Origin of the sequence: Bacillus sp. AR8-1 (genome assembly GCF_008042345.1) — a bacterium.
GTDB lineage: Bacteria > Bacillota > Bacilli > Bacillales > Bacillaceae_G > Bacillus_A > Bacillus_A cereus.
Window position 1 is genome coordinate 57,672 of sequence record NZ_QNUB01000011.1, and the last position, 41,609, is coordinate 99,280.

Sequence of the window (41,609 nt, forward strand, 5' to 3'; positions counted from 1 at the left end):
TCGTTTATAAACGAGACAAACGGTAGTAAATCGTGTATGGGACTTCCACCAATACCTGGATATTCTTTTTTATAAAAATTCTCATAATAAAAATCAATCATTGGTTTAATGAGTTTCGCCTGTCCAGTTCCTTGTTTATCTATTATATTGGCCATTTCAGGCGTAATAAGCGCACCCTGTGTTACATTTAACGGGTATATAGTAGCGTTTTTCGCATATTTCATAACAATATTTGCTGCAATTGGATCACCATAAAAATTCGCTTCAGATACTGGTGTAACATTACCTGGAAATAGGAAAGCGCCGCCCATTATATAATACGAACAAATACGATCCATTATATTTGGATACAATAAAAATAACGTAGCAAGCGTCGTTAGTCTTCCTGTCGCCACAATTATAATATCTTCTGGACAAGGTTCGATTAATTTGATTAATTCACAAAAATTTTCTCGTTTACAAATTCTCATTTCAGGTGGAATAATAGGACCTAAACCATGATCCCCATGGATTTCAGGGAAAAACAAAGGTTCTTCAGCTGTCATCGGCCTACTCGCACCTTCAATAATTTTCACTTGTGTAGCATAGTACCTTTCTAAAAAATAAACATTTTCCGTAACGATATCTCGTGATACATTCCCGTACTCTGCAACAATACCTAGAATATCTAATTTACATGTTTTATTTGCATAAATTAACGCTACGGCGTCATCAATACCAAAGTCTCCAAAAAAGATGATTTTCTTATTAACTATTCTCACCCCTCTTCAGCATAATCTACTATTATTATTATGTGAAAAAGACAAGGCGGTGAAACAGTGCAAACTAAAAAAGCCGCCTATTTATTGGCGACTTCAATCTTTTTATAAGACAAATATGCTAGTACATTTTTACTTGAATCGTATTTCGGGTTATTTCCTTTTCTTGGCTCTCTCATATGTGTCTTTTCAAATCCAGGAATGTCTGGCATTTTCCCCATAAATTCAAGCATTTCTTCCTCAGTACCTTCAATGCGTACACGAATCATAATAACTATTCCTCAATTCACAGTTTCTCTGTACTAAGTATATCGTACTTCAGAAAGACTGCAACACATTTATCTTTTTAATGTTGTACTTTTTTTACATATAAACATAGCCATTTCAGTATAGAACGAATCTACTTTATTATTTTTAAGTTGAATATTAAAATATTCCTTCATTTCGTTTGGTGCTTTCATCATACATTCTGTTAATTTTTCACGCTTTTGTACAGGGACATCCATCATATTACACCACCAGTCAAAATCAAACTTCTTATCAAAAGTAAGACATGACTGCATTTGCAAACCGTTTTTTTCTAATAAAGTAAGCCATTCTGTCTTTTTTAGAGCTCGTTCATGACTTGGGTCCCGCTTCTTTTCTATAAAATTATAAAATGTATCATATTCATTATTTTCTGGCGAAACATTATCTATTAAGATGAATAATCCATTATCCTCCAACGTACGATTTACTTCATAAATAAATTGAGCCGGATTCGTAAAATGATGGGCTGCAATCCGGCATGTAATTGTATCAAAAAAATGGTCTGCAAATGGTAAATTCTCTGCATTTCCTGCTACAAAAGATACATTTTCATGACCATTCTGCTTTATAAAAACTTTTGCTTTTTCTAACATCTGTTCTGTTAAATCAAGTGCAACTACTTCTTCAAACATAGGTGCTAACATATTTGCCACATGCCCGCCACCAGTAGCAACATCAAGAAGACGATTATTATGACGAGACTCAACTTGTTGAACTACATATTGTAAATCCAGTCCTTTAGCATGTATTTTACTATTTACATATTTATCTGCATTGCTGCCAAACTGTTTTTTCACAAGCTCTTCTTTACTCATATTATCATCTTCTTTCTATTATTATTTACATATACGACTCATATAATTACTACAATTCTCTTAATGTATTTTCAAATCCTCTTTTCATCTCACTTCTTATCATATTTACCTTTCATTAAAATAATATAATTTTTCACTTTATTATTAAACAAAAAAAAGACTATGGGAACTTCCCCCCTAACCTGAATAAATATTTACTACATTTTTATTTCTTCGTATATATCTATATAATATAAATCCTCTTTCAACTTCATAATAACATCTACTTCGTTATAAGTAGCCTCACGAGCATGTAAACCAAATTGATCCATACCAATCCATATCCACCCAGGTGTAAGATATAAAACATCTATATTAAAATAATCTAACTTAGTAAGCTCCGCTGTAATAAATTTATCTTTATTAGCGATTTGTTTATCTATTAAACCGTATTCTTTCCCATTTTCAAATAGCGATATAAATTTCCCTACAATCGGATGTTCACGAACAATAAAATGATATTCTTTTTCCTCTATATTTACCACAATCAAACGAGAAACAGATAAATCAGGCCCTGAATTCGACATATTTGTTTATTCACCTCCTTATATAGGCTTCTTAAATATGATAACAAATGAATATTCAAATTAAATTAATATAATGTAAAAAATAAAAAAGCTGATTTCCCTTTAGAAATCAGCCTTTATAATTTGATCAACTTTATTCTTTTACAAATTATTATAATGTTTCTTTTTCCTCATCATTTCCAGAAACTAAATTTCCTATAGCATCCGCTGTTACTTCCACTACAAATTCACAAATACCAGCTACAACTTCTCCAATTATTTCATCCATCTTTTTACCCCCTTATTTTATGTAACCTATTTGCATTATAGAAGAAACTGATAAATACAAACTATCGAAAAAGGTGACATAAACCTTACAGAATTGTAAGCTCTTTCATCCCTTTACTTATCCCCTTTGAAACTCCAAGTATTTTTAGCAGACATATAGGCCATCATAATATGAAGCAAGTAATAATCTAGTGTCAGGAGGCGTTTAATATGTATTACGTAAAATTAATTAAAGGTCAATCTTTCTACGCTTTTGATCATCGTTTCTTAGTGTCTGAAGAAGAAGAGGTTTCAGAGAAAATTTATAATTACTTACGACGTAATGAATTTTTTGAAGTACGTAAAGAAGAATATTCTGCTTAATTACAAAAAGCATTAAGAAAAATATCATCTTATTGTGATATATTCTTAATGCTTTTATGTGAATTTCTTCTTTTCAATAATTATTGTTGACTCTATTAAATAATCTAGTATTTGTCCAAACTAATTATTCACTATTTTCATATTCTAGTATATGAGGAGGTGAAGAATATGACTCATATCATTGATTACCAAGCTACTCAGCCTATAAGTAAAACTGGTGAAAAAACTTTTGCAATCCCAGCTTCTCCAAATAAAGCAATTTTAGCAAATTTGAAATTGCGAATTTCAAGTAGAGATTCACGTAATAATCGAGTAGAATTAATCGCTACAATTGGTGTAGAAGGTATAACTGAGACTTCACAAGTTTTATTCCGAATTTTCCGTGATAATATTGAAATTTTTAATGCACAAGTAGGTATTGAATCTACAGATTCTGAACAATTCTACGTACAAACATTTCAAGCTATAGATCAAAACGTTAGCAGTGGAACACACGAATATTCATTAACTGTAGAAAACCTTACTAGTGGTGCAAGCGCAGAAGTTGTTGGCCCACTATCTTTTAGCGCTTTAGCTATTGGACAAGAGCGTAAATGTTGCTAAGTGAATCTAATATTTAATTTTGTACTTGAGAAAAGCGAGGCGTAGTTATACGTTCTTGCTTTTTTATATGTACCCTTACTTTCTATTAGCTTTAATCATAAATTTTTTATGTTTTAATTCACTTATTTCATCAATTAACGCATCAAATTTTTGACAAATCAAAAAGATTGAAATCCAATTATGAAACACGTAATATAGACTCTGACTCTAAAAAAGTTCGTATAAAAATACTACATAAATAAGGAGGTTTTATATACGAGTTTTTCATTTTAAAAGACGGAGAGGTTTTATGTTATGTGGCGTAATAAAAACGTTTGGATTGTTTTAATTGGGGAGTTTATTGCAGGTCTAGGATTATGGCTTGGTATTCTTGGCAACCTTGAATTTATGCAAAAATATGTCCCTTCTGATTTCATGAAATCAGTTATATTATTTATCGGACTATTAGCCGGTGTTCTAGTTGGACCTATGGCTGGCCGTGTCATCGATCAGTATGAAAAGAAAAAAGTTCTTCTTTACGCTGGGTTTGGTCGAGTTTTAAGTGTTATTTTCATGTTTTTTGCTATTCAATTTGAAAGTATCGCATTTATGATTGCATTTATGGTTGCTCTTCAAATTTCAGCAGCATTTTATTTCCCTGCATTACAATCTGTAATTCCACTCATCGTACGTGAGCATGAGTTATTACAAATGAATGGTGTACATATGAATGTTGGTACAATCGCTCGTATTGCAGGTACTTCACTAGGTGGAATTCTTTTAGTTGTGATGAGTTTACAGTACATGTATGCCTTCTCAATGGCAGCATACGCCTTATTATTCCTCTCGACTTTCTTCCTACAATTCGAAGACAAGAAATCAACAACACCAAGTAAACAAGCTGCAAAAGATAATAGCTTTATGGAAGTATTTCGTATTTTAAAAGGAATTCCTATTGCTTTTACAGCACTTATATTAAGTATTATCCCTCTATTATTTATAGCTGGGTTTAATTTAATGGTTATTAACATTAGCGAAATGCAACATGATCCTACGATTAAAGGGTTCATATATACAATTGAAGGTGTCGCATTTATGTTAGGTGCCTTCGTAATTAAACGTCTATCTGATCATTTCAAACCTGAAAAATTACTATATTTCTTCGCAGTTTGTACTGCTTTTGCACACCTTTCATTGTTCTTTAGCGATATAAAATGGATGGCTCTTACATCATTTGGTTTGTTTGGGTTTAGCGTTGGCTGCTTCTTCCCTATTATGTCGACAATTTTCCAAACGAAAGTTGAAAAAAGTTATCACGGTCGCCTCTTCTCATTCCGTAATATGTTTGAGAGGGTTATGTTCCAAATCGTCTTACTTGGCACAGGGTTCTTCTTAGATACAATTGGGTTACAATATATGGTTCTCATCCTCGGAGTCGTTTCATTATTGATTATTTCTATTTCCCTTTCTAAGCAGAAACATTATGAAAAACAGCATTCGCAATCTGCGAATTTATAAAATAAACAAAGAAGTATGGATATAATATTGAATCCATACTTCTTTGTTTTATAATACGCCTATTTATTACGTTTATTGAAATTATCTAAAGGAGTAGCCCTCTTTTATTTCGAATAGATTATAAAGAGTACTCTTTATAAAAGGAGTGGTAAAATGTCTGATGGCATCCAAGTATTTATTGTCCTGCTCTTTGCAATTGCTCTGTTTAGCATCCTAAACTTTTTAGCCATTTCCTTATCTGGACATAGTTTTAAAAAAAGAATCGTGGCAGGTTTCATATTTTTACTACTGACTCCCATTATCTTTTTGACTATCGCAACATTTGCTTCTATATTCGATAAAGCAGGATTTGGCGCAGGTACGTTAGCCTTTATGATCGCAAGCGTATATATAATAAATGGAATAGTGCTTCTGCTTTCCTCTTTATATATCCTCAAAAAAGACATAACATAGGCTATAGTACTAGCATGAATCTGACTTTACACTAGATTCATGCTTATTTAATTTCTCCTAAATTTTTATATGAAATTAAATAATTCTTTAAAAAAATTTAAACTTTATTTATTATAATATCCCTATCGTATTCGCACGTTTATTCAAATTTAAAAGAAAGGAGCACAAAATGAAAAAGGTTCTACTTACAATTCCTATACTAATCATCCTACTTAGTGGATGCAGCAATAACGATATATACGGTTCTTGGGAAGTCGTTGACAATAAAAATGGTAAATGCCCTGTATATTATAAATTTGAAACAGTTGTCAAAAAAGAAAATAAAGAGGAAATTGTGCAAAATTTAGTAGAAATGCAAACCACAAAGAATAAAGACGATTTATATAAAGGCTCATTTGTCAAAAATTCTAATGTATATCACATTGATTATGGTAATTCATTTACATCAGAGCAAACTTTAAAAGTTGCCGACGGTACATTAAATGTATACTTTTTGACAGCTGAAAAATTATGCACGTATAAAAAGAAATGATTACATTTCAGAGGAAACGCAGAAAATATTTTCTGCGTTATTTCACTTTAGAAATCTTCCACAAATACTTAATAAAAACTATAAAATAACTTAAGTTATATAAAATGAATCCTATAATAGACATTTCAATTAACACGTCTACGCTATTTACATCGATACTTTTCAAAATAGGCTAATCCTTCCTCTAAATTTGTCAATCGTTTTAATTTTCATAAAAAAATGATAAAATATAAACATGTGTTTTCAGAATAATTAAAAACGCAGAATGAAAGCACTGTTTTAGGAGGGGTTTTGATGACTTACACGTTAGCAACTAGAATGAAAGCATTCCAATCTTCTATATTTAGTGAATTAGGAGCCTATAAAAAAGAAAAAATTGCAGCAGGTCATAACATGATTGATTTGAGCATCGGAAATCCTGATATGCCGCCCGCTGATTTTGTAAGAGAAACAATGGTACATACAGCGAGTGAGAAAGAGAGCTACGGGTATACATTATCAGGTATTCAAGAATTTCACGAAGCTGTAACTGAATATTACAACAACACTCATAACGTTTTATTAAATGCGGATAAAGAAGTTTTATTATTAATGGGTTCACAAGACGGGCTCGTTCATTTACCTATGGTTTATGCAAATCCAGGTGATATTATATTAGTTCCTGATCCAGGATATACAGCTTATGAAACAGGTATTCAAATGGCTGGTGCAACATCTTACTACATGCCTTTAAAGAAAGAGAATGATTTCTTACCAGACTTAGGAGTCATCCCTGAAGAAATTGCCGATCAAGCGAAGATGATGATTTTAAACTTCCCAGGGAATCCCGTTCCAGCAATGGCTCATGAAGATTTCTTTAAAGAAGTAATCGCATTCGCGAAAAAGCATAATATTATCGTTGTCCATGATTTTGCTTATGCTGAATTTTATTTCGATGGTAATAAGCCAATTAGCTTCCTCTCTGTACATGGTGCTAAAGAAGTTGGTGTAGAAATCAATTCTTTGTCAAAAAGTTATAGTTTAGCAGGTAGCCGTATTGGATATATGATTGGAAACGAAGAAATTGTTCGTGCACTTACTCAATTTAAATCTAATACCGATTACGGTGTATTTTTACCAATTCAAAAAGCGGCATCTGCAGCACTAAGAAATGGCGCTGTATTTTGTGAGAAAAACCGCGATATTTATCAAGAACGGAGAGATACTTTAGTCGATGGATTCCGAACATTTGGCTGGAATGTCGATAAGCCAGCTGGTAGTATGTTTGTCTGGGCTGAAATTCCACAAGGATGGACTTCTCTAGACTTCGCTTATGCATTAATGGATCGTGCGAATGTCGTTGTTACACCTGGTCATGCATTTGGACCTCACGGAGAAGGCTTCGTACGTATTGCACTCGTTCAAGATAAAGAAGTGTTGCAACAAGTTGTTGAAAACATTAGAAATAGCGGCATTTTCACTCTTGAAAAAGTAAATGAATTAGTTAAAAATTAGTTCCCACTCCCCTGCTTAAATTTAGCAGGGGTATTATTAATTGGAGGTACTTTCATATGCATATTAAAGACACTCTTCCCCATCGTTATCCATTTTTAATGACTGATAAAGTAACAAATGTAAAACAAGGTGAATCCGTTACAGGATATAAACTCATTACAAATAACGAATGGTTTATAAATGATAATCAAAAACATATGCCTCATATGTTAATTGTAGAAGCACTTGCTCAGCTTAGTGCATTTGTACATACAAGTGATTCTGAAGGACTAGGATTCCTCTCCTCTTTAGATGGAGTTGAATTCCAAGGAAAAGCATATCCCGGTGATAAACTTGATTTACATTATGAACTAACGCGCAATCGCCGAGGTTTTGTTCTTGGTAAAGGTATTGCAACTGTAAACGACCAGCCTATTGTAACTATAGAAAAACTATTAATATATCAAGCAGATTAAATTGTTCCTTATATCAGTTGGGAATATCTATTCTCAACCAATTAAAAATAAATAGGAAAACATATTACGTAGTTAGGAGCAGGAAAATGGAACGTACTATCGGTATCGATGCTGGAGGCACATTAACGAAAATAGCTTATTTTAACGAAAAAAGGCTATTAACTTTTGAAAAATTTTATTCACATGAACAACATAAAATAATAGATTGGATTAAAAACAACAATGGCATAAAACAAATATGTATTACGGGTGGTAAATCGAAACTATTACAGCAACTGCTTACAGGTTCATATAAAATAATAGAGCTAAACGAATTTGAAGCTACTCTTGCAGGTGTCCAATACATATTAAAAGAAGAAAAACATGCTATACGCAATTTTATTTTAACCAATATCGGTACAGGTACTTCTATCCATTACGTTTATAATGAACAATATATTCGCGCTGGTGGAACCGGAGTTGGCGGTGGGACTATTATGGGACTTTCAAAATTGTTAACAAATATAGATCATTTTGAAGATGTAATCCCTCTAACAAAAGTAGGATCTAGAAAAGAACTAGATATTACGGTTGGAGATATTTATGGTGGTATTCTTTCCCCTATCGATAATAACTTAACTGCTAGTAACTTCGGAAAAGCAGCCATTACAGAATCAAATAATAGTAGCTCCGATATACTAGCTACTGTACAAGGACTTGTCGGTGAAGTCGTTACTGCATTAAGCCTTCAATTCGCTGAAACAAAAAACATTGAACATATTATTTATATTGGTTCGACTTTATGTAATAACGTACAACTTCAACATATTATTAGTAGCTACACCGAATATCAAAATAAAACACCAATCTTTTTACAAGATGGTGGTAATAGCGGTGCAATTGGTGCATTACTTCATGCTACGAAATAAAAAGCTGACTTTTGTCAGCTTTTTAGAAATGGCACTTCAAATTCAATAATTGATTCCCCGTTCTCTCCAATTCGCTCCACGCTTATTCTATCAATCACACAATTTAACTTCCCATGAAAACTAGGAATCTCCTTCACTACTTCAGCAGCTAACGCGACACTTTCTTTTCTTCCGACTGTTACATGCGGGATGTACGGAATGTCTTCTTTCAAAAATTGTAATAAAGGTCCTGTATATAGAATATTATGTAGTTCCTCTATTTGTTCTTTCCCCTTTTCAACTCGTAAAAACAAATATTCTCTTTCACTTGTAATTTGATTCTTAAATTCAATTTCTATATTCTGTATCGGTTTTGATACATTTATAATATGTAATTTCAGCTCATCATTTGAAATCGAACTTTCAAATGGGAATACAATTGTAATATGCGGTGGAATTAATCCAAATAAAGGATCATGTTTTTGCCTAATGTCCTCGATTTCGCTAATGAACATGTTGTTTAGAAAAAGTAAAATTGTACGCATTTTTATCCCCTCAACTTTTCCTCATTATAATATGTATCATATTCTATGACAGCCTGCCCTTCAACAACTTGTTTTGCTTACCTGTAAAAATAAAAAAACTTCTCAAATGAGAAGTTTTCATATAGCATGATTATTATTTTCCAGCCAAACTTTCCTAAACTTTATATAACAGGCAATTCTCCAAGGAAAAATATACGATACTGCAACAACGTAAAATAATAAACCAATCGTTTGTTGATCTAAATCAACGATAAATTGTCTTGAACCATATCTTAAAAAGACAAGTACAATAAAAGTAATTAAAAAAGCTGCACTTTTTTTCGTATAAATATTCCCATCATCTCTTCGTTCATAATTTGTTAATACTATAAGCGGTACAGCAAAAAGTACACCAATGAATACCGCTATAATTACTTGTAATATAGCTGGATGTACGGGACCTAAAAACCATACAATACCTGGTGTTAAAAATAGTAATGGCCATAAAATACGTTTTCCTGATCCCTTTATTGGCTTATGCATGGAGCGATAACGACGCCAAAATATTAGTAGTGCAATGCATAAAAAGACGGTTATTAGTGAGGACGTGTCTCCCATATATTTTCCTTCTCCCTAAAAGAATAATCTATCACTATTTTAAACTGTTCGTTCAAATGATACTTTACGAATAAATATACTACTAGTTATGATATAAAGAATTGTTAATCCAATTGAAATAACAATAAAATAAGGGATATCTATTAAAGATACATCATTTGTAAATAACAATCCTTTTATCCCTACTTCTCCATACAGCACACTATTTGTTGAAAGGAAAAGCGACCCACCAATCATGAGACCAATCCATTGAAATCTTTGCTTAAAAATTACTACTACTTGAAAGAAACATGCTATCGTAACATAAAATAAAAATTGTAAAATAAACTGTTGTATTAATTGCTCTCCAAAGTTAACATTTACTAAGTTATATTTTATATCTTGTAAAAACAGTATTTGAAGGAATGAAAACAATGCGGATTGCAACACGATATAGCAAATCGCTCCGATAAAATATTGTATTCTCGTTATACCAAATGAAACTGCTAAACGAAATACATCATCTTGAACAATGAAAACACTCCCTACTATAAAAATCATAATTGCAATTGAAGGATTATTGATAATTTCGGGTAAATAACCAACTTTCGCTTCATTTAAATGAGCAGCATATAAAGCTCCTTTTATTAATAAAGCTACAATCCAAAATATTAAAATTGCTTTATAATGAAAATTTATATGTAACCTCAATTGTTTCATTAACGTCGTCATTCCACTTCACCACCAGTCATGTGAATAAATAGTTTTTGTAATGTAATTCTATCAATTACTAAACCTTCTTTTTCAAGAGAGTAACAATCTTCATTAGAAAGCTCTTCCCATATAACAGCAATACCTTTATTCCCATAAATTTCTTTATTTATAACTTTTTTATTAATCAAGAACTCCTCCACTTTACCTTTTTGCCCTGAAATAATATGACCTTGTTGCAATAAATCTTCCACTGTTGATTGAACAACAAGTGCACCTTCTTTTATGATAATTACTTCTTCAATAACATGGGTTACTTCTTCTACCAGATGTGTTGATAATATAATTGTTCTGGGATACTCCCCGTAATCTTCTAGTAGTAAACTATAAAATAACTCACGATGTGCTGCGTCTAATCCTGTAGTTGGTTCATCAAAAATAGTAATTGTCGCTCTGCTTGCTAACCCTTTAATAATTCCTACAACTGTTTGCATGCCATGAGATAGTTTATGGTATTTCTCTGTTATATTAAGCTGAAATTTACCCGCCAGTTCTTCAGCAAACTTCTGATCCCAATTTTTATAAAACATGTTACATATCTTAAAAATTTCTTTTACGCTATAACTTAAATGAGACTCTTCTTTTACTCTAACGAAACAAATATTTTGCATCGCTTTACTATTTTCAAAAACATCTTCACCAAATATTGATACACTTCCACTACTTGAAGTAATTTGTCCTGCTAGTAAATTTAATAAAGTCGTTTTCCCTGCTCCGTTCCTTCCAAGCAAACCATATATTTTATTCTCTTCCAATGAAATCGTTACTTCATTTACAGCTATTTTCTTTTTATACTTTTTCGTTACATCTTTCGTTTCAAGTGCAATCATCCCTCTTTCCCCTCCTTCGTAATCTTTTGAATCATATCCATCAATTCATCTTTTGATATTTCTAGTACTTTCGCTTCTTCCCACACTTTAGGTAAATATTCAGTCATAAAAGTATTTTGTCTTTTTTTTAGTACAACTTCTTTTGCTCCTTTTGCAACAAACATCCCGATCCCTCTCTTTTTATATAAAATCCCCTCATCCACTAATACATTCACCCCTTTAGCTGCGGTAGCCGGATTTATTTGTAACATCTTCGCAAATTGATTTGTCGATGGAACTTGTTCTTCTTCAAGCAATATGTCTTTTAAAATATCAGATTCAATCGTTTCTGCAATTTGTATGTATATTAATTTATTTTGTTCTAGAGTCGGCTTCACATTTTCACCACCTTAGGTTCATAGGTTTATTACTTATGTAATTAACCATATCACATAGAATTATTTTTTCCCATAAATTTCTTTTACAAAAAAGAGAGTCATTCAATTAAGAATGTCTCTCTTTCTAAAAATTCGAAGTTTCAACTCTTGTTCTCAAATTCTTTTCATTTATACCATTTTGACAAAAATTAAACTGTTGTCCCTCAATACATTTTGTACGATCTACTACTTGCCCTAAATGATAGCTTGTATGCTCAACCAAATGTAATAGACTTTGAAGATCAATATGCCTTTTTTCTTCCCAGACCTGTATATATGCTTTGCCCCACTCATCAAATATTTCTTCAACAGTTTTTAACAAAGCTTCAGATCTTATTTGTTTCACTGGAAAATATTCTTCAATTCCATTTTCAAAAACTATATTTGGATCCTTATAACGCCTTGTATTTCTCTGTAAATGTTCACAAATATGTAGTACGATTCCACCAATTGAATTAACAGAGGTCTCTTTTTTCCACAAATCTTCTTCACTAACGAGCCTAATTGCCTGTACTAATTTAGGTAAATAATGATCCTGCATTCTATGATAAGAAATTTTGTATACTAACTCCATCTTCTCCCCTCCATTATTTCAACTGGCTCACTGGATATTTAGCAAATAAAGATTTCCGAAAATCTTTATCTTCCACAAGCATTTTAATTTTTTCATTATTATCGTTAAGAAACTTTACTACTTTCTTTTTATCCCATATATCATCTTCTTTTGGAAAATCATCAAATTTTCCATGCAAGATTGATAGGATTTCCTCCCTTTTCATCATAAATTTTATATTCTCTACCTGAAACTCGTAACTGTTTGCATTTGGCACTAAAACTACAAGATAAATAATGTTAAAGAGAAAATTCTTCTTCATCGTATCTTTCTCATCAAACCAATACGTCTCAATCATTTCTTCTGTAAGAGCCCCACTCTCTTTTGCGCCATAGTTCACTTTTATATTTTCATTTTCTAAACTTATACTTTGAACTGTTCCACCACCGGGTAAATGATTAATAATTGCAACCACATCTGAATTATTACCAACGTATGTCCCAGTATATTTCTTAAAATCATCTGAACTAACATCATATATATCTTTTATTCTTTCTCCATTAGAACAAGCCGTAATAAATAAAAAAATTGTTAGCATAACGATTATGTTATGATGCATATATTTCATTTAGCATCCCCCATTTTTATCGATATTTCGTTAATTACAATATTTACTTTCAAATCCCTTTTTAAATATACGCATTTTAATCAAAATTAAAAATTTTCATTTTTTATGTTTACAATTATCCATTAATTGTATATACTTACTAACGTAAGAAAAAAATTCTAAAAGGAGGTCGAAGGAAATGATGAAATTACAATTACATGCATTAACTTTAGCGTTAACTGCACCTGTGTTTTCTGGACAATTAAATATGAATTCGACCACCCTAATGGAGAATTGAAAATCGTACTTTATTTCATTTAATTCATAAATTCGCCACAGGAGGTTGTATACTTTCCTGTGGCTTTTTCACGCCCAGCCATAGGAGAACTGTATCTTCCTGTGGTTTTTTTGCGCGGTTTTTTAGTCTCTTACATTATTTTTCTAAGAAAGGAGCAACATTCAATGACTATTAGCGTATTGTTTTTAAGTATTACGATTCAAAGAAATACAATTTCCAAAGGGGAAATTCTTCATAATGAGCAAATTGAAAAAGCTATGAATGATGTTAAGGAGCGCCAAGCACTTTACTGTGATCACCTGTAATTCCTTTTCGAAAGGAGGAATTCATTTATGACTTTTCATATTTTCTTTTTTACGACTGTGCTTCAAAAAAATACTTTATCTGAAACTGAAATCAATCGTAAACAACAGTTAAAACAACTGACTGATAAAATAACTGACATTAAAAGTTCATACTACACTCAAATGTATTAAAAATATATTTTAAAGGGGCAATATATTCATGAAATTTAAAGCATTCTTTTTAACAATCACCATTCAAAAACGTAAGCTTTCACAGAAAGAGATTTTACGTGAGCAACACATCCAAAGCATTATGGACGAAGTAAAAGAGCGCCAATCTTCTTATTACACTCGTCTTTTCTAAATCACTTATAAAGGGGTCATAAATCTAATGAAATTTAAAGCATTCTTTTTAACTATCACTATTCAAAAACGTAAACTTTCACAGAAAGAGATTTTACGTGAGCAATACATTCAAAACATTATGGACGAAGTAAAAGAGCGCCAATCTTCTTATTACACTCGTCTTTTCTAAATCACTTATAAAGGGGTCATTATCCAATGAAATTTAAAGTATTCTTTTTAACCATTATCATTCAAAAAAATACATTTTCCGAGTCTGAAATGTTTCATGAGCGACAAATTAATCAGGCTATGGATCATGTAAAAGAAAGACAAAGTCATTACTGTAGTCATCTGTAATTTCTTATTACACTCGTTTTTTCTAAATCACTTATAAAGGGGCAATTATCTAATGAAATTTAAAGTATTCTTTTTAACCATTACCATTCAAAAAAATAAATTTTCTGAGTCTGAAATGTTTCATGAACGACAAATTAATCAGGCTATAGATCATGTAAAAGAAAGACAAAGTCATTACTGTAGTCATCTGTAATTCCAATTCGAAAGGAGGAATTCACATATGAAGTTTCACCTTTTCTTTTTAACGATTACAATTCAAAAAGAAACAATATCTCAAAATGAATTAAAACAAGAAAGACAATATAAACAAGTTATTGATGAAATTCGAGATCGTAGAAGCAAATACTACACTCACCTTTAATCGTTTAACTATATAGAATTGAAAGGAGTCGATTATGATGTTGATAGCACGCTGTAAGGAAATGATTTGGATAGTTCAGAGGGATTCCACATAGTTTTATAGAGCTTATATCACACAAGTTTATCACTGAATTTGATGTATAAAAAATATATAATAAAATCAAATCAACCCACTTTTAATTATTTATTTATAAACAAAAGATACACCACTTAAAAAGCGGTGTATCTTTCTCAGGTTTCACTATTTCCGATTACTTCTCTTTGTCTTAAACAATCTCACTAAGTTCGAAACAACAGTTTTTGTTACTGCATAAACTGGTACTGCTAAAATCATTCCGATGATTCCAGCAAAATTACCTACCCCTAAAATTAGGATAATAATTGTTAATGGGTGAATGTTTAATTTCGAGCTCATAATACGCGGTGAAATAATATTACTTTCAAACTGTTGTACAATTGTTACGATAATAATTACGTATAAGGCTTGCATCGGAGAAACGAACAGTCCTACAATAACAGCTGGTGCTGCCCCAATAAATGGCCCTAAGTTAGGAATGATGTTTGTAAATGCTGCAATAATTCCTAAAACGAAAGCGTACGGTAAATCGATAATTAAATAACCGATAAAAGTAAACGCACCTACAAATATACAAACGAGCGCTTGCCCTTGAATATATGCAGATAATGTTTCGTTCGTTTCCTTAATGATACGAAGCCCCTCTTCACGGTAAGACTCAGGTAATAAACTTACCGCTTTTCCTGGAAAGGCATGTCCATCTTTAAACATGTAAAATAAAATGAACGGTACTGTAAATACAACTAATGCAACGTTCGTGATAATACCAAATAAAGCCGTTGCACTCGACGTAATTGTATTTGGAATATCTTTTAAGTATTCAATCGCATTTTTTTCAATTGTTTCAATGGAAACGTAGTTTTGTGTAGATAACCATTCAAACAACCTATGATGTGATAATTCTTGTATGTATACTTTCCCCTCTTTTATGTAGCCTGGCATATTTTTTACTAAGTCCATTAGCTGTTGTGAAATCGTAGGAACAACTACTCCAACGCCAACCGCAGTTAATGTTATGATAAAAAGATATAACAGTAATATCGCTAAATTTCTAGGTACTTTTTTATGCTCCAAAAAGATTAATACAGGATTAAATATGAAGTATAAAAAAAGCGCGATTAAGATTGGGAAAAACAATGTTGATATGAAGATACCAATCGGTTGAAATAAAAATGATATTTTTGTGCAAATAAATATGATTCCTACAACCATTAGCACTTCTAATGTCCAAAAGTGCACTTTTGATTTCAAAAAAACGGCCTCCTTTAAACTAGCACTTCTCTTCATTGTACCAAAATAAGTATGAATTTCACATAATATTTTCCTTTACAATATTCCAAAATACCAATAAATACACTACAATGAGATTACATACAAATTTGCAGGTAAAGGTGATAAAAATGACACAATGCATCATTTGCAGAAAAGATACGAAAGAACTTAGTGAACAATATGTCATTCCAGAAATATTATGTGGATATTATTTCACAAACTCAATTTGTGATACTTGTCATGAACAAATGACAACAGATATTGATCGTCCTTTAATTAGGCATAAATTGAGTCAATTTAAGATTGAACAAATGAAAAGACAAATTGATTCCCCACTCTATACGAATGAGCACGGTGAGGAACTTGCGGCTGCTGAGACTGATGTTGTCGAAGTAAGCGACGAGATTCTTTATTCTAATGCATTAATTATGAAACTATGTAAAAAGCACGATATTTCCTTACATAATGAAATTTGGAAGGAGGAACGTGTAACGAAAGTAGCGAGTTCTATTCAACGTGAATTACTATTAGATAACCGTAAATATAAAATGAGTGTATTAAAAATGGCTTATACATTCGCTGTACAAACAGTTGATGGCTACTTTGAAGATCAAGATGCAATTGATATTTCTACCATTCTCTCAAATGCAGATTTCGTGGAACTAAAAGAAAAAAGCATTGTACGTGATTTAAGCAAAAGTTCTTTATGGAATACGCTAAATACAAGTAGTGAAAATCATTACTTTATTTTACTTAGCGATAAAGACGGCCTGTTTTGCTTCATTCGTTTGTTTGACATCTTTGATGTTGTCGTTCATTTATCAGAAAAAAGATTTGACCTTCCATCGCCGATTGTCGGTGTAAATAATGTGAATACACAGAAATTTTATGTCCAAAGTTTAAAACAGTATATGGATGGGCTGTTTAAAGAAAAAGCACCTACTATATAACAGGAACCAGAACATACGGTCTCCTTTCTTGATGAAAAGACACTGTGTTATAATGAGTATGAAAAGAACAATACAATCACATAAACCAATTATAAATTGTATATAAATAAAAAAGACTAGTGTGCGGCTACACACTAGTCCACGTAACTTAGCAGATTGGATTGTTCATTTATCCTATTTGTTTCTTACAAACAAAACAACCCACATTCTATAAGCATAGGTGGGTTGTTATTTTTTGAGCTTGTCTATTAAAACGACGACGAACGTTAACAATGCAACGAGAAACAGTCCACCTTGCAGTAGCAACGCTATTTCACTCACGTATTATCACCCCCCTCCTACTCGGAGAAGTGATAATTGAACAACCAACCGCACCTTAAGTTACCCTTTAATTTTACCATATTTTCTAATAATTTACGATGAAAACCCGCAAGCGAATAACTTGCGGGTTTTTTATCCCGTATTAACAGGCAGTGAACAAAATAAAGCAATAAATATGTGAAACTTTATTTCTCACTATTTTTTTAATGCATATGCATCAGCAATCATTTCACCAACAATTTTATTTTCTTCTTTCTTCTCGTCTTTCAATAATGGGAATAACAATTCTGCGACCTCATACGCTTCTTCTAAATGCGGATATCCTGATAAAACAAACGTATCAATTCCTAACGATTCATATTCTTTTATCCTTTCTGCTACTGTATGCGGATCGCCTACAAGTGCAGTACCTGCCCCACCTCTTACAAGTCCGATTCCAGCCCATAAATTAGGGCTTATCTCTAACGACTCTCTCGTACCTTTATTTAAATGTGTCATCCTCTTTTGACCAACCGAATCATATCTTGCAAATGTCTTTTGAGCAAGCTCAATTGTTTCATTATCCACATATTGAATTAAACGTTCTGCCTCTTCCCACGCTTCTTCTTCTGTTTCTCTTACAATTACGTGTAATCTAATGCCAAATCGTACTGTACGCCCCTTCTCTTCTGCAAGTTTTCTTACTTCTTCTATTTTCTCTTTCACTTGCTCTGGTGGCTCTCCCCACGTTAAATATACATCACTATGTTCAGCTGCTACTTCTTTTCCAGCAGCTGATGATCCTCCGAAATATATAGGAGGATATGGTGTTTGAACTGGCGGGAATACAACTTTACTATCTGTAACTTGAATATGTTTTCCTTCTAAAGAGATCGTTTCACCTTGCAATGTCGATTTCCAAACTTTTAAAAATTCATCCGCTGCTTCGTATCTTTCATCATGCTCAAGATATAATCCATCTCCTTGTAGTTCAACTGGATCTCCTCCAGCTACTACATTAATAAGTAGTCTCCCATCTGAAATTCTATCAAATGTAGATGCCATCCTCGCTGCAACTGTAGGTGACATTAGTCCTGGTCTCACTGCTACTAAGAATTTTAGTTTTTCTGTTTCAGCAGCAAGAGCTGAAGCTAACACCCAAGGGTCTTCACATCCTTGACCAGTTGGAAGTAACACACCCGTATATCCTAAATAATCAGCTGCCGCAGCAACTTGCTTATAATAACCATATTCAGCTGCTCTTCCTCGTTTTGTCGTTCCTAAATATCGACCATCTCCATAAGCCGGAATAAACCATAATAATTCCATACCTTTACACATCCCTTATTTATTTTGAAACGTATACTAACAAATTCTATATAAATTACCCCTAATAATTTATATGTTAATTCCCAGTCTCACCTTTAAAATTATCTCGCCATCTTAAAAACTTCACTTCTAGTAAACGTACTAGAGAGTCAGAAAACTTCCCAACAAATGCAAAGATAATTATGCCGACAAATACGATATCTGTATTTGAAAATTGCCTTGCATCCATAATCATATAACCAATACCTTCTGTAGATCCCATAAGTTCTGCTACTACTAAACTCACCCATGCAACACCTAACGATAACCTTGCTCCTAGTAAAAGGTTAGGCAATGCAGATGGTAAAATTAGTTTCGTAATTAGTTTTCTTTTGCTAAACTCTAACACTCTCGCAACATCAAATAACTTTGAATCCACACCTCTAATACCTAAAAATGCGTTTACGTATAAAGGAAAAAATGCACCATCTGCAATTAATAACACTTTCGATGTTTCACCAAAACCGAACCATAATACAAAAAGCGGCGCAACAGCTAAATGAGGTACAGTTCTTAACATTTGCACAGATGGGTCTAAATATTGCTCACTTCTCGTTGAAAATCCAACAATTGTTCCTAAAATGATTCCTAAGCCCCCACCAATAAAGAAACCAGCCGCAGCCCTGAATACACTAATACTTAAATGGCCGAATAACTCTCCTGTTTTAATAAGCTCTTGGAAAGCTAGAAAAATATCTAATGGTGTTGGTAAAACTGTTTTAGAAACAAGACCGAATACGCCAGCCAACTGCCAAATTATTAATATAATAACCGGTATAGTAATCGCCCTTACTAAAACTTTTACATTTAACTTTCGTACCTTCTTTATGCCATTTTTCTTAATCGTTATACTCGCTGGTTTCATAACAGCTTTCGTATTTTCCACTTTACAAAACCTCTTTTCACTTCGCTTTCAATGCTTTTTCTACGAAAGAATTATCTACAACTTTTTCCGTCTTAATTTCTTTCTTTATAGAACCGAGCTTATATTGAAAATCCGCTGTCTTTTGTTGTTCTGCTATTATTTCCTTCGTTACCGGAACTAAAATTGGTTTGTCGTGATTAAACACTTCTTTTACAATCTCTGCATCTATCTTTTTTACAGAAGTGTACACTTTTATTGCTTCATCTAAGTTAGCCTCTTGCCATACACGTGCTTTCTCATAAACTTTGAGGAATTTCTCAACTAATTCTGGATGTTCTTTCGCAAATTTTGTCCTCGTAATTAAAAATTCTGGTGAAGAGACATTTAATGTTTCACCGTCTGCAATCACCTTCGCACCTTTATTTAACGTATGTAATGATATGAAAGGGTCCCAAATCGCCCATGCATCTACTGATCCTGATTCGAATGCAGGCTGCGCTTCATCTGGTTGTAATTGAATGACATTTACATCTTTTGCATCAATACCTTCTTTATCAAGCGCTCTATATAATAAATTAAAGGCACTACTTCCTTTTGCTACTGCAATTTTTTTACCTTTTAAATCTTTTACACTCGCAATCTTGCTATCTTTTTGAACGAGAATTCCAGTTCCTTTTCTCGCATAACTTGTATTGGCGATTTCGGTAAATCCAATACCTGCTGCTTGCGCTGAAATGACTGGAGAATTCCCTACTTCACCAAAGTCTAACCGGTTTGATGCGATTGCTTCAAAATAAGGAGGTCCACTTTGGAACTCTGTCCATTTCACTTTAACTCCTTCTTTTTTAAACTCCTCTTCAAACCATCCCTTTTTCTTTGCTAGTAATAGCGGGCTTAATCCTTGCTGTATACCAATTTGTATTGTTACATCTTCTTTCTTACTACTTACTGTACTTTTTTCACATCCTAATAAAAATACTGATATAGCTAAAGCAAAAGAAAGAATTTTAAATTTTTTATACATATAAAATCACCCTTTTCCTATATACTTGTTTGAATCAACCCTCCATATTCAAACTGCTGTAATACTTTCGTTCGAAGTTGTTGGAACGATTGAGAAGTTTTATTTCGCGGATAAGGCAAATTATTTTCAATCACTTTATGTATTTTCCCTGGTTTTGCACTCATAATGATAATTCGGTTTGAAAGATATATCGCTTCGTCTATATCATGTGTAACGAATATCATTGTTGTTTTCTTCTGCTCCCAAATATTCAGCAATACTTCTTGTAAATGACTTCGAGTAAAAGCATCCAGCGCTCCAAAAGGTTCATCAAGTAATAATACATTCGGATCTCTTAATAACGCTCTCGCTATCGCAACACGTTGTGACATCCCGCCTGAAATTTCTTTCGGATACGATTTTTCAAAGCCATCTAACCGAACGATTTCAACCCATTCTCTCACCTTATCTTTCACATACTTATCTTTTAACGACAAATCTGCCGCTATATTTTCTTCAACTGTTAACCATGGAAAAAGCCTATGCTCTTGAAAAATAAAACCTTGTTTCTTGCTCGTTTTTAAGATAGGCTCCCCGTCAATAATAACTTCACCTTCAAAATCATTATCTAGACCTGCAACAATTTTTAGTAATGTACTTTTTCCGCACCCACTCGGACCAATTACTGTAACAAAATCCCCTTTCTCTAATTGAAAATTAATATTCTCTAATACTTGAACAGTACCAGTTTGTTTCAAAAAATATTTTGATACCCCATCAATTGAAACAGTCATTTCTTCTCCTCCTTAAAATGATTCATATAAATGAACAGATTCAGTATTTGTGCAATAAAAAAACCAAAGGCATTTTATCAACAGATAAAATGCCTTTGGTTTCTCCAATCAGCAATACGTTATGGAATTAAGTACATATTATACAAATATTTCCGATAAGTCAACTAGGTTTTAGCGAACATTATTTATTTTTAAAGATATCAGCAGTCCCTTTTATTATTTTTGGAAGGAACGTTTTAATTGTATCCGTTAATAAATGAAGAGCTTCGTTCACATAACCACCTTCGAAATTTCCTAATGGTTCTGGTAATTCATCCTCATCTAATAGGAAGTATTCTCCATTTGGAAGTACCATAATATCGATGATTAAATCTTCGAAGGAAACCACTTCTCCTTTTATTTGTGTGTTTTTTACGATATTAAAATAGGAACCTAAATACTTCCCTTTTATATCTCTCCATACGTATAAATTGTACGGACGATCTTTCCAATAATATGCGATTGTATAACTTCCTTTTGGGATTGTTAACTTAGTATCTTTTGCAGTCATTGTAAATGAATACTGCACCTCGTGAAATAAAACGATACTTTGTGATTGCTTTTCAAGTAATAAACAATTGTGATCTACTATTGTTGAGTTATACCGGATTTTTCTTTCTATAATTTCACTTTTCGATGTAAGTAACTTATTCATTATTTTGTTTCCCCTCATACTAGTTCTATCCTCAATTATATACTTCTTTATATAATGATTTATACAAGTACACAAGAAAAACTCCTTCTTATTTAGAAAGAGTTTTTCACTATCCATGTTTCATATTTTTTCACTTCTAACGGAAACTCATTTGTTTTTATGTAACTAACAGCACTATTACTCATGTTTTAACTTTTCCTTAACCGCATCATAAAATTTTCGTTCTTCATCAACATTTAAGTGCACACGACTTACTGTTTTAGAAAATCCATATAACAACTGTGCTTTCACTGGCTCTTTTAATGTTATTTCAAAAGTAGCAGGTTCTTTTATGAACTCCATAACAGTTGCATCCAATACCTGTTTCCCTTCTTTTGCCGTTAGCAATTCATCCTTGTAGAACGCAATATTATCAATTTGTGTAAATGGTATAACAATTTTCTTTCCTAATCCAATTTGAATGATTACTTGTTCTTCTGTTACGATAAGTGGATTTTTACGCATCGCTTGTATTTCAGCTATAAAATAAATCATCGCGTATACATTTAAAATAAGTAAAATCCATGCTATTACTGGATTCCACTGGTGTAGCAAATAATGAAAACCAATACTTTCTATTAAGGTCGCATGGATGATCATGATATATACACCTATTGCTCCAGTCTTTTTGTGATATGAGTATACGTATTCACCTTCTGGTACTTTTTCACGCCACGATAAAAATGCATAATAGATTAACTTACACTCCGTTACAATGATATCTATTAATTTATTTCTTTTCATAGTAGCGTCAAACGCAGCATCAATTGCATAAGAAAATGAAGAGTACTCACTTTTATATTCTTTATATTTTTTTATTATGGTAGGAAGCTTTCTAACAATTTTATATAGAAGGAATAACTCTAAACATACAAAAGCAATTTCTCCTGCAACTATAATATAAGAAACGTATGAAAAATCTTGTAAATAGTCACTTGGAATAATAAATCTTGCAAAAATATAACCAGCTATTACAACAGGAACTATATACGTTAACGAGTACCTTTTTCGAATAATGAAGAAATACGTGATGATTGGAATGACAAACATGCAATCTAATAATGACCCAAGTACAACTTCTTTCGGCGCAGCTGGTACTATTGGAAGAGCATACAATAAATAGTTTGATAGCATAATTAAAGAGACGAGTCCAATCCAAATACCTTTTCGCCTTCGCGATAGTGTAACATTCATACGTTCACTCCTTTATTTAAAAACCTCATTTAAGTGGTCTTTATAAAATGAAATGGCACGTTCAAATTCTTTTACTTCCTCTACTTTCACGACAGTTTCAAGTAATAATTTCATCGCTGACTCGTGATCGTTTACGTTATATTTTGCTAATGATAAAAATACTTTCATCGGATCGTTCTCTGGGAATTTTTTCACCCCAGCTTCTAATACTGTAATTGCCTTTTCATATTCCCCTATACAACGATATGTACTTCCTAGACCAATATAAGCACCGCAAAGGGATTCGCCATCAAGTCCATTTGCGATTGCCTGCTCATAATACGGAACTGCTTCTGTTTCTAGCCCCATTACATCATGTATCCACGCACACTGATACAGTACTTCTGCATCCTTTGTAAAGTTTGTTAATCCTATAAGCATCTCTTTAGACTGCGCATATTTCTTTTCGTTTCTAAGTTTAATAGCTTGCTTTAATAAATGTTCCATAGAATCCACTCCTCACCAATTATTCTGTGTATAGCTCTTGATTGATATACGCTTCACATTCGTGTAAAAGTAAAATTCCCACCAATTAAAGTTTCGCTTACTTATTACTATGCGGATTCATTCTTATCTAAAAACTTAATTTTAAAAAGCAGTGACACGATTACATAATACCTCTAAGCTTTTGACAATTTCTTTCGCTGTTTCATCTTTCCCATTACACAACTTCCCTTTACCATCTTGTCCAATTACATAATGCACAGCTCCGCGCGAATATAAAGAATGTGGTGAATTCGCAATCATTACATTCGCCCTTGCTTCTTTCATTCTATTTTTCGCTCTTTCAAACAGTTCTTCTTCATTTAAATCACTTTCAAGTTTAAAACCAATAAGTACTGTTTCTGGGTCCCATTCTTTTATTTGTTTTAATACTTTTGGAGCCTTTTGAAAGTGAATAATCGGTGCAATATCACTTGAAATTTTTCCGTTCATATTAAGAACATTACCATCTTGATCACAGATCTTCTCCACAATCCAATCTGATCCAGCCGCTGCCATAATAACCGCATCAACCTTTTCATGTGTGATGATACTTTTCATTTTATCTTGTAAATCAACAATCCCTTCAAATGGATGTAATTCTAACCCTCTATGTACATCGCTCGGTTTCTCCGCAAAATAACCGTGTAAATATATAACATGTGCCCCTTTAGCTAGAAGTTCTTCTGCGATTATCCTTCCGATTGTACCTTTAGCCATATTCGTATGCCCGCGTACTTGATCCCATTTTTCTAGACAACCACCGCTCGTAATTAATACCTTTTTCCCTTTCATTGTAACCATCCCTTACTAATTTTTCTTACGAAACCATTCTGTTCCAAAGTCAACTATATCACGCTGTTTCATTAGACGACACGTTGCATTCCCTATCTTCCCATTTTTTACAGTTCCTTTTCGCTCAAACTCAACACCAATTTCTACAAACTTCTCAGATTCGTAATCCATTTCAACAAACTCTTTCCACACTCTTTCACCGTTTTCTATAATAGGTGCTCCTACTTGTATTAACTCACATGCACCAGTACGCACCTCGGATAAATGAACAGACGTATTTGAATCATATCCAACACCAATTAATAATACGTACCCGTCTAAATCGTATATTTTTCTTAATGGAGATTCTTCTCCAAAGCTCATTGATAATGAATGGTTCATTGTTATTTCTACTGCATGTTTTCCCCATGCAGCAAAACTTCCTAACGGATGATTACTACGTACTACATTCGGATATGTACGAAAACATTCAACTATTTCACCCATTCCCCTTGTTGGGGTTATACGTGAATCAAATGCAGGGACGTTATCTCGGATAATTTGCCACCAGTCTTCCGGTACAGGTGGTCTTGACCAATGTTTCGGATCAGACAAATCCGAAGATTGCGTTGGCATTATTATCGTTCCTTCTTCCGTAACAACTTTCATTAATGCTTCTACTACAGCAACCGCACCACCAGATATCCATCCGATAGAACTTAGTGATGAATGAACGATAATTGTCATTCCTTTTTCGATTCCTAATGCTTTTAAATCTTTTGTTATTGTTTCGATTGTATTTGGAAATTGTGTGCTTGCTACTATTTCATTCATTTTCATATTGGTTCCCTCACTAGCCACGTAAATTTAAACTTTTACATAAATATATTATCATATTTTTCTTAATTTTTAACTTAATCATATTCATTACTACAAAAATATATATATGGGTGTACTGAAGCCTCAAAACTCTATTAAAATCGTAGATAATGATGAGCGAGAGTTTTTTCAAATGAAGAAAAATGTAAATCTTATTTTTTCAAGCTATACTCCATATGCATATTTTTCCAAATAACAATGAAATCTTTCGATTCCCGTATATTTTTCTCCTAAACTTTTAACTTGAAAACCAATTCTTTTATAAAATTCTACCGCCCCATCATCTGTCTCTGCTTCTATATAAGTCAATTGATATATCCTTACCACTTCTTTAATCATTTGCAGTGCAATTCCTTTTTGACGATAATCTGAAGCCACTGCTATATGACATACTCGTGCTTTAGTTGCTCCGATTACTTCAATACCTATACAAGCTTTTTCTTCATATTTTATCAAAGTCCCTTTATTACTTTGATAAAATATTACTGCCTTCTTTAAGCTTATTTCATTTGGACCGACGGCATATTGTAGCACATTTAATATTGAATCTTTTTCAATTTGTTCAACACGCTGTAAATTCATATTTTCATCCCTTTCTATGAAAAAAGACTAACTCTTAATAAAAAGAGCTAATCTCATTACGCCGTTATTTTTTCTTCTTTTTTTACAACGACAGCCACATAACTATGAAGTATCATTCCAATAATAACGAGACTCATACCAACCCAAGATAAAGATGACGGAATTGGTGCAGATAACCATATCAGCTCTCCTACTAGCGCAAATAAAACTTCACCAGACTGCGTCGCTTCCACTGTTGCTAGTTTTTGTGGATCATCTTTCACAAGATCTGTTGCAAAGAAAAATAATATTGTCGCGATTAACCCAGAACTAACTGCTACAATAAAACATTGAAAAACTTGGTTACTTGACGGTAATCCGCCAGTTGATACTTCGTAACCAGATAATAAAAACCAAAATGGTAAACTTGCTAATGTCATACCGAGTACTCGCTGAAATACATCTAATTCCCCTTTACAAACTTGCATCATTTTTCGATTTCCAAGAGGATACGCAAATGCTGCAATAAGTACAGGAACTACACATAAAACGGTTTCACGAATACCTAATGAAGAAGCATGTTCTACTTGCATGAGAACAACACCGAATAAAATAATGCCCGACATAACTAATTCCTTCATCGGAAGTTTTTTATGTAGTGGATCCACCGCAAAAAATGGTGTTAACAAAATCCCTGCAACGATTGTAATTTGCCATGTTGATGCAACGAGCCAACCTGGTCCGAACGCTCCAGCAAAACTAAGCGGTGCATAAAAGAGACCAAATCCAACGATACTCCATACTAACCATTCTTTCGGATTGTTTTTCATATATTGAAAGAGTTGCTTTAAGTTCCCTCTATACATAACAATAAGTAATAGCATTGGAACCATAAAATAATACCGTAATGATGCACTCCAAATCCAGCTTCCACCTTCTAAGTCCATTGCCCGGTTTAAAACAAAGGTAAAGGCAAAGAAAAATGATGCCAGTATCCCTATAACAATTGCTTTCATTGTAAAACCCCTTGTATTTAATTTTTAATCTCTATAACATATATTTTAGTATACGCGATGAAAAATCTACATACAAACTTACATTTCACTTTCCATTCACTTGCAATGAAAAGGATAATAATACATTCATTTATTATACTTAATATAAAAACATTAAACAGAAATAATTTTAAAAATAAGTTACTTCTATGGATGTGATAACACTGAAAATATACAGAGCCTCTATACAATCTATTTTATTTGTACTTTCTTTCGGAGTTGTTTTCCTTCTAATAAGTGTTTTATCTTTAATGGAAGAATTTGATTTACTAGGAATTATTTCAATATTTTTCTCCTTATGGAAAACACATGCAAACGATATAGGTTCCTATTGGGATGATGAAGGAATTGTAGTAGATTTGCATGGGAATAAAGTGTATTGGTATGAAATCAAGGATATTACATACCAAAATTTTCAAGGGTCAAAATCTACCTTAATCTCGCCCCACTATACTCACCATGAAAATATACGAATCCGCCATAAAAGATGGCTACCAACTATTGCACATTCAATTTACTGGTTTTCTATTGAAAAACCAAAAGATTATCATAAAAATTTAATGATAGCTTGGGAAGAAAAGCAAACAAATAAAAATAAACGCCTCCTTTAATTATTATTTAGGGGCGTTTGTTCATTCAAAAATTAAAGAATATGTAGTTTATATTCTCTATATAATTTCCTCAATCGACTTATATGTGCTTGATGATACCGATTATGATCTGCTATATGCCAAACTCCCCATCTTATAGTCGCATTTTCCCCTTTTTCATACAAAACTTCATCTCTTAAAAGAACAACACCATATGTTCATCATCACTATACACACCATTCATTTTTATAGCCCTTTTTTCAATTCCGTACGTTTTAAATCCCATTGATTCATATAATCGTTTGGCTGGTTCGTTCGTTGACACAACCCCTAAGTTCAATTGCTCTAGCTTCATCTCTTTTGCCCTTTCAATTGCTTTACGTATTAAATCACGTGCAAGACCACTTCTTCGATTTTCAGTATCTACATACATTGCAACGATATGCCCTTTATGCTTATATGCGTCCTTTTCTTCTGTTAATAAAGTAACAACCCCAACTAAACGATTTTCATTATTAAAAGCACCAAATGTAAAACTACTGTTGGATGAAAGATTACTAGCAACGCGTTCAAGAGGGTTTTCTTGACGTACTGCTTCTTCATAAGTCGTTACAAATGCTTCTGGATTTACTTGTAGTGCTTGTAAACGTAACTCCCAATATTGTTTTGCATCCGCTTTTGTAAGTAATCGAATCATTTTATCTTCCCCTTTTTAATTGACATAATATTTTTATAGGTTATTATTTTTTGATTCATACTCTTCTTTTAATATACTGTAACGATAGCGATGAATGAACTTCCCCTGTCTCAATCGATCATTTCTCATTAACCCTTCGCATACAAATCCAGCATTTTCATAACTCTTTTTAGCTTGTGTATTATCTTCATCTACACGTAACCAAATTTTCTCCAATTCAAACTGGGAAAAACCTATTTGTAACATGCTGTTTAGAGCTGCCATTCCAAATCCTTTCCCCCAATAGTCTTTATTTCCAATCGCAATTCCTAGTTCAGCATTTTTATTTGTTTTATCAAAATTTTTAAGGTCTACCCATCCAATATGTATACCTTTCTCAGTAACGATCGCCCTTTGTTCATAACCATTTTTTCGGCTTATACAAGCTTCAACCCAGTTTCTCGTATCTCCACGAGTGAACGGAGGATGTTGATCTGGTACGACTAAATGCTTTGTTACATCTCTATCTAATGACCATTGATAGCGATCTTCTACATCATCTAGTGTCAATTCTCTTAATTGAACATATGGTACATTCATTTTTCTCTCCTCTTTTTATTTACCAATAGAAAATCCTTCGAACACTCTTCCACCATACTGTTCTAACGTCTTTTCTATAAAATGAATTAATTCATTTTTCTCTCCCGTTTTATAAAAATGATCAAAAGCCGCTACAAATTTGTTTGCATATTGCCCATCATATCTTCTTAGCACTCTAATAAACCATTTTGAACTCCCAAGCCACCTACCATTTACTCTTAATACATATTCATGTACTAAATCCGCTAATAAATTAGCGATAAACAATTCTTCTTCTCTTTTTGTTGCACCAATAAAGTCATCTAAAATATCCGTAATAAAATATCGCTTCTGCTTAATCGTTTCTTCGGTCCATTTAGCTGGTCCTTTATGTAGTAAATCATTCGCTTCTTTTTTTAATTTCTCAACAATTTCCTTTTCCCCTTTTAATGCAACCCCTTCTGAAACTAATTGTGGTAACGACGGTCTCCCTCGATCACAATCCATTTTGAAAAAGGTTTTATATGTTGTAAAATTATGAACAAACACCTCAACAGGCCATCCATTACTATAGAAAGATTCTCTATAACAAGAAGTTAAACTTTGGTCAACTATTACAATATCAAGATCAGATGTTTTTGTCGCTTCTCCTCGTGCAACGCTTCCACCGAGTAAAGCTACATCACAATTCGGAAATTGTGATGTAATTATGCTTTGTGCTGCTTCAATGGGTTTCATAGCCGTTCCTCTTTTCTTATTTCATTTTCTTTTTTTCAGCTCTTTCTCTCGCTTTTTTTATATAGCTTTCTGCATCTGGTGTTTTACATGATGTTGTACCGTGATCAACCTCTACTTTTCCAATTTCACGTGCAATTTCAATCGCTTGTCGCTCTAAGTCTTCATTACGAATTCCTATTGCGATTAAAGCACTATTCATCGCTTCTTTTTTTCTATTTTTTTCATTATGTATATTTTCTTTAATCTCTTCTAAGTATGGAGAGAAGAAATCATCATGTAACGCTTTATTTTTAATCGATATATTTGCTAATAAAGACCAGCCAGCTCTTCCAATCCATTCATCATTAGACTTTGTCCACTCTTTCATTCTTTCTATTGCAATTGGCGAAGTACATATAGATGTCATAAAAACATCCATTAAACAGTAATAATCAACATCCTGAACCCAACTATTAAGCTGTTCTGCTGTTATATTCTTCGGGTCTAAAATATAAGTTGCTAATGTCATCGCGTCCATATTTTTTGTTTCCCACAATTCAACTGCTAAATCGTGATCTTTTTTTATTTTCTTTTTTAACAATTTTAGATTCGCAAAACTAACTCCGAATAATGGCTCTTTCGCTCCGTGGTTTTTATACGTTTTTCGATTTTGTTCTGTTCCATATTCCTCTAGTTGCTGGATTACTTCTTCAAGTAACATATACCCACCTCTTTATCTTTTATGTTGACTGTATATATGTATGTACGATATATTCTACATTACTTTTTGTTTTTCCTATATTTATTTTTAAAATACGGTATGTGAAATTTCTAAACATTGCACAGCTATACCATTAAAAAACTGTACATGTTAAACATACAGTTTTTTGATGGTATCAATTTTGCGTAGAATAAGATATAAACTACGAAAGAACTATTAATGGTCCTCTCAATCACCTATTTTTTCAACTAAATTTTTTACATCTGACCACTCTTCTATTGACCCTGCGTCCGGAAAAACTGTAACTACATTAAAATTCGCACCTTTTTCTTTCCCAATTTGTTTAGCTGCTAATAAATTCGCTGCCGCAGAAGTTCCTATTTTTATACCAGTATCTTTGTAAAAACGTGCCATTTCATACAGGGTATCTTCATATGAATAAGTCCATTGTTTTTCTATCAAATTTTCTTCCTGTTCTATGAAATATTGTTTCCTTCCTAAGCCGAACCCACCTGATCCAGCATATTTCTTTAAATCATTTGGTGGTTGTTCCGAACCATAAGGCAATTCAGCAGGCATTACTAAATGTAGTTCAACATTTTTTGTATAATTCTTTATTGCTGTATAGACTCCCATTAGAGTCCCACCAGTACCAGCAGATGCTACCCATGCATGTATTGGTTTTCCATTCATTTGTGCAATAATTTCTCGCCCTGTACCTTCTATATGACTTACTAGATTTGCATTATTATAATGTTGGAATAAAAAGTATAATTCTGGCTTTTGTTTGCTAATCTCTATTGTTTTCTCAATTACTGCGTAGAACCCTTTACATTTATCAACTAAGATTACGTTAGCACCATAACGATCAAGTTCATTTAATAGAGATTTACCGGTTCCAGAACTTAAAACTAACGTGCATTGAATCCCTAAATAATTACAAATACACCCAATTGACCTCGCTAAGCTTCCACCACTATACTCTAAAATATTTTGTTTTTTGTCCGCTTCTTGTAAATATTTATTAATCATTCCAAGTGCTGCCCTATCCTTAATTGACCCTGTAGGGTTATGCCATTCACATTTAGCATAGATAGAAAGATCCTTCGTTTCTTCGCATTTTAATTTCATGAGAGGTGTATTTCCAACATGTTTAGAAAACTCTTCAAAATGGTTTACTATCATACTTTTATACCTCCTTCATAAATTATGTTTATTACATTTGTTCTTAGCCAAAATACTTTCTACATTTTAATAACTCTCTCAATAAGATCTTCTTATATAAAAATCCCTACAAACACTGTAGGGATTTATGTCTAAATTATTTTGTTACACTCTATTTCATATGAAAATAGTTTCTTTATTCAGATGCATTCATAAGCACAATTCTCCAACCATCTGGATCCTCTATTGTGGTTCCTTTCTCTATCCAATACGGGTTTTCTGGTTCCACCTCATGATAGCCCATATTACTTAATCGATTCACTATCTTTTCAATTTCATCTTTATTAGGCATATAAAAAACTAGTAAATTATCTTTTGTCGGTGCCGGACATGGACTTCCATTAACATGTGTAGTAAACTCCAAATGATACTCTTCATCTGGTAAGCCAAACATAACCCCATCATATCCTTCATGATTGTGAAATTCCCCTATACGTTTTAAACCTAATCCTGTTTCATAAAAATTTATCACTTCTTCAAATTTATCTGTTGGTCTTGCAATTCTAAATTGAACCCAATTCTTCATGCAAATCTCCTCCTTTTCATTTTCCAAAGCTTTATAGTAATTAGTATAGGTTACATATATTCCCTTTAACATCCCTCATTAGTGTAAACTTCCTAAGTTAAAAGACCTATTAGTTAATAAACAATAGGACTTTAGTATAAAATTCATATAAAATTAGTTATATAAATGTAGAGATGAATTACAAGCTATTACGTATGAAATAGTTCTCCTTGCAGGGCCTTTATATACCGATCAGCAGATCTTTGTACAGCTTTATTCGCATCTTCCACCACACCATGAAATGCATTATATAGTCGACTAAATTGGATATCTTTTACCTTCTCTGCCATATCTCTAACTTTATTCGCTGGTAATGGAATGAGATTGGGATAACTATACATAAAACTTACCCATTTTCGATCCGAAACTACTTGTATAATATCACCTGATAACAAAATGCCTTTCCCTTCATTACCGTCTTTCCAATGTATAACAGTTCCCCCCTTAAAATGGCCTCCTAAGCGATGCAATGTAAGTTCTTCCGATAATATCAGATGCTCCCCAGACCAAAATTTAATTTGCTTACTCGGACGAACCACCCACTCTTTATCATCTTCATGAATATAAATAGGTACATTGAATGTTTCCGCCCATTTAACTTGTGTAGAGTAATAATGTGGATGAGAAAGTGCTATTGCTTGAATACCACCTAAATCATATATACGTTGTATCGTTTTATCATCTAAATAACTAATGCAATCCCACATAACATTTAGAGTTTTACTTTGTATTAAAAATGCTGTTTGTCCAATCGCAAATTTAGGTTTAGTAGTAATGCTATACAAACCGCTTTCTTCTTTTATTATTTCGTTTTTGTATAAATTGCTATTTTGCATCGTTTCTAATGTTGTCCATGACTGCCCAATTGGATTAACATATTGTCTTTCCTCATTACAAATTTTACAGCGAGAAGGTGCTTCTTCATTTTCGGGATACTGTACTCCACATGTAGTGCAAATATAATTATCCATATTCCCACTCCTTTTTTCATGTAATTGTTTCTTTACCAATATTTTAATAAAAAACAAAAATATTCGAATCAATAATTGGAACGAAAATGAAATGATACGAAAGTATGATTAGTCTCCTTTCGTTTTAAGACTTTAGCCTAAGTACTATATTTTTCATTTCTTCTTTCTGTGAAAGTTGCATATCGTTTTTAATAGAAATTCCAAGTAAATTAAACTTTTACCCATTAAATAAGTGAATACATCTTTTCAAAATAAATGAACCTATTCATAGATTTCGTCACACCTTTGACACAGTTGCACTAAGCGATACACATTAGGGGTATAGTATATTTAAAGTAACGATAAAAGAATATTCAATAATTTTATCTTCCTTATCGTTACTAGATTCAATTCGTAACAAATAAAGGAGAGGTTTTAATGGAAATCGTTATTATGCTCTATGATGGAATTACTGCATTAGATGCTATTGGTCCATACGAAGTATTTGCTGCAGAAAGCAACAACAACATAAAATTTGTTGCTAAAACGAAGGGATTAATAAAATTAGATTCGAAAATGGGCTATTTACATGCTGATTACAATTTTAATGAAATTACTTCAGCAGATATTCTTATTATTCCCGGATGTCGTCCACCAAACTTTACACAACTTATGAAGGATGAAGAAACTCTTAATTGGATTCTCCAAATACATAAAACGACAAAGTGGACTACAACTGTATGTACGGGCTCCTTAATCTTAGGTGCTACTGGTCTACTAAATGGTGTTAATGCTACTAGTCATTGGAGCTGTTTTAACTTACTTCGTTCTCTCGGAGCTATTCCAACTGAAGAGAGATTCGTGCGCCATGAAAAAATTATAACAGCTGCTGGTGTATCTGCAGGTATTGATATGGCCCTTCAGTTAATAGCTTGGGAATTTGGAGATGAAAAAAGCAAAGCAGTTCAACTCATGTTAGAATACGACCCTCAGCCTCCCTTTGATACAGGTTCTCCTAAAAAAGCGCATGCATCCTTATTAGAAGATTTAAATTTGATGATTGAAAGTTTAAATAATAAAGTTTAAATTCATCCTATTTTTCAAAACTGCAATTGATATAAAATCTTGCATACTTTTGAGTAAACTTTTTTACACTTGTAAAAAAGTTTTTTTGCATTTCCCTACCTATAATTGCTAATATAGTAGAGTAGAACTTTTATAGAGAGAAGGAAAATTATGCACAATGGAATTCGAATGACAACTTTAGTAAAAAGGGCTATGTTAGTTTGTGCGGGGGTATTATTCACATACGAAGCGGCTTTGGGATCAGTACATACTGCTCTAGCTAGTACAGAGGATGAAGCAAAATCTGTTCAACTTGTAAGTGAGATTCAAACATCTCTTGCTCCGAAAGAAGCTCCTAAACATTATAACGGGCAAGTTAGAAAAGTCGCTTATTTAACATTTGATGATGGTCCTGGAAAATACACAGCTGAGCTTTTAGATATGTTAAAGAAAGAAAATGCAAAAGCAACATTCTTCCTAATTGGTTCAAACGTAAAAGCTTTCCCTGATCTTGTAAAACGCGAAGATGCTGAAGGCCACTACGTTGGGATGCACAGTATGACTCATAACTACAAGAAACTTTACACAGAAGGTCATTACGTAGATGAAATGAAGGAAGACCAAGGCTTAATCGCTGGTGTTTTAGGTAAATCACCAGTATTAACTCGTCCATCTTACGGCTCTATGCCAGGATTAAACGAAGCTCTTCGCAACAAAGTTGTAGAAAATGGCTTAAAAGTTTGGGATTGGACAATTGATTCTTTAGACTGGAAATACAACAAAATGCAAGTTGATGCTGCATCTGCTAAAATTGTAGAGAACGTGTTACATGGTGCTACAAATCCAACAGAAGTTATCCTTATGCATGATATTCATCCACAATCAGTAAAAGCAGTACCTGGAATTATTAAAGGACTGAAAGAAAAAGGATATGAATTAGAAGCATATAATGAGAACGAACATTTCCCATTAAACTTCTGGCATGATAATCGTATGTAATGAAAAGACTTGATTCCCTTTAGCTGGGAATCAAGTCTTTTTGTCGTTTTGGGAATTACTCCTCGTATATTCGACTCAAATTCCCCCTTCTCTAATATCAATAAAAATTCAAAATCACATGTTATACTAAAATTTAGTTTAAATAAGTAGGTGCCATATGATCGTATATACAGTACAAACTGAAGAAGCTTGGAAACAATTTAAGAAACTTGGTTATTTAGAAGGTAATAAAGAATTCATCGATCCAGACGATTTATATTCATATGACTGGATGGTGCGCGTTGCTAAAACAAGATTGCCTCATTACGAAGGTAACTATCCTATTTGGGTCTGGGAAGCAAATAATTACCCAAATCGAAATCATAAAGCTTGGGGTAGAACAAATTCAAAAATGGTAATTTTAACACTAGATGTACCGAAAGAATGGGTACTATGGAGCTATTTTGACTATTGGTGCTGCGCTATGACTGATGGATCAATATATTTACATACAAAAAATAAGTGTACTTTAGATGAATGGTATACATATATGGATAAAAAATACGAGATAATATTTGATTTCGATTATTTATTATCTCATCCTGATTGGTGTCTAGGTAAAGAGGATTCGTTAGAAAAACAAGGTGTTATCGGCAACATCCCCCTTTCCTTCGTAAAAAAAGTAAGGCGTTTTCGCGCTAAGGAAGATACATCTATTAATGAAATCAGAAGTGATAACTGGGATAGTAGAAAAGAAAACCGTATTAAAAAGATGAATCGAAAATTAAGAAAAAGAATCGAAAAACAAAAAAGATTGCAAAAGCGACTTATACGAAATTAAAACAGATTTATCAAAATATAGTAAGAAGTTATGGATTGAATATAAAATTTCAACCCTTTTTATATTATCAACACTTTAGCACATATTAACCATAAGGAGTGATATGTATATGGAGTTTCTCTCATCTGAATATTTGTCTGCCTTGCTTGCCATCATTGTAATCGATTTAGTGTTAGCCGGAGATAATGCCATCGTAATTGGATTAGCAGCAAGAAGATTACCGAAAGACCAACAAAAAAAAGTTATTATATGGGGTACTGTCGGGGCAATCGCTATTAGAGCCCTCGCTACCTTAGTTGTCGTTTGGTTATTAAAAATACCTGGTTTACTCCTAATTGGCGGTATACTTCTTATATGGATCGCTTACAAGTTGATTGCTGAGGGCAAAAATCATGATATTAAAGCCGAAGAAGGATTTTGGTCTGCTATTAAAACCATTATTATCGCTGATGCGTTAATGGGCATTGATAATGTACTCGCTGTTGCAGGAGCTGCCCATGGTAACTTTTCTTTAGTAATCATTGGTCTATTAGTTTCTATTCCTGTAGTCGTATGGGGCAGTACATTGATTTTAAAATGGGTGGATCGTTTTCCTGTCATCATTACGATTGGCGCAGCCGTTTTAGCTTATACTGCTGCAAAAATGATTGTAGATGAGAAATGGTTTGCTGGATTTTTCGAAAGTAACCCTTTCATTAAATGGGCATTTATCATTATTATCATCATCGGTGTAGTTTTCTTCGGAAAGGCAAAACAAAAAGCAACAGCTAGTTCTGTCTAATAATGATGGTATATTTACAAATAAAAAGCGCTATTCATACGCTTTTTATTATTTATTTAGCTTCCCCTTCCGGAGTCGTTTTTACCTTCGTTTTGTTTTTATCACGATTGTTATAGTTATACGTCGAACAATGATGTTATATTTACAAATAAAAAGCGCTATTCATATGAATAGCGCTTTTTATTATTTATTTAGCTTCCCCTTCCGGAGTCGTTTTTACCTTCGTTTTGTTTTTATCACGATTGTTATAGTTATACTTCGAACGATCTACTGGAGTGAATCCTTCCGGTGTGTAGAATCGTAATAAGTCACCATTTACGACTTGGTCAGAGTATTTTAGTGAGTTTTGAACCATTTGTTCATTTTTCTTTATTTCATCTGTAAATTCTACAGGTTTTCCAGTTGTTGTATCATAGTATTTGCCGTTCAGTGCAGTAACAGTTGGGCTTACGTAGTTACCGTTACGGAACGCAACGACTTGTTTATGCTCTGGTGATAATAAATCTGAACCGAATTGAACATAGTTTTTCGTATCTGTACCTAGTAAGTGTAATAACGTAGGAAGAACGTCAATTTCACCGCCATATTGATGTTGTACGCCACCTTTCACTCCTGGTACACGAACGATTAAAGGCACACGTTGTAACTGTGCATTTTCAAATGAGTTCATTTCTTTACCCATTACTTTTGACATTGCTGCGTTATGATTATCTGAAATACCGTAATGGTCTCCGTACATAACGATAATTGAGTTATCATATAAACCAGATTGTTTCAAGTAATCGATGAAACCTTTTACAGATTCATCTAAATAGCGTGCTGTTTGGAAGTACGTATCTACTGATGAATCGCCTGTTGTCGCTGGTTCAATCGTTGCTTCTGCCTTATCGATTGGATAAGGGAAATGGTTCGATAACGTAATAAACTTCGTATAGAACGGTTGTTTCAACGTTTGTAATAACGGAATAGATTCATTAAAGAACGGTTTATCTTTTAATCCGTAGTTTACTACATCTTTTTCATTCATATCATAGTATGACGCATCAAAGAATTTATTAAAACCAAATGATTTATAAATATCGTCACGGTTCCAGAATGTTTTGTAGTTACCGTGGAATACTGCTGATGTGTATCCTTGTTGTCCTAAAATAGCTGGTGCTGATTGATACGTATTATGAGATTTCGTTGTAAAGACAGAACCTTGCGGTAAACCAAACATTGAATTCTCTAACATAAACTCCGCATCAGATGTTTTCCCTTGTCCTGTTTGATGGAAGAAGTTATCAAAGTATAGTGTATTCGCATCTTTTGTAAATGAGTTTAAGAACGGTGTAACTTCTTGACCATTTAATTTGTAATCGATTAAGAAGTTTTGGAATGACTCTAAATGAATATAAATTACGTTCATTCCCTTTCCTTTACCGAAATACTCAGGATTTGGACTTGCATAAGTTGATGTTAAATAATTTCTTACTTCTGTCATATTATCCCCATCAGCTAATGCTCGTTCTGTTGATGCTTTCGCACTTTGAATACCATCGTAAATTGTGTAGTTGTATGCCCCTAAATATTTCACAATATAATTTCTATCGAATGTTCTTGTTAATAATTCAGGACGGTCGGATTCTGCAAGACCTAAGTTAACACTGAATAATAAAATACCTGCTACAAATACTAGAGATAATTTATGCTTCGCAACACGAATTGGTTTTGGATTTGCGAATTTTGTTGCGACTAACACAATTAATATAATCGTGTCTAGGAAGTATAGTGGATCATAAAGATGTAGCAACGCAAGAATACTACCACCTAAATCTCCAAAGTTATTCGTTTGTGTTAATGTCGGGAACGTAATAAAGTCACTGAAAAAGCGATAGTATACTACGTTTGCGTATAAAAGAATCGACAATAACAAGTTGATAACGATTAACCAAATATAAGATCGTTTCCCTTTTGCAAATAATGCAAGTCCTAAAAATAGAACTGCTGAACTAAGCGGGTTGAAAAACAGCAAGAATTTTTGGATTGTGTTTGAAATTCCTAAATTAAATTCCGTTACATAGGCTGCATACGTTTTGAGCCACAATAAAATAACGGCAAACAGAAAGAATCCAAAATGATTGCTTAACACACTTTTGCTCTTTAATAAGAACTGTTTCATTTCTCCACCTCTTTTAATCATCCAAGGCTTATTTTTTATAAGTCTGTCTCTCTATTCAAATTTTCTTCTTCAAATAGATTATCTTTATTTAACTATATGAAGAATATTAGTAATTATAATTTGAAGCTAGTATTTATTCAACTATTTCTTTTTAAACATTTTGACCTTGGTTTCTATTTAACAAAATAAATTTGTAACATTTCCTGTTTTCTCCCAAGATTCATCCACTAATTATGACATCCCATACTATATACCTTTATAAACTCATTCGCAAACTATTCTATCTCCAATTTTGGTACATATTTCACATGACAAAATAATGTTATTTAATTATATTGCTCACCTTACATTCCCCTGCTTCAACTAAATCTTAAAGTCATTACATCTCTTCCGTACATGAAAAATCCTCATGTTCATTAATATTATATTTGAATAATTATTCATTTACCCCACCAGTGGTGTTATGTTTTCTCGACAAAAAAACTCGCTCTAAAAAGAGCGAGTTTTTTCATGATATATTATTGACCTTTGTACATTGCATCTACTTGTTTTTGAAGCTCTTCATTTTCTAAGTACTCATCGTAAGTTGCCTCTTTATCGATTACACCGTTTGGTGTTACTTCGATAATGCGGTTTGCAATTGTTTGTACGAACTGATGGTCATGAGATGTGAATAACATTGTACCTTTGAAAGCAATTAAACCGTTGTTTAATGCAGTGATAGACTCAAGGTCTAAGTGGTTCGTTGGATCGTCAAGTGTGATTACGTTCGCACCACTTAACATCATTTTAGATAACATACAACGAACTTTTTCGCCTCCAGATAATACAGAAACGTTCTTCTTAACTTCTTCACCTGAGAATAACATACGGCCTAAGAAACCACGTAAGAAGCTTTCTGACTCATCTTGTGGAGAGAATTGGCGTAACCAATCAACTAAGTTATAGTCACTGTTCTCAAAGTATTTAGAGTTATCTCTTGGGAAGTAAGATTGAGATGTTGTAACACCCCATTTGAATGAACCGCTATCTGGCTCCATTTCACCCATAAGGATTTTAAATAATGTTGTCATCGCGATATCGTTACGACCGATAAATGCAACTTTATCACCTTTATTTAAAGTGAAGTACACATTATCTAACACTTTTTCGCCATCAATTGTTTTAGAAAGGCCTTCAACAGTTAATAAGTCATTTCCTATTTCACGCTCAGGTGTGAAGCCAACGAATGGGTAACGACGTGATGATGGTCTAATATCATCTAATGTAATTTTATCTAATAATTTTTTACGAGAAGTTGCTTGTTTCGCTTTAGATGCGTTTGAGCTAAAGCGTGCAATGAAGTTTTGTAACTCTTTTACTTTCTCTTCTTTTTTCTTATTAGCATCTTGTGTTAATTTTAAAGCTAATTGGCTTGACTCATACCAGAAGTCATAGTTACCAACATAAAGTTGAATTTTACCGAAATCAAGATCAGCCATGTGCGTACATACTTTATTTAAGAAGTGACGGTCATGGGATACAACGATTACTGTATTTTCAAAGTTCATTAAGAAGTTTTCTAACCATTGAATCGCTTTTAAGTCCAAGTGGTTGGTAGGCTCATCTAGTAATAGAATATCAGGTTTACCGAATAATGCTTGAGCAAGTAATACTTTTACTTTCTCTGCACCAGTCAATTCTGATAATTTTTTGTCATGAAGATCTTCACCAATACCAAGACCTTTTAGAAGGATTGCAGCTTCTGACTCAGCTTCCCAACCGTTAAGCTCAGCGAACTCACCTTCAAGTTCTGCAGCACGCATTCCATCTTCATCACTAAAGTCTTCTTTCATGTAAATAGCATTTTTCTCTTGCATTACTTTGTAAAGTTGCGTGTGACCCATAATTACTGTTTCTAATACTGGGAACTCTTCATATTCAAAGTGGTTCTGTTTTAATACTGCTAGACGCTCACCTGGCGTAATATGTATATCACCTGTTGATGGTTCAATTTCTCCAGATAAAATCTTTAGAAATGTTGATTTACCAGCACCGTTTGCTCCGATTAAACCGTAGCAGTTACCTGGCGTGAATTTTATGTTAACATCTTCAAATAATTTGCGATCCGCGAAACGCAAACTAACGTTACTTACTGTAATCATTTGTGTCCTCCTACTAATACCGCTTATTTCAGCGTTTTCTCACCGATTGTCTTAAAAAATCGCATATTACGACTCAATTATTGTAGACTATAGCTATTATATAGTAGAAGCTGGATGAATAGCAACGGTTGATTACTATTCATCCCTTTTCTATCTTGAATAAAATGTACGTTTTTAACGAAATAATATTATATAGAAGCATATTTCATAATGAACAGAGATATGAAAGATGAAAAATTCGCAAAATATAAAGATGTGATGGACAAATTTATTAAATAAGAAGAATCCCCTTTTAAAAGGGGATTCTTTACAGGCTGTGGAGAAAGTCTT

54 protein-coding genes and 1 pseudogene (1 of these 55 only partly in view) are annotated in these 41,609 nt (G+C 33.0%); 21 read left to right on the plus strand and 34 right to left on the minus strand.

Translation table 11 applies throughout. The features are described 5' to 3' along the window. The 4 genes from DN400_RS07730 to DN400_RS07745 form a co-directional block, all read right to left on the minus strand. On the minus strand, positions 1-761 hold the 5' portion of the coding sequence (locus DN400_RS07730; protein WP_001223685.1) for a nucleoside hydrolase. Its footprint begins 205 nt before the window's first position; only the first 761 of its 966 coding nucleotides appear in the window; it begins with the start codon at positions 759-761; its stop codon lies off the left edge, out of view. Between the two features lie 77 nt (positions 762-838). Beyond that, complete coding sequence (locus DN400_RS07735; RefSeq protein ID WP_000621885.1) at positions 839-1,027, minus strand: DUF3970 family protein; 189 nt, start codon at positions 1,025-1,027, stop codon at positions 839-841. Between the two features lie 69 nt (positions 1,028-1,096). After that, positions 1,097-1,882, minus strand: a complete 786-nt coding sequence (locus tag DN400_RS07740) for a class I SAM-dependent methyltransferase (RefSeq protein ID WP_000031302.1) — start codon at positions 1,880-1,882, stop codon at positions 1,097-1,099. Positions 1,883-2,079: 197 nt separating this feature from the next. After that, positions 2,080-2,448: a hypothetical protein gene (locus tag DN400_RS07745; protein WP_000071476.1), complete on the minus strand. Its 369-nt coding sequence runs from the start codon at positions 2,446-2,448 to the stop codon at positions 2,080-2,082. Positions 2,449-2,925: 477 nt separating this feature from the next. Here DN400_RS07745 and DN400_RS07750 point away from each other — a divergent pair, with 477 nt between their 5' ends. From DN400_RS07750 to coaW, 8 genes are all read left to right on the plus strand, one after another. Beyond that, positions 2,926-3,078 carry a YqbF domain-containing protein gene (locus tag DN400_RS07750; protein WP_000291905.1) on the plus strand — a complete coding sequence of 51 codons (153 nt, stop codon included), beginning with the start codon at positions 2,926-2,928 and terminating at the stop codon, positions 3,076-3,078. A 168-nt stretch (positions 3,079-3,246) separates the two neighbouring features. Beyond that, positions 3,247-3,681: an exosporium protein ExsC gene (gene exsC, locus DN400_RS07755; RefSeq protein ID WP_147801622.1), complete on the plus strand. Its 435-nt coding sequence runs from the start codon at positions 3,247-3,249 to the stop codon at positions 3,679-3,681. 294 nt (positions 3,682-3,975) lie between these two features. Then, the gene (locus DN400_RS07760) at positions 3,976-5,178 is read left to right on the plus strand and encodes an MFS transporter (RefSeq protein WP_098619988.1); all 1,203 of its coding nucleotides are present in this window, start codon (positions 3,976-3,978) and stop codon (positions 5,176-5,178) included. Positions 5,179-5,331: 153 nt separating this feature from the next. Next, complete coding sequence (locus DN400_RS07765; RefSeq protein WP_001279472.1) at positions 5,332-5,631, plus strand: hypothetical protein; 300 nt, start codon at positions 5,332-5,334, stop codon at positions 5,629-5,631. 169 nt (positions 5,632-5,800) lie between these two features. Then, positions 5,801-6,163: a hypothetical protein gene (locus DN400_RS07770; RefSeq protein WP_147801623.1), complete on the plus strand. Its 363-nt coding sequence runs from the start codon at positions 5,801-5,803 to the stop codon at positions 6,161-6,163. A gap of 294 nt (positions 6,164-6,457) precedes the next feature. Beyond that, on the plus strand, positions 6,458-7,657 hold the full coding sequence (locus DN400_RS07775) for an LL-diaminopimelate aminotransferase (protein ID WP_000222704.1): 1,200 nt from the start codon (positions 6,458-6,460) through the stop codon (positions 7,655-7,657). A gap of 56 nt (positions 7,658-7,713) precedes the next feature. Further along, positions 7,714-8,112, plus strand: coding sequence for a 3-hydroxyacyl-ACP dehydratase FabZ family protein (locus DN400_RS07780; RefSeq protein ID WP_000547673.1), 399 nt, complete (start codon positions 7,714-7,716; stop codon positions 8,110-8,112). Between the two features lie 86 nt (positions 8,113-8,198). Then, positions 8,199-9,020, plus strand: a complete 822-nt coding sequence (gene coaW, locus DN400_RS07785) for a type II pantothenate kinase (RefSeq protein WP_000442499.1) — start codon at positions 8,199-8,201, stop codon at positions 9,018-9,020. A 14-nt stretch (positions 9,021-9,034) separates the two neighbouring features. On the opposite strand, the gene DN400_RS07790 is transcribed toward coaW, so the two are convergent. From DN400_RS07790 to DN400_RS07820, 7 genes are all read right to left on the minus strand, one after another. After that, positions 9,035-9,544 (minus strand): 2'-5' RNA ligase family protein, encoded by a 510-nt coding sequence (locus tag DN400_RS07790; RefSeq protein WP_001259198.1) that lies wholly within the window; start codon positions 9,542-9,544, stop codon positions 9,035-9,037. A gap of 117 nt (positions 9,545-9,661) precedes the next feature. Then, positions 9,662-10,141: a CcdC family protein gene (locus DN400_RS07795; RefSeq protein ID WP_000502966.1), complete on the minus strand. Its 480-nt coding sequence runs from the start codon at positions 10,139-10,141 to the stop codon at positions 9,662-9,664. A 39-nt stretch (positions 10,142-10,180) separates the two neighbouring features. Then, entirely contained in the window at positions 10,181-10,852 is a 672-nt protein-coding gene (locus tag DN400_RS07800) for a DUF4052 domain-containing protein (RefSeq protein WP_000209601.1), read from the minus strand. Further along, complete coding sequence (locus tag DN400_RS07805) at positions 10,849-11,721, minus strand: ABC transporter ATP-binding protein (protein WP_000560921.1); 873 nt, start codon at positions 11,719-11,721, stop codon at positions 10,849-10,851. The genes DN400_RS07800 and DN400_RS07805 overlap by 4 nt, the downstream gene beginning before the upstream one ends. After that, positions 11,718-12,098, minus strand: a complete 381-nt coding sequence (locus DN400_RS07810) for a GntR family transcriptional regulator (protein ID WP_000805185.1) — start codon at positions 12,096-12,098, stop codon at positions 11,718-11,720. Before DN400_RS07810 ends, DN400_RS07805 begins: the two co-directional genes overlap by 4 nt. A 124-nt stretch (positions 12,099-12,222) precedes the next feature. Beyond that, positions 12,223-12,711 (minus strand): DinB family protein, encoded by a 489-nt coding sequence (locus DN400_RS07815; RefSeq protein ID WP_000424636.1) that lies wholly within the window; start codon positions 12,709-12,711, stop codon positions 12,223-12,225. A 13-nt stretch (positions 12,712-12,724) separates the two neighbouring features. Then, positions 12,725-13,318, minus strand: coding sequence for a DUF4825 domain-containing protein (locus DN400_RS07820; RefSeq protein WP_086409237.1), 594 nt, complete (start codon positions 13,316-13,318; stop codon positions 12,725-12,727). Between the two features lie 441 nt (positions 13,319-13,759). On the opposite strand from DN400_RS07820, the gene DN400_RS07825 reads away from it, so the two are divergent. The 7 genes from DN400_RS07825 to DN400_RS07855 are packed head-to-tail and all read left to right on the plus strand — an operon-like array spanning position 13,760 to position 14,942. Further along, positions 13,760-13,900, plus strand: a complete 141-nt coding sequence (locus tag DN400_RS07825; RefSeq protein ID WP_000156197.1) for a YrzI family small protein — start codon at positions 13,760-13,762, stop codon at positions 13,898-13,900. A gap of 27 nt (positions 13,901-13,927) precedes the next feature. Then, a complete protein-coding gene (locus DN400_RS07830) occupies positions 13,928-14,071 on the plus strand; it encodes a YrzI family small protein (protein WP_000142729.1) in 144 nt (47 codons plus the stop codon). Positions 14,072-14,099: 28 nt separating this feature from the next. Continuing rightward, complete coding sequence (locus DN400_RS07835; RefSeq protein ID WP_000668965.1) at positions 14,100-14,243, plus strand: YrzI family small protein; 144 nt, start codon at positions 14,100-14,102, stop codon at positions 14,241-14,243. A gap of 27 nt (positions 14,244-14,270) precedes the next feature. Next, positions 14,271-14,414 carry a YrzI family small protein gene (locus tag DN400_RS07840; protein WP_000668968.1) on the plus strand — a complete coding sequence of 48 codons (144 nt, stop codon included), beginning with the start codon at positions 14,271-14,273 and terminating at the stop codon, positions 14,412-14,414. A 26-nt stretch (positions 14,415-14,440) separates the two neighbouring features. After that, entirely contained in the window at positions 14,441-14,581 is a 141-nt protein-coding gene (locus DN400_RS07845) for a YrzI family small protein (protein ID WP_000669797.1), read from the plus strand. A gap of 52 nt (positions 14,582-14,633) precedes the next feature. Further along, a complete protein-coding gene (locus DN400_RS07850; RefSeq protein WP_000669802.1) occupies positions 14,634-14,774 on the plus strand; it encodes a YrzI family small protein in 141 nt (46 codons plus the stop codon). A 27-nt stretch (positions 14,775-14,801) separates the two neighbouring features. Continuing rightward, positions 14,802-14,942 carry a YrzI family small protein gene (locus DN400_RS07855; RefSeq protein ID WP_000668497.1) on the plus strand — a complete coding sequence of 47 codons (141 nt, stop codon included), beginning with the start codon at positions 14,802-14,804 and terminating at the stop codon, positions 14,940-14,942. 240 nt (positions 14,943-15,182) lie between these two features. Here DN400_RS07855 and DN400_RS07860 read toward each other — a convergent pair whose 3' ends face one another. Next, the gene (locus DN400_RS07860; protein WP_147801624.1) at positions 15,183-16,268 is read right to left on the minus strand and encodes an AI-2E family transporter; all 1,086 of its coding nucleotides are present in this window, start codon (positions 16,266-16,268) and stop codon (positions 15,183-15,185) included. 149 nt (positions 16,269-16,417) lie between these two features. On the opposite strand from DN400_RS07860, the gene DN400_RS07865 reads away from it, so the two are divergent. Further along, a complete protein-coding gene (locus tag DN400_RS07865) occupies positions 16,418-17,239 on the plus strand; it encodes an HNH endonuclease (protein ID WP_000189684.1) in 822 nt (273 codons plus the stop codon). Between the two features lie 228 nt (positions 17,240-17,467). Here the strand turns inward: DN400_RS07865 and DN400_RS29795 are convergent, their stop codons facing one another. The 12 genes from DN400_RS29795 to DN400_RS07920 all read right to left on the minus strand — a co-directional run bounded on the left by DN400_RS29795 (position 17,468) and on the right by DN400_RS07920 (position 27,248). Next, a complete protein-coding gene (locus DN400_RS29795) occupies positions 17,468-17,560 on the minus strand; it encodes a putative holin-like toxin (protein ID WP_001289320.1) in 93 nt (30 codons plus the stop codon). Positions 17,561-17,755: 195 nt separating this feature from the next. Then, entirely contained in the window at positions 17,756-18,868 is a 1,113-nt protein-coding gene (ssuD, locus tag DN400_RS07870; protein ID WP_000422252.1) for an FMNH2-dependent alkanesulfonate monooxygenase, read from the minus strand. Between the two features lie 76 nt (positions 18,869-18,944). Then, positions 18,945-19,793 (minus strand): ABC transporter permease, encoded by an 849-nt coding sequence (locus DN400_RS07875; RefSeq protein ID WP_000432135.1) that lies wholly within the window; start codon positions 19,791-19,793, stop codon positions 18,945-18,947. A 16-nt stretch (positions 19,794-19,809) separates the two neighbouring features. Then, on the minus strand, positions 19,810-20,796 hold the full coding sequence (locus tag DN400_RS07880; protein WP_000276914.1) for an aliphatic sulfonate ABC transporter substrate-binding protein: 987 nt from the start codon (positions 20,794-20,796) through the stop codon (positions 19,810-19,812). Positions 20,797-20,813: 17 nt separating this feature from the next. After that, the gene (locus tag DN400_RS07885) at positions 20,814-21,569 is read right to left on the minus strand and encodes an ABC transporter ATP-binding protein (protein ID WP_000218578.1); all 756 of its coding nucleotides are present in this window, start codon (positions 21,567-21,569) and stop codon (positions 20,814-20,816) included. Positions 21,570-21,750: 181 nt separating this feature from the next. Next, complete coding sequence (locus tag DN400_RS07890; protein WP_001037890.1) at positions 21,751-22,263, minus strand: ribonuclease FAU-1 family protein; 513 nt, start codon at positions 22,261-22,263, stop codon at positions 21,751-21,753. Between the two features lie 177 nt (positions 22,264-22,440). After that, positions 22,441-23,496: a hypothetical protein gene (locus DN400_RS07895; RefSeq protein WP_001103387.1), complete on the minus strand. Its 1,056-nt coding sequence runs from the start codon at positions 23,494-23,496 to the stop codon at positions 22,441-22,443. A 12-nt stretch (positions 23,497-23,508) separates the two neighbouring features. Then, complete coding sequence (locus tag DN400_RS07900) at positions 23,509-23,982, minus strand: tetratricopeptide repeat protein (RefSeq protein ID WP_000400637.1); 474 nt, start codon at positions 23,980-23,982, stop codon at positions 23,509-23,511. 141 nt (positions 23,983-24,123) lie between these two features. Next, on the minus strand, positions 24,124-24,813 hold the full coding sequence (locus tag DN400_RS07905) for a phosphopantothenoylcysteine decarboxylase domain-containing protein (RefSeq protein ID WP_000676727.1): 690 nt from the start codon (positions 24,811-24,813) through the stop codon (positions 24,124-24,126). Between the two features lie 15 nt (positions 24,814-24,828). Further along, complete coding sequence (locus DN400_RS07910) at positions 24,829-25,632, minus strand: AAC(3) family N-acetyltransferase (RefSeq protein ID WP_000783341.1); 804 nt, start codon at positions 25,630-25,632, stop codon at positions 24,829-24,831. A gap of 204 nt (positions 25,633-25,836) precedes the next feature. After that, positions 25,837-26,253 (minus strand): GNAT family N-acetyltransferase, encoded by a 417-nt coding sequence (locus tag DN400_RS07915; protein WP_147801625.1) that lies wholly within the window; start codon positions 26,251-26,253, stop codon positions 25,837-25,839. A gap of 56 nt (positions 26,254-26,309) precedes the next feature. Continuing rightward, the gene (locus DN400_RS07920; protein WP_000644593.1) at positions 26,310-27,248 is read right to left on the minus strand and encodes a DMT family transporter; all 939 of its coding nucleotides are present in this window, start codon (positions 27,246-27,248) and stop codon (positions 26,310-26,312) included. A gap of 290 nt (positions 27,249-27,538) precedes the next feature. Between DN400_RS07920 and DN400_RS07925 the strand changes: the two genes are divergently transcribed. Beyond that, positions 27,539-27,898 (plus strand): hypothetical protein, encoded by a 360-nt coding sequence (locus tag DN400_RS07925; protein WP_255477899.1) that lies wholly within the window; start codon positions 27,539-27,541, stop codon positions 27,896-27,898. 32 nt (positions 27,899-27,930) lie between these two features. On the opposite strand, the pseudogene DN400_RS07930 reads toward DN400_RS07925, so the two are convergent. The 8 genes and pseudogenes from DN400_RS07930 to DN400_RS07965 form a co-directional block, all read right to left on the minus strand. Beyond that, positions 27,931-28,077, minus strand: a pseudogene (locus DN400_RS07930) (DinB family protein); the annotation flags it as partial. Next, positions 28,074-28,574, minus strand: coding sequence for a GNAT family N-acetyltransferase (locus DN400_RS07935; RefSeq protein WP_000620322.1), 501 nt, complete (start codon positions 28,572-28,574; stop codon positions 28,074-28,076). The gene DN400_RS07935 and the pseudogene DN400_RS07930, both read right to left, overlap by 4 nt. 33 nt (positions 28,575-28,607) lie before the next feature. Further along, positions 28,608-29,153, minus strand: a complete 546-nt coding sequence (locus DN400_RS07940; RefSeq protein WP_071714205.1) for a GNAT family N-acetyltransferase — start codon at positions 29,151-29,153, stop codon at positions 28,608-28,610. 15 nt (positions 29,154-29,168) lie between these two features. Next, positions 29,169-29,870: a nucleotidyltransferase domain-containing protein gene (locus DN400_RS07945; RefSeq protein WP_071714204.1), complete on the minus strand. Its 702-nt coding sequence runs from the start codon at positions 29,868-29,870 to the stop codon at positions 29,169-29,171. A 16-nt stretch (positions 29,871-29,886) separates the two neighbouring features. Next, the gene (locus DN400_RS07950; protein WP_071714203.1) at positions 29,887-30,570 is read right to left on the minus strand and encodes a DNA alkylation repair protein; all 684 of its coding nucleotides are present in this window, start codon (positions 30,568-30,570) and stop codon (positions 29,887-29,889) included. Positions 30,571-30,798: 228 nt separating this feature from the next. Next, the gene (locus tag DN400_RS07955) at positions 30,799-31,755 is read right to left on the minus strand and encodes a PLP-dependent cysteine synthase family protein (RefSeq protein ID WP_071714202.1); all 957 of its coding nucleotides are present in this window, start codon (positions 31,753-31,755) and stop codon (positions 30,799-30,801) included. Positions 31,756-31,930: 175 nt separating this feature from the next. Next, positions 31,931-32,320, minus strand: a complete 390-nt coding sequence (locus DN400_RS07960) for a VOC family protein (RefSeq protein ID WP_000800663.1) — start codon at positions 32,318-32,320, stop codon at positions 31,931-31,933. Positions 32,321-32,508: 188 nt separating this feature from the next. After that, entirely contained in the window at positions 32,509-33,330 is an 822-nt protein-coding gene (locus DN400_RS07965; protein WP_000371021.1) for an MBL fold metallo-hydrolase, read from the minus strand. A 417-nt stretch (positions 33,331-33,747) separates the two neighbouring features. Here DN400_RS07965 and DN400_RS07970 point away from each other — a divergent pair, with 417 nt between their 5' ends. From DN400_RS07970 to DN400_RS07985, 4 genes are all read left to right on the plus strand, one after another. Further along, positions 33,748-34,395, plus strand: coding sequence for a DJ-1/PfpI family protein (locus tag DN400_RS07970; protein WP_000407025.1), 648 nt, complete (start codon positions 33,748-33,750; stop codon positions 34,393-34,395). A 150-nt stretch (positions 34,396-34,545) separates the two neighbouring features. Next, the gene (locus DN400_RS07975; RefSeq protein ID WP_000551449.1) at positions 34,546-35,373 is read left to right on the plus strand and encodes a peptidoglycan-N-acetylglucosamine deacetylase; all 828 of its coding nucleotides are present in this window, start codon (positions 34,546-34,548) and stop codon (positions 35,371-35,373) included. A 157-nt stretch (positions 35,374-35,530) separates the two neighbouring features. Beyond that, complete coding sequence (locus DN400_RS07980) at positions 35,531-36,193, plus strand: DUF3841 domain-containing protein (protein WP_098014861.1); 663 nt, start codon at positions 35,531-35,533, stop codon at positions 36,191-36,193. A 109-nt stretch (positions 36,194-36,302) separates the two neighbouring features. Then, entirely contained in the window at positions 36,303-36,974 is a 672-nt protein-coding gene (locus DN400_RS07985) for a TerC family protein (RefSeq protein WP_098255485.1), read from the plus strand. Positions 36,975-37,161: 187 nt separating this feature from the next. Here the strand turns inward: DN400_RS07985 and ltaS are convergent, their stop codons facing one another. After that, entirely contained in the window at positions 37,162-39,135 is a 1,974-nt protein-coding gene (gene ltaS / locus DN400_RS07990) for a lipoteichoic acid synthase (RefSeq protein WP_029442622.1), read from the minus strand. 518 nt (positions 39,136-39,653) lie between these two features. Continuing rightward, entirely contained in the window at positions 39,654-41,279 is a 1,626-nt protein-coding gene (locus DN400_RS07995; RefSeq protein WP_000633860.1) for an ABC-F family ATP-binding cassette domain-containing protein, read from the minus strand. Positions 41,280-41,609: the final 330 nt, after the last annotated feature.

Coding starts and splice junctions, on each gene's coding strand:
- DN400_RS07735 (WP_000621885.1), bottom strand. CDS start 1,027: ATGATTCGTGTACGCATTGAAGGTACTGAGGAAGAAATGCTTGAATTT.
- DN400_RS07740 (WP_000031302.1), bottom strand. CDS start 1,882: ATGAGTAAAGAAGAGCTTGTGAAAAAACAGTTTGGCAGCAATGCAGAT.
- DN400_RS07745 (WP_000071476.1), bottom strand. CDS start 2,448: ATGTCGAATTCAGGGCCTGATTTATCTGTTTCTCGTTTGATTGTGGTA.
- DN400_RS07750 (WP_000291905.1), top strand. CDS start 2,926: ATGTATTACGTAAAATTAATTAAAGGTCAATCTTTCTACGCTTTTGAT.
- exsC (WP_147801622.1), top strand. CDS start 3,247: ATGACTCATATCATTGATTACCAAGCTACTCAGCCTATAAGTAAAACT.
- DN400_RS07760 (WP_098619988.1), top strand. CDS start 3,976: ATGTGGCGTAATAAAAACGTTTGGATTGTTTTAATTGGGGAGTTTATT.
- DN400_RS07765 (WP_001279472.1), top strand. CDS start 5,332: ATGTCTGATGGCATCCAAGTATTTATTGTCCTGCTCTTTGCAATTGCT.
- DN400_RS07770 (WP_147801623.1), top strand. CDS start 5,801: ATGAAAAAGGTTCTACTTACAATTCCTATACTAATCATCCTACTTAGT.
- DN400_RS07775 (WP_000222704.1), top strand. CDS start 6,458: ATGACTTACACGTTAGCAACTAGAATGAAAGCATTCCAATCTTCTATA.
- DN400_RS07780 (WP_000547673.1), top strand. CDS start 7,714: ATGCATATTAAAGACACTCTTCCCCATCGTTATCCATTTTTAATGACT.
- coaW (WP_000442499.1), top strand. CDS start 8,199: ATGGAACGTACTATCGGTATCGATGCTGGAGGCACATTAACGAAAATA.
- DN400_RS07790 (WP_001259198.1), bottom strand. CDS start 9,544: ATGCGTACAATTTTACTTTTTCTAAACAACATGTTCATTAGCGAAATC.
- DN400_RS07795 (WP_000502966.1), bottom strand. CDS start 10,141: ATGGGAGACACGTCCTCACTAATAACCGTCTTTTTATGCATTGCACTA.
- DN400_RS07800 (WP_000209601.1), bottom strand. CDS start 10,852: ATGACGACGTTAATGAAACAATTGAGGTTACATATAAATTTTCATTAT.
- DN400_RS07805 (WP_000560921.1), bottom strand. CDS start 11,721: ATGATTGCACTTGAAACGAAAGATGTAACGAAAAAGTATAAAAAGAAA.
- DN400_RS07815 (WP_000424636.1), bottom strand. CDS start 12,711: ATGGAGTTAGTATACAAAATTTCTTATCATAGAATGCAGGATCATTAT.
- DN400_RS07820 (WP_086409237.1), bottom strand. CDS start 13,318: ATGAAATATATGCATCATAACATAATCGTTATGCTAACAATTTTTTTA.
- DN400_RS07825 (WP_000156197.1), top strand. CDS start 13,760: ATGACTATTAGCGTATTGTTTTTAAGTATTACGATTCAAAGAAATACA.
- DN400_RS07830 (WP_000142729.1), top strand. CDS start 13,928: ATGACTTTTCATATTTTCTTTTTTACGACTGTGCTTCAAAAAAATACT.
- DN400_RS07835 (WP_000668965.1), top strand. CDS start 14,100: ATGAAATTTAAAGCATTCTTTTTAACAATCACCATTCAAAAACGTAAG.
- DN400_RS07840 (WP_000668968.1), top strand. CDS start 14,271: ATGAAATTTAAAGCATTCTTTTTAACTATCACTATTCAAAAACGTAAA.
- DN400_RS07845 (WP_000669797.1), top strand. CDS start 14,441: ATGAAATTTAAAGTATTCTTTTTAACCATTATCATTCAAAAAAATACA.
- DN400_RS07850 (WP_000669802.1), top strand. CDS start 14,634: ATGAAATTTAAAGTATTCTTTTTAACCATTACCATTCAAAAAAATAAA.
- DN400_RS07855 (WP_000668497.1), top strand. CDS start 14,802: ATGAAGTTTCACCTTTTCTTTTTAACGATTACAATTCAAAAAGAAACA.
- DN400_RS07865 (WP_000189684.1), top strand. CDS start 16,418: ATGACACAATGCATCATTTGCAGAAAAGATACGAAAGAACTTAGTGAA.
- ssuD (WP_000422252.1), bottom strand. CDS start 18,868: ATGGAATTATTATGGTTTATTCCGGCTTATGGAGATGGTCGATATTTA.
- DN400_RS07880 (WP_000276914.1), bottom strand. CDS start 20,796: ATGTATAAAAAATTTAAAATTCTTTCTTTTGCTTTAGCTATATCAGTA.
- DN400_RS07885 (WP_000218578.1), bottom strand. CDS start 21,569: ATGACTGTTTCAATTGATGGGGTATCAAAATATTTTTTGAAACAAACT.
- DN400_RS07890 (WP_001037890.1), bottom strand. CDS start 22,263: ATGAATAAGTTACTTACATCGAAAAGTGAAATTATAGAAAGAAAAATC.
- DN400_RS07895 (WP_001103387.1), bottom strand. CDS start 23,496: ATGAATGTTACACTATCGCGAAGGCGAAAAGGTATTTGGATTGGACTC.
- DN400_RS07900 (WP_000400637.1), bottom strand. CDS start 23,982: ATGGAACATTTATTAAAGCAAGCTATTAAACTTAGAAACGAAAAGAAA.
- DN400_RS07905 (WP_000676727.1), bottom strand. CDS start 24,813: ATGAAAGGGAAAAAGGTATTAATTACGAGCGGTGGTTGTCTAGAAAAA.
- DN400_RS07910 (WP_000783341.1), bottom strand. CDS start 25,632: ATGAAAATGAATGAAATAGTAGCAAGCACACAATTTCCAAATACAATC.
- DN400_RS07915 (WP_147801625.1), bottom strand. CDS start 26,253: ATGAATTTACAGCGTGTTGAACAAATTGAAAAAGATTCAATATTAAAT.
- DN400_RS07920 (WP_000644593.1), bottom strand. CDS start 27,248: ATGAAAGCAATTGTTATAGGGATACTGGCATCATTTTTCTTTGCCTTT.
- DN400_RS07925 (WP_255477899.1), top strand. CDS start 27,539: ATGGAAGAATTTGATTTACTAGGAATTATTTCAATATTTTTCTCCTTA.
- DN400_RS07935 (WP_000620322.1), bottom strand. CDS start 28,574: ATGATTCGATTACTTACAAAAGCGGATGCAAAACAATATTGGGAGTTA.
- DN400_RS07940 (WP_071714205.1), bottom strand. CDS start 29,153: ATGAATGTACCATATGTTCAATTAAGAGAATTGACACTAGATGATGTA.
- DN400_RS07945 (WP_071714204.1), bottom strand. CDS start 29,870: ATGAAACCCATTGAAGCAGCACAAAGCATAATTACATCACAATTTCCG.
- DN400_RS07950 (WP_071714203.1), bottom strand. CDS start 30,570: ATGTTACTTGAAGAAGTAATCCAGCAACTAGAGGAATATGGAACAGAA.
- DN400_RS07955 (WP_071714202.1), bottom strand. CDS start 31,755: ATGATAGTAAACCATTTTGAAGAGTTTTCTAAACATGTTGGAAATACA.
- DN400_RS07960 (WP_000800663.1), bottom strand. CDS start 32,320: ATGAAGAATTGGGTTCAATTTAGAATTGCAAGACCAACAGATAAATTT.
- DN400_RS07965 (WP_000371021.1), bottom strand. CDS start 33,330: ATGGATAATTATATTTGCACTACATGTGGAGTACAGTATCCCGAAAAT.
- DN400_RS07970 (WP_000407025.1), top strand. CDS start 33,748: ATGGAAATCGTTATTATGCTCTATGATGGAATTACTGCATTAGATGCT.
- DN400_RS07975 (WP_000551449.1), top strand. CDS start 34,546: ATGCACAATGGAATTCGAATGACAACTTTAGTAAAAAGGGCTATGTTA.
- DN400_RS07980 (WP_098014861.1), top strand. CDS start 35,531: ATGATCGTATATACAGTACAAACTGAAGAAGCTTGGAAACAATTTAAG.
- DN400_RS07985 (WP_098255485.1), top strand. CDS start 36,303: ATGGAGTTTCTCTCATCTGAATATTTGTCTGCCTTGCTTGCCATCATT.
- ltaS (WP_029442622.1), bottom strand. CDS start 39,135: ATGAAACAGTTCTTATTAAAGAGCAAAAGTGTGTTAAGCAATCATTTT.
- DN400_RS07995 (WP_000633860.1), bottom strand. CDS start 41,279: ATGATTACAGTAAGTAACGTTAGTTTGCGTTTCGCGGATCGCAAATTA.